The following is a 57553-nucleotide window of genomic DNA, read 5'->3' on the forward strand; positions in this document are numbered from 1 at the left end:
CGCGCCGTTCATCCTCGGTCAGCTGCGGACCGTCCAGGGTCACGCGGGAATCGTCGTGGCGGAACTTGCGGATGATCGGCTTCAGTTCCTCCTTGATATGCGCCTCGCTGTAGCCGTTGAACATGTGGCCGAGCAGGCCGCGGCGCAGATCGCTGGTGCCCATCAGCCAGTCGGCGATCGGGAAGGTCAGGTTCATGTTGTAGTGCATCATGATTCCCTGGTTGTGGTGCGCGGTATGGTGCCGGCGAATGGTGTTGATGAACGGCATGTTGCGCACGAACCAGTTGTCGTGGACATGGCAGCAGTAGTGGAACACCTCGTAGACCAGGTAGTGGCCGACCATCGTCATGAAGACGATATAGGCGGCGTTGGCATTGATCAGCAGATAGGCCAGATAGCCGAGCAGGCCACCACCGACACCCAGCGTGATCAACACGCGCCAGGGGAAGAACACGATGCGGAATTCGCGCGTGGTGTCGATGGTCGGCTCGTTATCGGTGAAGTACTGGTGATGCTGGCGAGTGTGCCGCTCGTAGATCGCGCGCAGCGCGAACACGTCGATGCGCCGGTGCATCACGTACTTGTGCATGAACCATTCGACCAGGTTGCCGGCAAGAAAGACCGGCAGCACCAGCAGCCATTCCCACGTCGCGTTCTCCAGCCGCGTCGCGCAGTAATAGAGCGCGGCGATGCCGGCGGCAAAGATCACGCCGATATGCAGCAGGCCGTTGTATAGCGGGCTGATATCGGCCTTGTATTGCTCGCGGAATTTGCGTTGGCGTTCGCTCATCATGATGTTGTCTCCTGTCTATGCCGAACTGACATCGTACTAATATATTAGTGGTATATGAAAATGTGTCAAACGGTTTTTCGGCGCGGTACGTCAGGCCGGCCATCAAGCAACCCATCAAGCAAACGGCCCTCGAATGGAGGGCCGTGCGGACACCGTCGTCCCCGCGAAGGCGGGGACCCAGTGACGTTTCGAAACGCTGGGTTCCCGCTTTCGCGGAAACGACATGGCAGGTTTGTTCAGCTCGACACTTCCTCCAGGCACCGGCCCTTGGTCTCGATGCCGAGCCACAGCACGGCGATCGCGGCGATCGCGAACGACAGCGCGCCCAGCGTGAAGATGCCGCCCTGGCCTGTGACGGGCAGCAGCACGCCGACCAGATACGGGCCCACCAGCGAGCCGATGCGGCCGATCGACGAGGCGAAGCCCGAACCGGTTGCACGGGAGCGCGTCGGATACAGCTCCGGCGTGTAGGCATACAGCACGGACCACATGCCGAACAGGAAGAACTGCATGCACAGCCCGGCGGCGATCAGCTGTTCGACCGGCAGCTTCAGCACTGCGGCCTGTCCGTACAGATAGGCGGACGCGGCGCTGCCGAGCAGCATCAGCGCGCAGGTCGGCTTGCGCCCCCATTTTTCCAGCAGCCATGCCGAGAAGATGAAGCCGGGAATGCCGGCCAGCGAGATATAGACGGTGTACAGCACCGACTTGGTCACCGCGTAGCCGGCCTGCTGCAGCAGCGCGCCGAGCCAGGTGGTCAGGCCGTAGTAGCCGAGCAGCGCGAAGAACCACACGCCCCACAGCATCACGGTGCGTCTGGCGTACGGGCCTTTCCACAGCTCGCCGAACATCGTCTTGCGATCGTGGACCGCGGCCGGCGCGAAGCCCTGTTGGACTTCCGGCAACGGCTTGCCGCTGGCGCGCTCCACGCGTGCCTCGATGCCGGCCATCACGGCCTCGGCCTCGCGTTGCCGTCCCGCCCCTTCGAGCCAGCGCGGGGATTCCGGCACCAACCGCCGCACCACGAAGACGAACGCCGCAGGAAACGCCATCGCGATGAAAATGCCGCGCCAGCCGATTACCGGCAACGTCAGATACGCCAGCAATCCCGCCGCGATAAAGCCGATCGGCCAGAAGCCCTCCAGGATCGCGACATACTTGCCGCGGCTCCTGGCCGGCACGATCTCGGACACCATCGACAGCCCGATCGGAAATTCCATGCCCATGCCGAATCCGAGCAGCACACGGTACAGCATCAGCGAGGTCACGCTGTCCGCCAGCCCGCACATCAGGCTGCCCACGCCCCAGAAGATCATGCTGACCTGGAACACCGGCTTGCGGCCGAAGCGGTCGGCCAGCATGCCGGCCACCGCGGCGCCGGCAAACATGCCCAGAAAGCTGGAGCTGGCGAGCAGGCCGGTCTGCGCCGCGCTCAGGCCGAACTCGGCTTTGATCGAGCCGAGCACGAAGGTCATCATGCCGAGGTCCATCGAGTCGAAGAACCACGCGGTGGCGATGATGCCGAACAAGGTGCGCTGATAGCGGGTCATGGGAAGGCGCTCGAGCCGCGCCGCGACTCCGGGGGTCAGCGCCACACTGCCTGCCGACATGTCCATGGTTGTCTCCTGTCTTTGTCGTGGGGCCGCCTGTTGGCGGTCTGGCTAATATATTAGATGGATGCTATACGTATGCAAACTGCGCACAGGGAATGAGGTGCCGCGTTGACGTTCGGGGCGCCATGTTCTTTCCCGGGAAGCGTTATCTGGCGCGGCCTGGCGGACGAGGCTCGGGATTTGCCCTAAGCCGCCCGGCGGGAGGCCGAGGCGGCGTCGCGGGCGGCGAGTTCGCCGCGCCACGCGTGCTCGATGACGCGCGCATAGGTGCCCGGCAGGTCGTCGACGGGAAACGCCTGTGCCAGCCGCGTGACGCCCAATGCGTCGCGCGTCAGAGCGGGCAGCGCGTCGCGCGGCACACCGAAGGCCTGCAGATTCGACGGAATGTCGAGCGCGTCGATCAGGTCCCGCACGGCCAGCGGCACGCCGGCGATGCGCTCGGCGTCGCTGTCAGCGTCGACACCGAACAGCGGCGCGAGCGCCAGCAGATCGGCGCCGCGCGTGGTGCGCAGCGCGTCCAGCACATAGGGCAGCATCACCGCATTGGTACTGCCATGCGAGCGGTGGGTCAGGCCCGCGACGGCGTAGGCGATGCCATGCACCGCGTTCAGGCCGGCACTGCCATAAGACAACGCGGCGTAGAGGCTGGCATAGGACATGCCGATTCGCGCTTCGATATCGCGGCCGCCGGCTGCACCGTTGCGGCCGTCGCCGACGTTGCCGCTGTCGCGATAGGCGCGCAGCAGGTAGCGGCTGCACAGCGCGATCGACTCGCGGGCGAACAGCATCGTCAGCGCCGAGCGGCCGCTATAGCCGGGATCGGCGTTGCCTTGCCGCGGGTAAGCCGCGCTGTCCACGGTCAGGTACGACTCGATCGCATGCGTCAGCGCATCGATGCCGGCATCCGCGGTGACGCGCGGCGGACAGGTGTAGGTGAACTCGGGATCGATCAGCGCGATCTGCGGGCGCAGCCCGTTGTCCATCACCGCGATCTTGGTCGCGTTGTCGGGGTCGACGAGGATCGCGCCGGGGGTCGCCTCGGAACCGGTGCCGGACGTGGTCGGCAGCGCGACCAGCGGTATCGGCCGCGTGCCGGCGGGCAACGCACCGGCGAACTCGCGCACAGGCCGGCCTTCCAGCAGCGTCAGGCTCAAGGCCTTGGCAAGGTCGATATTGCTGCCGCCGCCCAGCGCGACCAGATGATCGGGAACACGGCCACCGAGCCGCGCGCGCAGGGCCAGCGTGGCCTCGTCGCACAGCGTCGTGCTCGGATCGGGCATGCCGCCGTCGTAGACCAGCGTGTCGATGCCGGCCGCACGCGCGGCCTCGACGTATTCGGCGGCCCACGGCGTGCGCTCGGTGAAAAAGGGATCGGTGACCAGCACGCCGTGACGATGGCCGAGCCGCTGCAGCAGGGCCGGCAGTTGCGCGCGCGTACCGGCGCCGACGATCAGACGCGCCGGCGCGCAGAAGTAGACCAGGTCTTCGATTCTCATGGCAGCTCCAGGGGGATGGATGGAGAGGGGGCAGGCGTGTCCCCGGTGTGGATCGAGTCGGCGAGTTGTCGCAGCCACGGCGAGGCGAACTCGCAGACCGCATCGGCATGACCGGTCAGCAGGCCATGGCCGGCGCGTTCGATGGTGGCCAGACGGCCGGCGGGCAATCCATTGGCCAGCGCCTGCGCATGGGGCCAGGGGCAGTCGTCGTCATCGCGGCCATGAAGGACCAGGGCCGGCATCGGCAGCGTGGGCAAGCGCGGACGCTGGTCGGTCCGCCGGATCGCCTGCCACGTCAGCGCAACGGCGGCGTGGTCGGCTGCCTCGCTCAATCCGAGCCGGCGCTCGCGCGCCGCGATCTCGTCGAGCAGCGGCGCACCATCGCCGGCGCCGAACCAGCGCGTCTCGCACAGGGCAGGCGAGCCCGACAGCAACCACAGCGCGAGCGGCGAGCGTGCCCCGCCACGGCCGTCGCGGTAACGGTCCGCGTACTCCAGGGCCACCGACACCCCCATGCTCCATCCCGCCAGCACGAAGGGACGCCCACCGGCATGCCGTTCCACGACCTCGCGTACCGCGGCCGCATAGCGCTCCAACGTGTACCCGCCGGCCGTGGCCGGCCGCGGCGCCGCCCCACGTCCCTGCAGATTCGGCAGCACGAAGGTGCAGAGCGGGCTCAACCGTTGCGCCACCGGCAACCACGCCGCGCGCGTCCCCTGGATGCCGTGCAGCGCCACCACGCACAACGGCCCGCTGCCGACTTCGATCACGTCCATGGAGTTTGCCGCCATGGTGTCTCCTGTACAGCTAATATATTAGATGGATCATAGTAGTGTACAGAATGGCAGGAAGGCAAGCGGATAGTCGGTAAGGGACGGGGCCAGTGGATTGCGTGCATCGGCGCCACGCGAATTTTCACTGGAACGGGCACTATCAGCATTTGCTGAAATGGCCTGTTTCAGTGAAAATCGCGCACATCGACTGTTCAGAAACGCCACTGCCATCAGATGACGTTCACCGAAGTAGCGACCCCGGCACTTGAACGCGAGGCGACAGCGTTGCGCACGCTATTGCGGCAGGTGCCAGTGATCGAACGCCTCGAGTTGGCGACCGCCTTTCCCGAAGACATGGGGCCGGGCGTTGTCGCCGACATTTGCGTCGAGGACCGGTGCCATACGCTGGTCTGCCGCGTTGTCACAAGCGGCCAACCCCGCCATGTGCGAGCCGCATTGCTGGAGCTTCGGCATCTCGGGGCGGTTGGCGGTCGGGACGACGCGACGCCAGTGCTGATTGCACCGTATCTCTCCGCCGCAGCGCGGGCCTTGTGCCGCGAGCACAATGCGGGTTACCTCGACCTCGAGGGCAATGTTCATCTCGTATTCGGCAGCGTCTTCATCGAGCGGACGGTGACAAGCAAGCCGTTGGCCGAACGCCGCGACCTCCGTTCCTTGTTCAAGCCGAAGTCGGCGCAGATGCTGCGCGTGATGCTGCGTGAGCCAGGGCGCGCGTGGCGCGTCACGGCACTGGCCGAAGCCGCCGGCATCAGCCTGGGCCACGCCAGCAATGTCCGAGCCGGCTTGCTCGATCGCGAGTGGGCGAAGGTCTCGCGGGACGGCCTCTTCCTTTCCGAGCCCGATGCGCTGCTCGATGCCTGGCGCGACGCCTACGAGCCGCCGGTCGGCAAGCGTCACGGTTTCTATACGCCCCTGCATGGCAGTGCGCTCGAGCATGCGGTACGAGATGCGATGCGGACGCGGACCGGCCTGATGACGCTTGCCTCCTTCTCGGCGGCGCAATGGCTTGCCCCCTATGCCCGCACGGCGACGCAGTATTTCTATGCCGACGAGGCGGGACTCGAACAACTGCGCTCGGCGTTGAAATTGTCACCGGCATTGAAAGGCGAGAATGCCGTGGTGATGACGCTGGAGGACCATGGTCCGTTCCGCGATACGGTCGAGCCGGCCCCCGGTGTCATCTGCACGAGTCCCGTTCAGACCTACCTCGACCTCGCGAATGCCGGCGAACGGGGCAGGGAAGCGGCCGATCATCTGCGGAAACATCAGCTCGCCTGGCACACATGAAATCCGGTGAACCGCAATCCGCGGTGGACTACGACGATCGCACGACAGCGGCGGTCCAGACGGTACTGATCGAAATCGGTCAGATTCTTGGCAGCTTCAAGGGAAAATTCGCCATTGTCGGCGGCGCGGTGCCTTGGCTGTTGCTGGGCAAGACAGACGATATGCCGCATGTCGGCACCATGGACGTCGATCTCGGACTGGATGCCGAGGCCTTGGGCGACGGCCAGTATGCGACGCTGGTCGACGCGCTGAGGCAGCACGGATACGAAAAGCGCCGTACGCTCCGGCGCTTTCAGTTGGTGCGCGAGGTTCCTGCAATGGACGACGGCCCGCCGATCGATGTCATCGTCGATTTCCTGATGCCGCGGGATGCCGAGATCGTGAAGAACGTTCCGCCGTTGATCAGCGACTTTGCGGTACAGCGTGCCGACGGCACGGATCTCGCGCTGCGCTTCTACCAGATGGTGGCGATTGCAGGACCGATGCCGACTGGCGGGACCAATCGCGTGGAAATTGCGGTGTGCTCGATTCCGGCGCTGCTTGCGATGAAGGGGCATGCGCTAGCCGGGCGCTACAAACAGAAGGATGCCTACGACATCTATTACTGCATCCGCAACTACCCCGGAGGACCCGAGGCGCTCGCCCAGGCTTGCCGTCCATTGCTCGATCACCCGAGTGGCACGATGGGCTTCGATTGCATCGCGCGCAAGTTCGATACGGTAGAGGGCTTCGGGCCGACCTGTGTGCGAAGGTTTGTCGAGGATACCGATGTCCTGCGCGACCGGACGCCCGAACAGTGGCAGCAGGATGCGTTCGGACAGGTCGATGCCTGGCTGCGGGCGCTTGCTTTGCGTCGCTGAGCGTCGCGGCGATATCGCTGCCGGGTTTCCCGCTCGCACGCAAAATGACTCATATACAATTTGCATTCGTCAAACATGCAAACGACGTCAATGGTCAAGAAAGCGGCGACAGTCAGGCGGGCGGCGGCCCATGTCGAGGATGACGGCAGCGAGAACGGGGCCGGGCCGCGGGGGCGGCTGACGGACCAGGCCTATCGGTGGATCGAGGAAGCGATCGTCACGCTGCAGCTTGCGCCTGGATCGTCGGTCTCCGAATTCCAGTTGAGCGAGATGACGGGCATCGGCCGCACGCCGATCCGCGAGGCGATTCAGCGGCTGGCGCGCGAGCATCTGATCGTGGTGCTGCCGCAGCGCGGCCTGCTGGTTCCGCCGATCGACGTGGCCAAGCAATTGCGGCTGCTGGAGACGCGGCGCGAGGTTGAGCGGTTGATCTGCCGCAGCGCGGCTCGCCGTGCCACGGTCGAGGAGCGCCAGGCCTTCCGGCGCCTTGCCGCCGAGTTCGAGCGCGCCGTCAAGAAAGGGGACGAAGTCGCGTTCGTGCGCGCCGATGCGGGTTTCAACGAGCTCTGTCTGCAGGCCGCGCGCAATGAATTCGCCGAGGGTGCGATGCGGCTGATGCATGGGCTGTCGCGCCGCTTCTGGTATTTTCACTACAAGCAGGCCGCGGATCTTCCCGAGATGGCGCGCCTGCACGCCCGTGTCGCCGCCGCCATCGCGGAAGGCGATGTCGACGGCGCGGGCGAGGCGCTCGACGCGCTGCTGGACAATATCGAAGACTTCACCCGCGCGACCGTGCTGGGCGACCGCCGCTAGGGGTTGCGAAGCGCGGCCGGCCCAGGCCATGCAAGACCATTCAGGCATTCGGCCGGCACGGCGCGGGTTTGCAACCAAGGAACCCACCAACGCATGCCACGTCGTCAGACTCGCCAGATCCGCCCGTTTCGTCTGCTCCCGGCCCTGCTGTTCAGCCTGCTGACTGCCCCAGCCTTCGCGCAAGCCCCCACGCCGCCCGCGTCGACCGACCCCGTCCCGGCCGCGGTCGAGGTCCGCAATCTGACCACGCCGACCACCTGCGCCGAGGAGGACAACGTCTCCTTCGCGCTGTCGGCCCCGTCGATCCAGCGCTTCCGCGTCGAGGCGCTGCATCCCGCCTATATCGGCAAGATCCGCAAGGACAGCTCGGCGCCGGACTTCTCGGGCTGCAATTTCGGCGATACCCCGCATCCGACCGATCCGCGCCACGCGTTCAAGCCGCGCAAGGTCCGTCTCTATGACGGCAAGGATCTCGCGATCGTGGGCATCACGTTCGACAGCTTCTGGCGGCCGCAGCGCGTGCCGGTCACCGTGGGCGGGCGCAAGGACGGCGGTTTCCATCTGATTCAGTTCTTCGACAAGCGCAAGGGCGCCAAGGGCAAGGTCGTCGAGACCGAAGTGCTGGTGCTCTATCCATCGGACGGCTACTGGCGCGCCAAGCCGCTGCCGGCCGCTCACCTGCCCGACAACGCCTACGGATCGTCGTTCCTGATGGGGCCGGTGCAGCAGGACCTGCGGCCGATCGTCGATATCGCCCACATCGATATCGATCCGCGCCAGCGCACGATCGGCCTGCGCTTTACGGCCGGCGGCGAGGCACAGGTGGCGATCCGCGAGATCAGCCGCACGCGCACCGCGCTCGACGTCGCCTTCAGTCCGCCGTATCGCGCCCAGGCACCGTTCGCGATGCTGCGCTCGATGTACGTGACCGAGGACAATGCCGACATGAGCCGCGTGGCCTGGCAGGACCCGGCCGGCCAGCGCCGCGATGCCACAGTCGCCGAGGTGTCGGACTGGCAGGCCAGCGATGTCCGCTTCGGCCGTACCGTGCCGTCGCGGCACAACACCAGCGCCCCGGACATTCGCTTCAGCGATTTCCGCTGACCTGCCTGCACGGTCTGCCGCCTTTGTAATTCCGGCCACCGGAGCGACGTGGCGGCCGGCGTGCCATGGCACCGCCACCGGCGGAACGAAGTTTGCTTGATGACCCGGTTGGTCATGCCGTCCCGGCGCAGCGTTTGCGCCCGGCGGCATCCGCCGAGCCGCCATCAGGAGACCGCCGTGAACCAAGCCGTCCGTCCCTTTGCCGTCGTCACTGGTGCCTCGTCGGGCATCGGCTTCGAGCTTGCGCGCTGTTGTGCGACGCAAGGTTACGATTTGCTGATCGCCGCGGATGAGCCCGCGATCGATACCGCCGCGGTGGCGCTGCGCGATACCGGCATGGCCGTCGATGCGCTGTGCGTGGACCTGGCCGATCCGGCCGGCGTCGAGGCGTTGTATGGGGCCACGCGCGGACGTCCGGTCGACGTGCTGTGCGCCAACGCGGGCCGGGGACTGGGCCGCGCCTTCCTGGACCAGGACTTTCGCGATATCCAGCGCGTGGTGGAGACCAATGTCACCGGCACGCTGGACTTGCTGCACCGCATCGGCCGCGACATGCGCGATCGCCGCACCGGCCGGATCCTGATCACCGGATCGATTGCCGGCTTCATGCCGGGCACCTATCAGGCCGTCTACAACGCCACCAAGGCCTTCCTCGATTCGTTCTCGTTTGCGCTGCGGCACGAACTGCGCGATTGCGGGGTCACCGTGACCTGCCTGATGCCGGGCGCGACCGAGACCGATTTCTTCGAGCGCGCCGACATGGTCGACACGCGCCTGGGCCAGCAAAAAAAGGACGATCCCGCGGAGGTCGCCCGCGAGGGATTCGAGGCGATGCTGCGCGGCGACGGCGATGTCGTGACCGGCTGGCAGAACAAGCTGCGCGCCGCGATTTCGAACGTGACACCGGCCGATCTGCTGGCCGAGCAGCACCGCCGCATGGCCGAGCCAGGCGGTGGCTTCGAGCGCTGAATTCGCCGGAGCGCAAGCTTGCCGCGAGCCAAATCGTCGATAAGGACCATTGCATAGCGGCCCCGCGCGTACTAGCGTCGTAGTTGTCGTTCCCCACCGCCGCCGATCCGGCGCCAGATGCGCGCCGGCGGACGCGTTCGCATCCCGGGCACCGAGCCAGCCCATCCAACTGGTGCCCGACAACAAGGAGACAGCCATGCGACAGCGCACGACCTTCGATCCCGCCATTTCCGCATCCCCGCCGCGCAGACGCCCCCGCGGCTGGCTGATGATGGCCACCGCCGCGCTGCTGCTGTCCGCGTGCGGCGGCGACGATGACGACGACCACCATGGCCACAAGCCGCCGCCTCCGCAGCCGGTGGCCGGCTGCGAGCTGAACGGCACCACCGGCGGCGAAGTGATCGTGCTGCCCGGCGAACCGGGCGCGCCCGAGGTCGCGACGGGCTACGCGCCGAAGCGCACCGTCTATGCCAGGACCTATATGGCAGTGACCAACAATCCCGTGTCGACCAAGGTCGCCTGCGACATCCTGAAGGACGGCGGCACTGCCGTCGATGCGGCAGTGGCCGCGCAGATGGTGCTGAACCTGGTCGAACCGCAGTCGTCGGGCATCGGCGGCGGCGCCTTCATCATGCATTACGACGCGCAGACCAAGAAGGTCATTGCCTACGACGGCCGCGAGACCGCGCCGGCCGGCGCCGACGAGAACTATCTGCGCTGGAAGTCCTCGACCGACCAGACCCCGCCGCTGCCCAATGCCGTGCGCAGCGGCCGCTCGATCGGCACGCCGGGCACCTTGCGCGTGCTCGAACTCGCCCATCGCGACTACGGCAAGAAGACGTGGAAGGAGCTGTTCTCGCCGGCAATCAAGCTGGCCACCGACGGCTTTGCGATTCCGCCGCGCATGGCCGCGTCGATCTCCAGCGCGACCACCGTGCAGAACATCAAGCGCGATCCGGAGATGGCTGCCTACTTCCTGAACCCGGACGGCACGCCGCGCGCGGTCAATACGATCCTGAAGAACCCGGCGCTGGCGCAGACCTTCACCGCGGTGGCCGAAGGCGGGGCCGATGCGTTCTACAAGGACGGGCCGATCGCGCGCGCGATCGTCGACAAGATCCGCACGACCTACGACGGCGGCACCACGCCGGGCGTGACCACGCTCGACGACCTTGCCAACTACCAGGCGAAGAAGCGCGAGCCCGTCTGCACCACCTACCGGCAATACGAGATCTGCGGCATGCCGCCGCCGTCGTCGGGCGGCATCGCGGTCGGCCAGATCCTCGGCATCCTGGAGAACTTCGACATGGCCAGCCATGCGCCGACCAGCATGGACCAGAACGGCGGCAAGCCCAGCGTCACCGGCGTGCATCTGGTCGGCGAGGCGGGCAACCTGGCCTATGCCGATCGGAACCAGTACGTGGCCGACACCGACTTCGTGCCGCTGCCCGGCGGCAGCCCGGATACGATGCTCAACAAGAGCTATCTGGCCCAGCGCGCCGGCATGATCAGCCTGACCGCGGCGATGCCGCGGCCCGTGCCCGCCGGCAACTTCGGCGGGGCGCCAATGGGGGCGCCGATCATCGCCGAGCGCGGCACCACGCATCTGTCGCTGGTCGACAAGTACGGCAACGTGGTGGCGATGACGACGACGATCGAATCGGGACTGGGCTCGTACCATATGACCGGCGGCTTCCTGCTGAACAACGAGCTGACCGATTTCAGCGCGGAGCCGGTCGATGCGAACGGTGCGCAGATCGCCAACCGCGTGCAGCCGCTGAAGCGGCCGCGCAGCTCGATGTCGCCGACGCTGGTGTTCGAGCGCAAGGGCGACGGCAGCCGCGGCGACTTCAAGATGACCACCGGTTCGCCGGGCGGTGCCACCATCATCCAGTACGTCGCCAAGACGCTGGTCGGCGTGCTCGACTGGAAGATGGACGCGCAGCAGGCGGTGTCGATGATCGACTTCGGTTCGAACAACGCGACGATGATCGTCGGCGGCGAGCATCCGAACGTCGATACCAGCACGCCGCAAGGCGGACTGCCGGGCGACAACGACCCGCTGGTCAAGGGTCTGCGCAACCTGGGCCACAACGTCAGCGTGGGCAACCAGTCCAGCGGCCTGTCCGCGATCGTGCGTGAAGCGATCGGTGGGGCGCCGGCGCTGGTCGGCGGTGCCGATCCGCGGCGCGAGGGCGTGGTGCTGGGCGATACGTTCCGGCCGTGACAGCGGCGCGTTAGCGCGGCAGTGAAGGGGCGGGCCGGGTCCTGTGCGAGCAGGCCCGGCCCGCTTCGCTTGCAGCGCCGGTTCGGGCCGGCGCCGGCAGCGCCCCGGTACAATACCCGCCTTCCGCTTGCGCGCTGACTCTTGACTCTCTCGCTCCCATGACCACGCTAGGAACGCCGCTGTCCCCCCGTGCCACCAAAGTGATGCTGCTCGGCTCCGGAGAGCTCGGCAAGGAAGTGCTGATCGCCCTGCAGCGGCTCGGCGTCGAAACCATCGCGGTCGACCGCTACGAGAACGCGCCGGGCCAGCAGGTCGCGCATCACGCGCGCACCATCGCGATGAGCGACCCCGAACGGCTGAAGGCGCTGATCGAGGCCGAGCGGCCCGACCTGGTGGTGCCCGAGATCGAGGCGATCGCCACGCCGATGCTCGAGGCGCTCGAAGCGGCCGGCACGGTGCGCGTGATTCCGACCGCCCGCGCCGCGCGGTTGACCATGGACCGCGAGGGCATTCGCCGGCTCGCGGCCGAAACGCTGGGCCTGCCGACCAGCCCGTATCGCTTCTGCGATTCGCTGCAGGAACTGCGCGAGGCCATCGACGGCGGCATCGGCTATCCGTGCGTGGTCAAGCCGGTGATGAGCAGCTCGGGCAAGGGCCAGAGCAAGCTCGACGGTCCGCAGGATGTCGAGCGCGCGTGGGAATACGCGATGGCGGGCGGGCGAGTCAGCCACGGCCGCGTGATCGTCGAAGGCTTCATTGATTTCGACTACGAGATCACGCTGCTGACCGTGCGTGCCCGCGGTGCCGACGGCAACATCGAGACGCATTTCTGCGAGCCGATCGGCCATCTGCAGCAGGCCGGCGATTACGTCGAGAGCTGGCAGCCGCATCCAATGCATCCCGCTGCGCTGCAGAAGGCGCGCGAGATCGCCCGCGCGGTGACCGGCGATCTCGGCGGGCAAGGCCTGTTCGGCGTCGAGCTGTTCGTCAAGGGCGAGCAGGTCTGGTTCAGCGAGGTCAGCCCGCGCCCGCACGACACCGGCATGGTGACGATGATCACGCAGTGGCAGAGCGAGTTCGAACTGCATGCGCGCGCGATTCTGGGCCTGCCGGTCGATACCGCGCTGAAGAGCCCGGGCGCGAGCGCGGTGATCTACGGCGGCGTGCAAGGGGAGGGCGTGGTGTTCGACGGCGTCGACGAGGCGCTGCGCGTGCCGCGCACCGATCTGCGGCTGTTCGGCAAGCCGGAGAGCTTCGCCAGGCGCCGCATGGGCGTGGCGCTCGCCTACGATGGCGACGTCGAGACCGCGCGAGCCAACGCACGCGCGGCGGCGGGCAAGGTGGTGCCGCGGCTGCCGGACTGATCCCCCACCGCCCGCGGCAGCCACATCCCGACCCACAGCCCGCGCGGCAACGCATTGCGCGCCGCAATGCCGCCGCCATGCGCGGCGATGCTGGCCATCGCGATGCTCAATCCAAGCCCCGAGCCTTCGCCATCGGGCCGTCCGTCGTCGCGTACCCGATAGAAGGGCTCGAACAGATGCGGCAGCGCATCGGGCGGCACGCCCGGCCCGCCGTCGACGATATCGAGTTCGAGCCGATCGCCGACGCTGCGCAGCGTCACGCGAATCGGCGCGTCCGGATCGGTGTGCCGGATCGCGTTGCGCAGCACGTTGTCGATCGCGCTGGCCAGGCGCACGCGATCGCCCATCACCATCGCGGGCGGCGGCGCGGTCCATTCGATCGAGACGCCGCGTGCCGCGGCTTCGAAGCGCGCGTCCTCGACCACGGCCTGCACCACGCCGACCAGTTCCAGCGGCTGCAACGGCAGACCCATGGCGCCGAGCCGGGCCAGCGTCAGCGTATGCGCGACCAGTCCATCGAGCCGCTCGATCTCGCGCTCGATCCGATCGAGTTGCACCGGCAGCCGGCCATCGTCACGACTGGCCAGTTCGCTGGAGACCTGCAGCCGTGCCAGCGGGGAACGCAGTTCATGCGCGATATTGCGCAGCATCCGTTCGCGCGATCTGACCAGCGCCTCCAGCCGCGCCGCCATGCTGTCGAAGTCGCGCGCCAGATGGCCCAGCTCGTCGGCGCGGGCGGCCAGCGCGGGCGGCATGCGCGCGCGCAGATCGCCGCCCGCCAGCGCCCGCACCGCCTCGCGCAGAGCCTGCACCGGCGCCGTGACATGGCGCGTCAGTGCCCAGCACAGCGGCGCGCTGACCGCCAGCGCGAACAGGCCCAGCGCCAGCATCACGGGCGACAGGTGCAGCATCTCCCAGCGCGAGGAATCGAACGGCAGGAACACCAGCAGCAGATCCTCGCCGTCGGGCAGCGGGATCGCCTGCGGGTCCCACCATGACACGCTAGCGCCGGGCGCGAGCGGCAGCGTGCCGCGATCGTGGTCGAGCGGGGGGCTCGCGGTGAGCGCATGGCGCGGGCGCTCCAGCGTACTGACCCAGTCATGCACCCGTGTCGGCAGGCGGCGCTCCAGGATGTCGGCGTTGTGCTCGTCGACCACGTAGATCTGCAGCGCGGAGAAGCGCGAGTCCATCGCGCGCACCCAGCGCTCCAGCCCCGGCCGCCCCTGCGTGCGCGCGATCTGCAGCGCATCCTGCGTCAGGCTGGCCGGATTGAGGCCGTCCAGCGCCTGGAAGCGATACCAGGCGACCGACGCGGTCAGCGCCATGCCGATCGCCACGATCGCGGCCATGCCGGCCCAGAAGGCGAGGAAGTTGCGCCAGAACAGCGGCAGCGATGCCATGGCTCAAGCCACCAGCACGTAGCCGCGGCCGCGCTGGTTGCGGATGACCGTCGTGGCCCCGGACCCGTCCAGCCCCAGCTTTCGGCGCAGGCTGCTGATATGCGTATCGATGCTGCGGTCGTAGCGGCCGGGCACGCGCCCCAGCGCGAACTGGCCGAGCGGTTCGCGCCCCACCACCTGTCCGGCCGAGCGCATCAGCATTTCGAGGATCCGCGCTTCCGCGCCGGTCAGCGAGGTCTCGCCATTGGCCTGCGCGACCTTGCCGGAGCCCAGGTGCAAGGTCAGGCCGCCGATCGCCAGCGTGTCGGGCGCGCTGTCCGGCGTGGTGTCGAAGCGGCGCAGCACGGCGCCGATGCGCGCCTTCAGTTCGCGCGGGCTGAACGGCTTGGCCAGATAGTCGTCGGCGCCGAGCTCCAGGCCGATCACGCGATCGGTCTCGTCGCCATGCGCGGTGAACATGATCACCGGGCGCTGCGAACGCGCGCGATGGCGGCGCAGCAGTTCGAGCCCGTTGCCGTCGGGCAGCATCAGATCGAGCAGCGCCAGGTCGTGGTCGTCGCGCGCGAGCAGCGCCTCGCCGTCGGCGCCGCGATGCACGACCGAGAAATGCCAGCGCTCCGGCTCGAAGTATTCGCGCAGCATCTGCGTCAGTTCGACGTCGTCGTCGATCAGCAGGATGCGGCGGGGCGCGTCGGGCGAGCGTAGTTGCATGCGAATCGGAAAGGATGGGCACCGTCCCCGTGGGCCGCGATCGAGCGGCGATCGCGGCCCGCGTCAAGAAGTGCAAAGAAGTCAAAAGCTGTCCAAAGCCCGTTGAAAGAGCCCGGCGGACCACATTCTAATATGAGAATGATTGTCATTCACAAGTCCGGTGACCGACGACGTTCCGGGCATACGGGGAAATCGCGAGCATGAGCAGTAGCGGCAGCAAGAGCAGCAAGAGCGGCAAGAGCAGCAGGACGGCGGGATCGGCGGCATCGGCGGCATCGGCGGCATCGGCGGGATCAATCGGCAGTACGGCAGCGGCGCGGCAACGCAGGCCGCGCGCGGTGGCAAGGGTTACCGCCACGCTGTGCGCGGGCGGCGCGGCATGGATCGCAGGCGGTGCGTTCGCGCAGCCGGCCGCCAGCGAGGCAAAAGCGCCGGCCGCGCCGGCCATGCTCGAGACCGTGGTGGTCACCGCCTCGGGCTACGAGCAGCAGATCAAGGAAGCGCCCGCGTCGATTTCGGTGATCACGCGCGAGGACCTGGAGAACGGTTCCTATCGCGATATCCACGACGCGTTGATCGGCGTGCCGGGCGTGGTGGTCACCGGCGGCGCCGACCGGCAGGACATCAGCCTGCGCGGCATGGGCGCCAAGTACACGCAGATCCTGATCGACGGCAAGCGCCAGAACTCGCGCGAGACCCGCACCAACTCCGACAGCGCCGGCGTCGAGGGCGGATGGACGCCGCCGCTGGCCGCCATCGAACGGATCGAGGTCGTGCGCGGGCCGATGTCGTCGCTGTACGGCTCGGACGCGATGGGCGGCGTGATCAACATCATCACACGCAAGGTGCCGAAGCGATGGACCGGCGAGGTACGCGCCGACGCCACGCTGCAGCAGCACAGCGGCTCCGGCAACATCTACCAGGGCAATTTCTATCTGGCCGGCCCGCTGCAGACCGACCTGCTGGGACTGCAGCTGTACGGCCAGTACACGCATCGCGAAGAGGACGACATCGTCTACGGCTTTCGCGGCCGCGATACGCGCAACGTGACCGCGAAACTGGCGCTGACGCCGAACCGCAACCACGACATCGTGCTCGAGGCGACCTCGATGCGGCAGAACATCGAGCAGACGCTGGGCAGGACCGTGGCGCCGCTGCCGCCTGGCACGAGCTGCCCGCGCACCGGCTGCCCGGCATCGTCGGAGACCGACTACCGCAGCGAGAAATACGCGCTGTCGCACACCGGCCGCTGGGGCTTCGCGACCTCGGAGAGCTATATCCAGCAGGAGGAGTTCGACAACCGCACGCGCCAGATGAAGATCAGGAATCTGGACATGCGCACCAGCTGGACGATGCCGCTCGGCAACCACATGCTGACCGTCGGCGCGAATTATCTGAACCAGCGCCTGAACGACCAGACCGGCAACCAGATCGCGGGCGGGCCGAACCAGGTCGAGCGCTATCAATGGGCGCTGTTCGCCGAGGACGAGTGGCGGCTGACCGAGCGCCTTGCGCTGACCGGCGGCCTGCGCATGGACAAGGACGAGAAGTTCGGCGACCACTACAGTCCGCGCCTCTACGGCGTCTGGCAGGTGGCCGATCGCTGGACCGTCAAGGGCGGCGTGTCGACCGGTTTCCGCGCGCCGGACCTGCGCCAGACCGTGCCCGGCTGGGGCCAGACCAGCCGCGGCGGCAATATGTACGGCAATCCCGATCTGAAGCCGGAGACCTCGGTCACGCAGGAGATCGGCCTGCTGTACGACAACGGCACGGGCTTCCACGCCGGTTTCACCGTGTTCAACAACGACTTCAAGGACAAGATCACCCGGGTCGCCTGCCCGCTCACGCAGTGCACCGATGGACCGAACCAGTTCGGTGCCAATCCGACGACCTACATGAACGTCGACAAGGCGTACTCGCGCGGCATCGAGGCCAACCTGAAGTGGCCGCTGGCGCGCGACTGGTCGCTGGTCGGCAGCTACACCTTCACCAAGTCCGAGCAGGAAAGCGGCCAGTACCAGGGCCAGCCGCTGAACCAGCTGCCCAGGCACCTGCTGACGGCCACGCTGAACTGGCAGGCCACCGGCGCGCTGCGCGCCTGGGCGCGCGTCAACTATCGCGGCAAGGAGAGCCAGCCGATCACCGGACCGTCGTCGAGCACCGTGGTGGCGCCGTCGTACACCTTCGTCGACCTGGGCGCGACCTACGCGGTCAACAAGAACGTGTCGGTGTTCGCCGGCATCTACAACCTGTTCGACAAGTCGGTCCGCTATGCCGACTACGGCTATGTCGAAGACGGCCGGCGCTACTGGATGAGCGTCTCGGTCAAGTTCTGAGGAGTCCGGCCATGCAATCGATTCCGTTCAAGATGTCCGCCGCGTTCGCCGCGCTGTTGCTCTGCGCGGCCTGCAGCGCGTTCGCGGCGGGTCCGACGCCGACGCTCGCCGCCACCGGTGCCGCGCTGTCGATCGCCCATGCAAAGGGCAGCACGACGCTGGCCGCCGCTCCCGCCAGGGTCGTCACGATGGACCTGCCGACGCTGGATACGCTCGATGCGCTGGGCGTGCCGGTGGCCGGCGTTCCGGCAACGAAGCTGCCCCCGCACCTGGCCCGCTACCAGGAGGACAGCGTGGTCAAGGTCGGCACGCTGTTCGAACCGAACCAGGCGGTGATCGAGGCGATTGCGCCGGGCCTGATCGTCGTCGGCGGACGTTCGGCAAAGCAGTACGAGACGCTGTCCCGCCTCGCCCCGACGGTCGATCTGAGCCTCGATCGCGGCGACCGGATCGGCAGCATCGCGCGCCATGCCGAGAGCCTGGGCCGCGTGTTCGGCCGGCAGCAGCAAGCCGGCAGCGCCGTGCAGGCGCTGCGCGCCGGCGTGGACGCGCTGAAGCAGAAGGCCGCCACCGCGGGCACCGCGCTGGTGGTGCTGACCGCCGGCGACAACATCAGCGCGCAAGGGCCGGGCTCGCGCTTCGGCACCGTGCACGATGCGTTCGGCTTCCAGGCGGCACTGCCGGATTTGAATCCGGAGGGCAGGGGAACGAAGCTGACGGTGCAACAGATCCGGGAGGCCAATCCAGACTGGCTGTTCGTGATCGACCGCGACGCGGCGGTCGGCAAGCCGCCGTCCGCCGCGCTCGCCTCGATCGACGGCGCCGCGCTGGAGCGCAATGCCGCGGGCAAGCCGGTGCGCGTGGTCAAGCTCGACCCGATCCTGTGGTACCTGATGGATGGCGGCGGTGTGCGCGGCATGCAGCTGACGGTGCGGCAGATAAGCGATGCCCTGCGCGATGCCGCCCCGGCCCCAACCTCCGTCGTTCCCGCGCATGCGGGAACCCAGTGACTTTCGGCGAGGCCAGCGGATAAAGACGCTGGGCCCCCGCGTTCGCGGGGGCGACGGGATGTGGAACGGCGATTGCCGCGGGCTAGGCAGCGATCGCGGTTTCCGCGTGCATCTTCCCAAGCAGCCACTGCAGCCCCGCCAGATGCTGCTGGTCGTGGCTGCATAGATAGTGCACGAGGCTGCGGACCGTCAGCGGCCCGTAGCCCTCGAACTCTGCGGTGCGGGCAAGCTGCCGATCGTCCAGCCCGGCGATCAGCGCGACGGTCTTCTCGCGCGCCGCGCGGAAGTCTGCGAGCGCCTGCGCGCCATCGGCCGTCGCATAGGCACGCTCGATTGCCAGCGCGTCGCCGTCGATCGACGGCAGCAGCGGGTGGGTCTCGCTCAGTGCGCGCTCAAGGCGCCGGTGATAGCCGTCGATCTCGATATCCCGAACGTGGCACAGCTGGCCGATCGGCGTGAACGGCTCGCTCGGCACGCCGTCCCAGCTGGCCGGGGACCAGTCGCGATGTGTGGCCGGAACGGCCGCGTAGAAGGCTTCCAGTTGGCGCGGGAAGTCGCGCAGGGCGGCAAGGGTGGCGGCGTCGATCATGTCGTGGGGGCGCTTGGGCTCGGCGTGGTGGAACGCATGGCGAAATGTACCGAGCGCCGCGGCACGTCGACAACCATGACGCCGCTGTTTCGCTCAGGCGGACCGGAACAGAGCCGCGCCCTGCGCCTCGGTCATGCGGCGGCCGCCTCGTCGCCAGCCATCCGGTCGATCTGCCGCATCGCCTTCTCGATTTCGTCGGGGTCGGTCGGCCTGACCAGCCGCGCCACTTCCTTGCCATCGCGCAGGAACACCAGTGTCGGCCACAGCTTGATGCGGAACGAGCGGCCCAGCGGACGGCCGCTGCCGTCCTCGACCTTGATGTGCCGCACTTGCTGATGGCGCGAGAAGGCCGAGGCGATCGGCCCCTGCGCCCGCATGCAGTAGCCGCACCAGGGCGCGCCGAATTCCAGCACCGCGGCGCCGGGCAGCGCGTCGATATCCTCGCGTGGCGGTTCGATCGCCATATAGGTTTCGGACATGGCCATTTGTCGTCTCCGTCGTTGTCCTCGATATCCCTGAACTAGCGAAATTCACGCCAAGCGCGGCTCAAGTGTGCGCCAGGGCTGACGTAAACCCTGAATGAAACCACACTAACATCAGAATTAAGCGGCTACTGAGTCGCTTTTTTGATGATAGCCGTCCCCTGGCCCATCATGAACATCAGTCAACGTCTGCTTTTCACGCTGTTCTTTTCCCTGCTCGCCATGCTCGTCGTCGGCCTCGGCGGCATCTGGCAACTGAACCAGGCCGAACAACGCCTCGAGTACTTCAACGAAAACACGCTGACCAGCGTGCGCCGGCTCAATGCGATCAAGGACAGCACCACCGCGATCCGGGTGCAGCTGTACCGCCACGCGCTCGCCGACGATGCGGCTGCCAAGGACGACGCGGAGAAAGAGGTCGCCAAGGCGATCGCACGCTTCGACGAGCTGGCCGCCAAATACGAGCGCGAGGACATCTCCAACGATGCCGACCGCAAGCTGCTGGAAGAAGACCGTGCCGCGCTGGCGCGCTATCGCGCCCAGCATGCCGCGTTCTTCACGCTCTCGCGCACCAACGACACCGCGGGCCTGCATGCGATGCTGTCGTCGGGCGAGCTGCATCTGGCATCGGCCGCGCTGCGCAAGCAGATCGACGCGCATCTGGACTTCAACAGCAAGATGGGCGACGACTCGGTGGCCGAGAACCAGCGCGCCAGCGCGATCGCGGTGCGCGTGTTCGGCACCGTGATCGGCGTGACCGTGCTGGTGGTGGCCGTGCTGGCGTGGCTGCTGTATCGCCGCATCCGCGACAGCCTGGGCGAGATGCAGGCCAGCATGGAGCATGTCAGCGAAACGCTGGACCTGGGCCATCGTTCGCCGGTGCGCCGCCTGGACGAGGTGGGTCGTACCGCGCAGAGCTTCAATGCGTTGCTCGACCGTGTCGCCGCGGCGATGCGCGAGGTGCGCCAGTCGAGCGATTCGGTCGGCGTGGCCGCACGCCAGATCGCCGCCGGCAACGCCGACCTGTCGTCGCGCACCGAACAGCAGGCCGCGTCGCTTGAAGAGACGGCCTCCAGCATGGAAGAGCTGACCACCACGGTCCGCCACAACGCCGACAGCGCCCGCCAGGCCAGCACGCTGGCCGACAACGCCGCCGCCGTCGCGCAGCACGGCCATGTCGCCACCGGCCAGATGGTCGAAACGATGGGCGCGATCAGCACCAACTCGAACCGCATCGCCGAGATCACCGGCATGATCGAGGGCATCGCCTTCCAGACCAACATCCTGGCGCTGAACGCGGCCGTGGAAGCGGCGCGTGCCGGCGAGCAGGGCCGCGGCTTCGCGGTGGTGGCCGGCGAGGTGCGCACGCTGGCGCAGCGCTCGTCGACCGCCGCCAAGGAAATCAAGGAGCTGATCGACGCCTCGGTGACGACCGTGCGCACCGGCTCGGCGCAGGCCGAAAGCGTCGGCGCGACCATGAACGAGATCCAGCAGGCGGTCAAGCAGGTGTCCGACATCATCGGCGAGATCGCCGCGGCCACCGGCGAACAGAGCCGCGGCATCGAGCAGGTCAACCAGGCGGTCGGCCAGATGGACCAGGTCACGCAGCAGAACGCCGCGCTGGTCGAAGAGGCCGCGGCCGCGGCGCATTCGCTGGACGAACAGGCGACGCGCCTGCTCGACACGGTGGCGATGTTCCGCCTCGCGGCGGGCCATGACGCCGCGATGCCGTCGAAGGCCCAGGCGGCTGTCCGCGGTCAGCTGGCGGCGGCTTGAGAACGTGAAGGACCTGAAGGGCCTGAAGGCCTAGCTCGCGGCGACCCGCTGTACGGTGCCGCGGTTGCCGTCGACGGCCACCATGTCGCCGTCGGCGAGCTGCGACAGGATGCCCGGCAGATTGACGACCGCCGGAATGCCGAACTCGCGCGCGACGATCGCGCCGTGCGACAGGTAGCCGCCGGTCTCCATCACCAGGCCGCCCGCGCGCAGGAACAGCGGCGTCCAGGCCGGATCGGTGCTCGGCGCGACCAGGATGTCGCCGTTCGCCATCCCGGTCGCCTGTTGTGGGCTGCGCGCGACGCAGGCCGGTCCGCGCGCCTGTCCGGCGCCGACCGGCGTGCCGGACCAGCGCCCGGCGGCCGCATCGGCCACGTACGTGGCGCTCGATTCCGCGGACGAGAACACCGCCGGCAACGCGCCCGGCTGTTCGACGATCACCGCCGGCTCGGTCCGGTCCGCCTGATCGGCCAGCACCTCGGCCCGCCGTGCCGCGCGCCGCGCTGCATGCCGCAGCGGCATGCGCCCTTCGGCGACAGCGAGCAATTCGAATGCGGTCAGATGAAATACATCGTCGGGCCGCTCGAATCCGTCCTCCTTGCCGCCACGGGCCAGTTGCGTGCCCAGCACGAGCGCGGTACGGCGCACCGCTTCCAGATACCGCATCAACGCGCTGCGCGCCGCTTCGCGCTGATTGCACTCGCGCGTGGCCACTCGCACCAATCGCTTCAGCACCGCCAGCATCGCGGGCCGCGCCAGCGGCGGGATCGCCCGGCGCAGCCGCTGCCATGCCTGCGCCGCGGCAACGCGCTGGCGCTGCCGTACCGCCTCGGCGTTGCTGCCGATCATCCCCAGCACGGTATCGAGCAGATAGTCGGGCGCCTCGCGCCAGCGCGGCTGCCGCACATAGCTTTCCGCGGTGGCCCGATGGCCGTAGCGATCCAGGAACTCGGCGAATGCGCGCCGGAAGGGACTGTGCGCGGGCAGCTGCTGCGCCCACTGGGCGCCGCTGCGCTGCGGACCGCGCAGCCAGGCCAGCGCTTCGGCGTCCGCCGCGGCGGTCTCGGCCAACGCGATCAACGCATAGCCTTGCTGTGCGGTCACGCTCGGCTCGCCGCCTGCCATCAGCGCCGCCGTCACCGCATAGCCCTCGCCGGGACAGTACTTCTCGACCAGATCGACGAGCCCTGCCAGCGTGCCCCCTGCCGACCCCTGCAGGAAGAACAGCGGATCGGCCTGCGCCACCGTGCGGAACTGCTCGCGCAGCAGCGCGGCCAGCGCGGCGGGTTCGTCCGGCAGCGCTTGTTCGCGCCACTGGCGTGCCTGCTCGGCGGCGCGCGCCAGCGCGGCTTCGCCCAGGCGGCGTTGGCGCGGCGAGCGCGCCAGATAGCGCAGCATGCGCAGGCCGCGGGCGAGCCGGTCGCCCGCGGTCGGGGGCGGCACCGCGATCTCCGGCTGCGTGCCGCCAAGCAGGCGGTTGACCGCGTTCGGACGCACGCCCAGCGCGTCGTAGCACTCCCATTGCATCAGCGACACGTCCAGATACAGGCGGCCGTCGAACAGCGCCGCGTGCTCGGTGCCGGGCAGGATCGGATAGCCGGACAACGAGAAGCCGAGCGTCAGCATCCGGTTGGCCATCGTGCGGCAGCCGTGCCAGTCCAGCGCGGACAGCGGATCGGGCATGATCTCGCGGGTATTGCCGCGCGACCAGTAGCGCGGCTGCTCGCGCAGCGCCGGATAGGTGTGGCGCGCCCGCGCGGTGACGGGCCGCGCCTGCACGATCCAGAAACGCTCGCCGTCCCAGACCCATTCGATGTCGTAGCGGGGATTGGCGAAGTCGAGCGCGCCGGCGGCATCGCGCGCCAGTTCGCCAAGCGCGATGGCCTGCGCGTCGGACAGTACCGCCTGGGCGGCCTGCTGCGCGGGCGTGTCGATCGCCGTGGTGCCGCCGCCAGGCAGCAGTTGCGTCATCCTTTGCTTGCCGCCCAGGCGGCGCGCGATGACGCGCAGCGCGTCGTCGCCATCGGTGCTTTCGTTGCTCTGCAGCCGATACTCGTCGCCGTCGGCCTGTCCGCCGACCAGCGCCTCGCCCAAGCCCCAATGCGCGTGGATCAGCAACTGATCGTCGCGGCCGGACAGCGGATCGCAGGTAAAGGCGATGCCGGCCGCCACCGCGGCCAGCAGCGGCATCACGACCACCGCCATCGCCGGTGCCTCCCCATCGAGGCCGAGGCGTTGCCGGTAGGCGACCGCAGCCGGCTCCCACACCGAATCCCATGCCGCCTGCACCGCCTCGGCGACGGCATCGACGCCGGTCACGTTCAGCCGCGACAGATGGATGCCGGCAAACGACGCTTGAGCCGAATCTTCCTGCGGCGCGGACGAGCGGACCGCCAGCGGCGTCCGCTCCCAATCCCGGGCCGCGAGCTCGCGCGCGAGCGCGTCGCGCAAGGCCTGGGGCACCGGATCGCCGGCGCGCCGGCCGCGGCTGGCCTCGGCGTGGATTACGAAGCCGTCGGGCACGGGCACGCCGAGCTGCGCCATCAGCGCCAGTTGCCAGCCCTTGCCGCCGGCCGCGGCGGAGCCTTGCGCCGCGGCAGCCCGCCAGTCGAGCAGCAGGGCGCTCATGACGCGTCCTCCGGCTCGGCCGCGCGTGCCGCGCCGTGGAAGAACAGGTCGACGGTCGCCGCGAACTCGGCGCGCAGATCGCTTTCCGAGGCTGCCAGCCAGCGCATCAGCGCGCCCAGATACAAATGATGGAACAGCGTGGCCAGCTGCCCCGACGGCAGGTCGCGGCGCAGCTCGCCGCTCTGCTGTCCCGCCGCCATCAACGCATCGAAGGCGAGGTCCATGCCGCTGCGCCCCGGCGCCCCTTCACCGTCGCTCTGCCCGAAGCGGCCCGGCTCGAGATCGAGAAAGCGGAAGCGCAGATAGTGCGGCAGATAGCCGCGGCGCGCCTCGCACCAGTCGGCCGAAGCCGACAGCAGATAGCAAAGCCGTGCCTGGAAACTGCCCAGCCCGTCCAGCGCGGCCCGCAGCTGCTGCAGTCCCGCGGCCAGCTCGCCGTGGAACTGATGGGCCAGCAGCGCCTCCTTGACCGGGAAGTGGTTGTACAGCGTGCCCTTGGCCACGTCGGCCTGTGCGGCGATCTGCTCCATCGTCACCGCGTCATAGCCATGCGCCTCGAACAGATCGAAGGCGGTGGCCGCCAGATGGTCGAGCGTCTGGTTGCGCTTGCGCTGACGCCGCCCCGCGGGCGGCGCAGCGGCGCTGGCGTCGATGGGTGGGGCGAACGGGGTCTGGATGGTGCGCTGAGACGAGGCTTCCATTTGCACGTCGCTTAAATTTGAACGTCGTGCAATTTTATGCTTCGTACTTCGCTTGTCAAGCCATCCGGCGGAAAGACTCAGGCAGCGGTTTCCGCCTCGGTGTCGCCGATGTAGACGACCTTCTCGGTCATCGGATCGAACGGCAGCGAGCCATGTTCGTGCACAACCAGCCAGCGGCCATCCCGTTTCTGCAAGCAGACCGTGATGCGGATCCAGGTGCCGCCGGCCGGATGGTCGGGCTCGTCCACCGGCGCGAGGCGGCTCAGGCAATGGCAAAAGGCAAGGTCCGCGCCGACGGTCAGCACGATGTCCTTGCGCTCGGAACGGAAGCGCCGGGGAAGATAGGGAAAGCAGGCCTCCCAGGTGGCGCGGTATGCGTCCACGCCACGCAGCGCGTAGGGCGGCTTGACGTCGAACAGCGCCACGTCGGGCGCATAGTGCGCCGTCATGGCGGCGGCGTCGCGCCGTTCCAGCGCGCGCGCCCAGTCCTCCATCATCTGCCTGATGGTGCGTTCATCGGTCTGCTGGTCCTTGCTGATGCTCATGATGGGCTCCTTGTCGGTTCGGTTGCGAACCCGCTTCCGGGGCCTGTCGGTACGGCCCGCGGAGCGGCTCCTATCCCTTTGTCGAGTGGGAGCGTCGCAATTCGACAATCGCCGATCCCCCGTCGGCCCCGCGCAGGCGGGGGCCCAGTGGCTTGAGGCACCCTCGACAAGACACCGGGTCCCCGCCCGCGTGGGGCGTCGGAATTTCGTGTCTTAAAATGCACAGAACCGGGTTTGCCACCGCTGGCAGCGGCGGCAATCGCGCCGATACTTGCTGGAAGACCTGTCAGGTCGCAAACCATCGAGGAGTGCGTCATGAGAAGGGTTCGCCTTGTCGTCGTACTGGGTGCCGTCACGCTGCTGGTCGGCGGCTGCTTTCTGCTGGGCATGGGTGACCGCGCCACGCTGACGGTGGCGCAGGGCACCGGTCCGTCGCCGACCCTGCCGCCACCGAACAGGACGCTGCTGCCGACCGTGGACATCGCACCGGCGATCGGCTGGACGGCCGGTGCGCGCCCGACGCCAGCGCCCGGCCTTGCGGTGACGGCCTTCGCCGATGGGCTCGATCATCCGCGCTGGCTTTATGTGCTGCCCAACGGCGACGTGCTGGTGGCCGAGTCCAATGCACCGCCCAAGCCGGAATCGGGCAAGGGCATCCGCGATTGGGTCATGAAGCTGGTGATGAAGCGGGCCGGCGCCGGCACGCCCAGCGCCAACCGCATCACGCTGCTGCGCGATACCGACCGCGACGGCGTCGCGGACAAGCGCTCGGTGTTCCTGCAGGGCCTGAACTCGCCGTTCGGCATGGTGCTGGTCGGCAACGACTTCTATGTCGCCAATGCCGATGCGCTGATGCGCTTTCGCTATCGTCCCGGCGCGGACCGCATCGACGAGCCCGGCGTCAAGGTGGTCGACCTGCCCGCCGGCATCAACCACCACTGGACCAAGAACGTGATCGCCAGCCACGACGGCCGCAAGCTGTACATCACGGTCGGCTCCAACAGCAATGTCGGCGAGAAGGGCATGGAGATCGAACAGGGCCGGGCCGCAATCTGGGAGCTCGATCGCGCCAGCGGCAAGATGCGGCTGTATGCGACCGGTCTGCGCAATCCGAACGGACTGGCCTGGGAGCCGGTCACCGGGCAGCTGTGGACCGCGGTCAACGAGCGCGACGAGATCGGTAGCGACCTTGTTCCGGACTACATCACCGCGGTGCGCGATGGCGGCTTCTATGGCTGGCCATACAGCTACTGGGGCCAGCACGTCGACGTGCGGGTCAAGCCGCAGCGCCCCGAATTGGTGGCCACCGCGCTGGTCCCGGACTATGCGCTCGGTCCGCACACGGCCTCGCTGGGAATCACGTTTGCCGACGGACTGCGCTGGCCCGAGCCGTTCCGCGAAGGCCTGTTCGTCGGCCAACATGGCTCATGGAACCGCAAGCCCAAGAGCGGATACAAGGTGATCTTCGTTCCGTTCCGCGGCGGCGTGCCCAAAGGCGAGCCGATCGATGTGCTGACCGGCTTTCTCGACGCCTCGGAGCACGCCCATGGCCGCCCGGTCGACGTCAAGGACGATCGCCGCGGTGGGCTGCTGGTCACCGACGATGTGGGCAACGTGGTCTGGCGCGTCACCGCGATGACGGCGAAGCGCCGATGAGGGGCGGTGCAGCAGCATGGGCGGCAGGTGTCTTGCTGCCGCTGTCGGGATGGGCCGATGCGCAGGATGCGCGCTCCGCGTCGGCAGCGGACGCGGAGCGCGCGCTGGCGCCGGTGGTCGTGACCGCCACGCGCATCGATGCCCCGGTATTCGATACGCCCGCGTCGGCCGACGTGGTTTCGGGCGGCGCGCTGCGCGACGACAGGCCGCAGATCAATCTGAGCGAAGGGCTCGGCGGCGTGCCTGGCCTGCTGGTCAAGGACCGGCAAAACTACGCGCAGGACCTGCAGTTGTCGATCCGCGGCTTCGGCGCGCGCTCCAGCTTCGGCGTGCGCGGCCTGCGGCTGTATGTCGACGGCATTCCCGCGACGATGCCGGACGGACAGGGGCAGACCTCGAATATCGATATCGCGTCGATCGATCGCGTCGAGGTATTGCGCGGCCCCGCGTCGGCTTTGTACGGCAACGCATCGGGCGGCGTGATCCAGGTCTGGACCGAACCCGGCGCGCGTCCGCCGTTGCTCGAAGCCAGCCTCGGCGCCGGCAGCTACGGCACCTGGCGCTATGGCCTGAAGGCCAGCGGCGCGCCCGCGGAAGGAGAGCCGGGCCTGGACTATCTGGTCAGCGCCTCGCGTTTTACCACCGACGGTTATCGCGACCACAGCGCCGCGCGCAAGAACCTGGGCAACGCGCGGCTGACGTGGCGTCCCGATGCCGACAGCAGCTGGACGCTGGTGGCCAATGCAGTCGATCTGAGCGCGCAGGACCCGCTCGGGCTGACACGGGCGCAGTTCGGCAGCGCGCCGGGCTCGGCGCCGCTGGCCGAGCAGTTCAATACGCGCAAGACCGTGCAGCAGGCGCAGGGCGGCCTGCGCCATCAGCGCCGGGTCGATGCGGACAACACGCTGACGGCGATGGTCTACTACGGCCGGCGCGAGACCCGCCAGTTCCTGTCGATCCCTCCGGCGGCGCAGCGCAGCCCGTTGTCGGCGGGCGGCGTCATCGATCTGGCGCGCGACTACGGCGGCGCGGACCTGCGCTGGACGCACCATGCGCGGATCGGCCGCATGCCGCTGACGCTGATCGCGGGGCTCGCCTACGACACGATGGAGGAAACGCGCCGCGGCTACGAGAACTTCATCGGCAGCACGGAACAGCCGGTGCTCGGCGAGCAGGGCCGCCTGCGGCGCGACGAACGCAATACGGTCTGGAACTTCGATCAGTATCTGCAGGCTTCGCTGGACGTGACACAGCGCTGGACCGTCGAGGCGGGGCTGCGCCACAGCACGGTGCGCTTCTCCTCCAGCGATCGCTATATCGTCGGCGCCAATGGCGACGACAGCGGCTCGGTACGCTACGACAAATGGTTGCCGGTCGGTGCGGTGCGCTATCGCGCCAGCGAATCGCTGAATCTGTATGCGACCGCGGGACGCGGCTTCGAAACGCCGACGCTCAATGAGATCTCGTATCGGCCGGACGGCTCGGCGGGCCTCAACTTTGCACTGCGCCCGGCCACCAGCACGTCGGTTGAAGTCGGCGCCAAACAGAAACTGGCCGGCGGCCTGCTGACAGCCGCGCTGTTCCAGACTCGCACCGACCAGGAGATCGTCACCGCGACCAGCAGCGGCGGCCGCGCCAGCTACCGCAATGCCGGCCGCACGCTACGCCAGGGCGTGGAACTGGGCTGGAGCGGCGTGCTGCGGCCGCATTGGCAGGCGCAGCTCGCCTACAGCTTTCTCGACGCGACCTTCCGCGACACGGTGCCGCCCGGCATTGTCGCCGGCAACCGTCTGCCCGGCACCGCGCGCCACGCTGTCTATGGATCGCTCGCCTGGGCCCCGCCGCGCGGCTGGCGCGCGGGCATCGATCTGCGCTATCTGGGCGCGGTCCCGGTCGACGACCGCAACAGCGATCGCGCGCCCGGTTATTTCGTGACCGGCATCCACGCCGGCTATGCGATGCCCCTTGGCCGCTGGACCTTCAATGCGTTCGCGCGGATCGACAATCTGTTCGACCGCCGTTATGCCGGATCGGTGATCGTCAACGACGCCAATGGCCGGTATTTCGAGCCGGCGGCCGGACGCAATGCCTTTGCCGGGGTATCGCTGTCGTATGCGTTCTGAGCTCGCGCCCGGTAAATGCTCCGTTAATTCCATGCGGCGGAAAAAAGCAACAGCGTTCGCAAAAAGGGATCGGTGTTTCAGGTCTTACAATATGTCACGCCTTTCCAGAGGGGCGGGAAATTATGCTCAAGATTCCCCATAAGGAAATCAAGGAGAGGGAAATGAGAACCAATTTCAAATACCGGGGGCTTGCATTCGGCGTCGCCGCGTCCGCTGCAATCCTGGCCGCCTGCGGTGGCGGCGGCGATGACGATGGCGGCGGCACCGGTACGCTCAGCGTGTCGATGACCGATGCGCCGGCCTGCGGCTTCGACCATGTGTTCGTCACCGTCGACAAGATCCGCGTCCATACCAGCGCCAACGCCGAGGATGGCACCGGCGGCTGGGCCGAGATCGATGTCAATCCCTCCCGCCGCATCGATCTGCTGTCGCTGCAGAACGGCACGCTGACCAAGCTCGGCCAGACCGTGCTGCCGGCCGGCCAGTATCAGCAGGTCCGCCTCGTGCTCGATCGCAATACCGGCAATTCGCTGGCCAATTCCGTGGTGCCGACCGGCGGCGCCGAACAGCCGCTCGATACGCCGAGCGCCACGCAAAGCGGGTACAAGATCATCCGTCCGTTCACCGTGCAGCGCGACACGCTGGTCGACCTGGTGCTCGACTTCGATGCGTGCCGCTCGATCGTGCAGCGCGGCAACGGTTCCTATGCGCTGAAGCCGGTGGTGACCGCGGTGCCGCTGGTGGTCAGCGGCGCGATCCAGGGCTACGTTTCGCCCGCGCAGGCCGGCGCGACCGTCTATGCGCAGCAGAACGGCGTGACCATCAAGGGAACGCTGGCCGACAGCAATGGCGCCTTCACGCTGTCGCCGCTGCTGCGCAGCAGCGATGCAGGCAACTACAGCGTCGTGGTGGTGCAGAACGATCGTGCGACCGGCGTGATCCAGAACGTGCCGGTCACCGCGCAGACCACCACCACGGTCTCGACCTCGGCGGCGCCGATCACGCTGCCTGCCTCGCCGATGCGCCGCATCACGGGCGCGGTACTCCCCGCCTCGGCACAGGCCTTCGTGCAGGCGAAACAGAATGTCGCCGGCTCGCCGATCGAGGTCGCCGTCGCCAACGCCAACTTCGATACCGGCGCCTATCAGCTGAACGTGCCGGCCGCCGCGCCGCTGGTGGGCACCTACCAGCCGACGCTACCGATCGCGCTCGCTGCCGACACCGCCGCCGCAGGCAAGTACACTGTCACGGCGACATCGATCACTGGCGCCACGCTGAGCACCGAGCGCGACGTCTCGGCAGGCGATGCGACGGCGAACTTCCAGTTTTGATGAGCTGAACCCACAGATGGACGACAAGGAAAATATGATGAAGTCGATGAAGGCAATCTGCGCGCTGCTGATCGGCGCCGGCACGCTGCTCGGTGGCTGCGCCGTCTATACCCCGCACGGTGCGGTGGTCACGCCGGGCGCGGTCGTGGTCGATCCGGGCCCCGGCCCGTATCACTGCCCGCCGGGACAGGCGAAGAAGGGACGCTGCTGATATCGGTCGACACTGTCGATCGTCTGTTCACGATGTCATTGCCGCGCGGGCGGGAATCCAGCGTCTTTTGACGCCACTGGGTCCCCGCCTGCGCGGGGACGACAATTAATTCGAAGACGGTAGATGGGCCTGCGGGCCCTTCTTTTTTGCCCGCGCTTCAAGCGCAGGCAATCAATCGCGAATCAATCGCGAATCAATCGCGAATCAATCGCGAATCAATCGCGAATCAATCGCGAATCAATCGATCCAGCTTGCCATGGACGGTGGCCCAGGCCTCGTGATCGGGCAATGGTCCCTTGGCATGGATCAACGGTTTCCATGCCGGATTGCGCGCCAGTTCGGCATTGATCGCAACGAAATGCCGCTGGTCTTCGGGAAGGTCTTCCTCGGAATAGATTGCACCGACCGGGCATTCCGGCACGCACATCGAGCAGTCGATGCACTCGTCGGGATTGATTACCAGGAAATTCGGCCCTTCGTGGAAACACGACATCGGGCAGACTTCGACGCAATCGGTATAGCGGCACTGGATGCAGGCATCCGTTACGACAAACGTCATGGGGCAATGCGCAAGGACAGCGGGGACAACGAAGAAACCCGATGCTAGCGCGCGAGCCGGCAGACGTGCCGGCCCGGGTTTGTGCGACACCATCAAAAATCTTCAAGCCATCCGATGATGTGTGCGGCGCTTGCCGGACCGCCAATAAAAAGGGGCCGGTAATACTACCGGCCCAACGTCCTTGCACCCATGAAGAAGACAAGGTCGATATGATCGTTCGCGCGGCGGCGCGCCCTGGCGCCGCCGCATGCCCGCGTGGCGGGCGTTCGGAGGCTTCGCTTAGAAGCGGTGACGCATGCCGATCGTCACGCCGGTCTGGTTCTCGCCGGCCTGGGCGGTACCCGCGCCGTTCAGGCCCAGGTCCGAACCGTCCTTGTTGCGCACGTAGCCAACGTTCAGATAGACGTCGGTGCGCTTGGACAGCGAGTAGTCGGCGGACAGCACGAACATCCACGGATCGGCACCGGTGTTCTTGGTGTCTTCGTAGTAGGCCGCGCCGGTCAGGCTGAAAGCCGGGGTGAACTTGTAGCGAGCGCCGGCCCAGTACAGGTTGCTGCGGGTGCTGGTGTCGGTCAGCGCGCCGAGGCCTTCGTCCCGCATCCAGCGATAGCCGGCGAACACCTTGGCGGCGCCGAATTCGTAGGCGGTACCGACCGCCAGGCGCTTGGCCGCGCGGTCCTGCAGCGCGATGGTGGCGCCCTGGTACTGGTCGTACGCGGTGCCGATCGAGAAGCCGCCCGCCGCATACGACAGGCCACCACCGAACTGGCGCGCCACCTTGGCTTCGCCCGGCACTTCACCGTTGTTGTCGCGGCCGAAGCTGTAGAAGCCGGTCGCGGTCAGGCCACCGAACTTGCCGGTGTACTTGATGTTGTTGTCGGCGCGGCCGTTGAAGGCCGAATCGACGCTGTTCAGCGAGTAGCGCGGACCGACGCCCATCGGGTCGAAGGCACCGAACAGGTCGTACAGCGCGTTCTGCTGACGGCCCAGCGAGATGGTGCCGAAGTTGCCTTGCAGACCGACGTACGCGGCGCGGCCGAACAGGCGGCCGCCCTGGGCCGAACGGCCGGTGTCGATGTCGAAGCCGCTTTCCAGCACGAACAGACCCTTCAGGCCGCCGCCCAGGTCCTCGGTGCCGCGCAGACCCCAGCGCGAGCCCGACAGGTTGCCCGAGTTCATGCGCACGGCGGTGTCGCCGCCGCCGGCGCTCGGCGCGTTGCTGATGACTTCGATGCCGGCATCGACGATGCCGTACAGCGTGACGTTGGTTTGGGCGGACGCTGCGCCGGAGGCGGCGGTGGCAGCGGTCGCGGCCAGCGCGAGGAGGGCTTTCTTCACGGTGTGTTCTCTTTTGACTGGTGATGGAAGACTGAAGAGGTCTGCCGCCGGCAGCGTGGCGCGGGTTCGACCCGTGAACCCCTGCCGGCGCAAACGGGGGCGATCTTCGCTTGCTTTTATGACACCTATAAGTAAGGTGAAAATCACGTTGTAAAAAAGCCGCAGTGCCATCCCGTTACGGCGTGCGGGGTCCGTGAAGACTTCGGATCAAACAGAGATGAAAAAGGGCGAAGCGCCGAAGCGCTTCGCCCTGGTGGCCATTCACGGCGAGCGACGGCCCGCGGCGGTTCAGCCGCCCTTGGCCAGACGGCCTTGCATGCGCTTGGCGCGATCGGCCGAGCCCGGGTGCGAATCGAACATGCCGGACTTGCCGCCATCGAGCTTGGCCAGCTTCTCGAACGCCGTCACCAGGCCCTGGCGATTGGCCTTGTTCTTCGTCAGCAGGTCGAACGAGTAATCGTCGGCCGCGGTTTCCTGTGCCTGGGAGAACTGCGCATTGATCAGCTTCTCCGACAGATCGCCCAGCTGCGACTGCGACAGCGCGGCCACGGTGCCGTTGGCGCTGGCCGCCAGCGCGCCGCGCGCGGCGACGGCGGTGTAGGCCACCTGCATCTGGCTCTTGCTGTGGCCCAGCGCCACGTGGCCGATTTCATGGCCAAGCACGCCGCGCACCTCGTCGTTGTTCATCATGTCCATCAGGCCGCTGTAGACGCGCACGCAGCCGTTGGCCATCGCCCAGGCATTGACGTCCTTGGTCAGGTAGACCTTGGCCTGGACCGGCACGCCGCTGTCCTTCAGGCCGGCCATGATCGCGGTCAGGCGCTTGGTGTACGGGCTGTTGGCCGGGGCGATCTTGTTTTCCTTGTCCGATTCGGCGCAGGCCTGCTCGGACAGCGACTTGACGTCCGCGTCCGACAGCGTGGCGGCCTTGAACAGCGAGCCGCCGGCGTCGACCATGCTGTTGACGTTGGTGCCGGCGCAGCCGGCGATCAGCGCCGCGGCGCAGGTGGAAAGCACAGTGAGAGAGAGAACGGTTTTCATGCGTTGCATTGCCCCTGGATTCTTATTAATTCGTTATCAAGCGTGCCCGACGAATAAAAGGCGCCGCATTGTACGATTGTTTCGATTCCGCGATTGCAAACAACGGTAATAAAAAACGCCGGACAGGCCGGCGTTTCGGGGTGGATTCACAGAAATAGCCGTTTCAAGATCGCTTGCGATTGACGAATTCCGCCATGTAGCGCTGCGGCTCGCCGGTATCGAAAGCGCTGCCGAATTCGGCGACGCTGTTGGCGATTGCCGTATCGACCGGTTGATCCTCCCATTCGCGCAGCAGCCGTTTCTGCTGGCGCACGACCGTCGGCCCGAAGCCTGCCAGCAGCAGTGCAACCTGCTCGACTTCGGCGTCGAGCTCGGCCAGCGGCACCACGCGATGCACCAGTCCCCACGACAGCGCCTGCGCGGCGTCGCACAGCTCGCCGGTCAGCAGCATCCAGGCCGTGCGCGCATTGCCGATCAGGCGCGGCATCAGCGCGGCGTGAATCACCGACGGAATGCCGACCTTGACCTCGGGCATGCCGAGGTTGGCGTTGTCGCCTGCGATCCGCAGGTCGCACGCCAGCGCCAGTTCCAGTCCGCCGCCGAGGCACCAGCCCGGCATGCGCGCGATCACGGGCACCGGGCAGTGCCGCACGGCATCGCACAGCGCGCGCAAGCCGGAGATGAAGCGCTCGGCGCTGTCCCGCGCCAGTCCCGCCATCTCCTTGATGTCCGCGCCGCCGATGAAGCCCTTGTCGCCGGTACCGCGCAGGATCAGCACGCGAACCCGCGGGTCGGCGGCCAGCGTGCGTACCGCCTCGGTCAGCGCGGCGATCACCGGCGTGCCGAGGATATTGAGCGAGCCGGCTTCGCTGATGGTCAGCGTGGCAATGCCGCGCGCGTCGATGGCGACGGCCGCATGGCGGCCCGGATCGGCAACAGGTGTGGCGGTGGTGCTCATGGTGTCCTCACTGCAGTTTGGCGAACTGGATCTTGTCGACGACGCGTTTCCAGTGCTGGTTTTGATGGCGGATCAGGTCCGCGAAGGCCTTGCGCGAGGTCCACGCCGGAATCGCGCCCTGCTTCTCGATGGCGGCAATGACCTCGGGGTCCGCCAGCGCCTGGCGCACCGCATCGTTGAGCTTGTCGAGGATGGCGTCCGGCGTGCCGGCCGGGGCGCCGAGGCCGAACCACGACGGATTGTTCATCGCCGGCAGTCCGGCCTCCGCGTAGGTCGGCACATCGGGCAGCAGCTTCAGCCGCTGCCTGGCGGCGACGGCCAGCGGCTTCAGGCGTTTGCCCTGGATCAGGCCCGACGAGGACGGAATATTGTCGAACACGACCTGGATCTGCCCGGCCACCGCGTCGTTCAGCGCCGGTCCCAGTCCCTTGTAGGGAACGTGCAGCATGCGTGTGCCGGTCTCGCTCATGAACAGCTCGCCGTTCATATGGCTCAGGCCGCCGTTGCCCGAGGAGCCGAACGAGTATTTGCCGGGGTTGGCCTTCAGCAGCTTGATGAAGGACGCGACATCGGTCGCCGGGAACGAGGGGTTGACTACCAGCACATTCGGCACGTCGGCCAGGTTGCTGATCGGCGCGAAGTCCTTGACCGGGTCGTACGGCGTCTTCACGTAGACGTTGGGATTGACCGCGTGCGAGCTCTCGACCTCCATGACCAGCGTGTAGCCGTCGGCCGGCTGCTTGGCCGCATAGGCGCTGCCGACCGCGCCGCCGGCGCCGGGCCGGTTTTCCACCACGACCGGCTGCGCCAGGATGGCGCCCATCTTCGTGCCGACGATCCGGGCCAGGATGTCGGTGGTGCCGCCGGCGGCGTAGGGGACGATCAGCTTGATCGGCTTGCTGGGATAGCTGTCGGCATGCGCGTGCGTGGCGACGGCGGCCGTGGCGGCCAACGCGGCAATCAGCCGCATGGACTTGTGCAAGGCGGCGCGGTGCGGATGTTTCAAGGGTGTCTCCTCGTGGATGTTCGTATGGAAAGGAAAGAACTCAGGCGCCGTGCTCGCCGAGCAGCGGCGGCGCGGCGAGCGGGGTGGCCGGCGTGTCCGTCGTGTCCGTCGTGTCCGTCGGCGAACCCGGCAGCATCGGATTGCGCACCATCGGAATGCGGCCGAGCACCGGATGTTCGGCGTGCCGCAGCAGGCCGCGATGCCGGACCTGCGGATGCGCGAACACTTCCTCGATCGAGTGGATCGGCCCCCATGGCACGCCGGCGGCATCGAAGGCGTCGGTCCATTGCCGGCGCGAGCGGGTTGCAAAGACCTGCGCCAGCAAGGCCCGCAATGCCGGCAGATTGGCGATACGCGCGCTGTTGGTCCGATAGCGCGGATCGGCCGGGAGGTCGGCGAGGCCAGCCACCTCGCAGAAACGCCCGAACTGCGCATCGTTGCCGATCGCCAGGATCAGATGGCCATCCGCGCAGCGGAATACCTCGTAGGGCGCGCAATTCGGGTGCGCATTGCCGCTGCGCGGCGGATTGCGGCCCGAGAACAGATAGTTGGCGCCCTGGTTCGCATTGAGCGCCACCGCGACATCGAGCAGCGCGATGTCGAGATGCTGTCCCGCACCGGTGGCCTGGCGCTGGAACAGCGCGGCCAGCACCGCCGACGTGGCATACATGCCGGTGCTCAGGTCGACCACCGCGACGCCGGTGCGCAGCGGTCCCTCGCCGGGCTCGCCGTCGGGCTGGCCGGTATAGCTCATCAGGCCGCCCATGCCCTGGAACACGTAGTCGTAGCCGGGCTTGTCGGCCATCGGGCCGCTTTGGCCGAAGCCGGTGATCGACAGGTAGACCAGCCGCGGGTTGCGCGCCTGCAGGCTCGCGTAGTCCAGCCCGTAGCGCTGCAGCGTGCCGGCCTTGAAGTTCTCGACCAGCACGTCGGCCTGGTCGGCCAGCGCCAGGATGGCGGCCTTGCCCTCGTCGGTGGTGAAGTCGATCGCCAGCGAGCGCTTGCCGCGATTGCAGCAGGCGAAGTACGCCGACATCCGTTCGCTGCCGTCGGCCGATTCCAGATAGGGCGGGCCCCAGCCGCGCGTGTCGTCGCCGCGCTCCGGATGCTCGATCTTGGTGACCTCGGCACCGAGGTCGGCCAGATTCTGGGTACACCAGGGCCCGGCCAGGATTCGGGACAGGTCCAGCACCTTGATGCCGGACAGGGCCTTGTGCAGCATGGGGTCTCCGCGTCGATTCGATCGCGGAGCAGTATATTTTTGCGCCCGGCGGCCAACCAGTCGAATGTCTTCAAGCCACCGTTCGTGGCAATTCAACGGTACGGCCGGGCCCTCGTCTCGTCACGGCTGTGCGTCCCGCGTCGCCGCCACGTGCGGATCGCCCAGCAAGAACTCGGCAAAGGCCTCGGCGAAGGCGGGCAGCTTGCCGGCGGCCGGCAGCACCAGATTCAGCTGGCGTCGCGCCCAGTCCTCGGCCAGCCGTACGCCAACCACACGGCCGTCGCGCAACGAGGCCGCGGCGACGCTGCGCGGCACCAGCGCCAGCCCGACGCCGGCCTCGACCAGCGCCAGCACCGCGTCGAAGGTCGGCGCATGCAGGCGGACGTTGGGCGAGCGCCCCAGCCGGTGCGCGGTATCCCGCAGGAACACCACATTGCTGGTATCGCGGCCCGGGCAGACGAAGTCGTGCTCCAGCGCCGCGCCGAAGCGCACGCCGCCGGGCTGCGCCTCGGCCTCGCGCGCCAGCGGATGATCGGCCGGCACCGCCAGCATCAACTCGTCGACCGCATACGGCATCCAGCGCACGCCCTGCGTCTCCACGTCGCCGGCCTGCACGCCGACGTCGGCCTCGCCAGCGGCGATGGCGGCCGCGATCTCGCGGCTGGCCCGCTCCTCCAGATCGATATTGACCTCGGGATGGGCGTTCAGGAAGCGGCCGACGCTGGGCAGGATGAAGCCGTTCAGCGAACTGCTGTTGGCGATCAGGCGGATATTGCCCTTCAATCCCGCGGAAAACCGGCCCAGCTCGCCATGCATTCGTTCGAGGCCGCGCAGCAGCTCGCGCACGTGGCCGAGCAGCGCGGTGCCGGCCGCCGTCAGCTCCATGCCGCGCGCCGCGCGCAGGAACAGCGGCGTGCCCAGCGCCAGCTCGAGGTTCTTCAGCCGATAGCTGGCCGCCGATGCGGTGATATGGATGGCGGCGGCGCCGCCGGACAGGCTTTGCGATTCAGCGATGGCCTGGAACAGCCGAAGGTCCGTCAATTCGTAGCGCACCGGGTTCTCTCTCGCGGGTCGGTCGATGGGCGATGCCGTGCATGGCGTGCCGGTGCCGCATTCTAAGCCCCGCCGCAGCGGCGGCCGGCGTTGGCGAGCGGCGCTACAGGCCGAACGGATACGTGTCCGGCATGCCGGTGCGCGCCGCGGTGGGCAACGGCGTCACCGCGTCGGTCCGATCGAACCAGGCGAGTGCATCGAACTGCTGCGGCAGGCAGGCGAACGCATAGTGGCTGGCGAACTCGGTATCGGGCCGGTACACGACGCCGATGAAGCGTTCCTGGCGCGGCACCGTCAGCAGCGCGCGCGCCTGCTCGTGGACGCCTTCGCGCAGGTCGATGAAGCAGCGGTCGATGCCGGTGCGCTGGAACAGCGCCTCGTAGCTGTCGGCGCGCGCGGGCACCACGTCCATCACCTGCATCGGGCCATCCCAGTCGGACGCCGCGGCGACGGTGCCGCGCGACGTGGAAAGGCCGATCAGCGCTGCTTGCTTGCCGAAGCGGGCTCGGCACAGCCGGCCGATATTGGTCTCGCCGTGGTCGCGGCCCATCGCGGTCGCGTCGGCATCGCCGATATGCGAGTTGTGCGCCCATACCACGGCCTTGGCGCCGGGCGCATGGGTGTCCAGCAGCCGCGCCAGCGTGTCGAACATATGGGTGTCGCGCAGGTTCCAGCTTTCGGGGCCGCCGTAGTACATCAGCCGGTAGTACTGCTCGGCCGAGGCGACCAGGTGCGCGTTCTGCGCGGCGTCGAAGAACGGCTCCTTGCCACGCGTCGCATAGTCGAGCTGGCGCTCCAGCAGCGCCTGCAGCTGGGCGATGACTTCGTCCTCGCAATCGCGCGCGCGGCCGGTCAGCACCGCGCGCCCATAGCGCGACGGGTCTTCGCGCCACGGCAGCAGGCAGCCGTAGCGCTCGCGCGCCTCGCGCGCGCCGTCGGGATCGACGCGGTTCAGATAGCCGAGCACGGTGGCGATCGAGCTGCCCAGGCTGTAGATGTCCAGGCCGAAGAAGCCTGCGCGCGTATCCGGCGCGCGTTCGGCGTTGTAGCCGCGCATCCATTCGACCAGCGCCTCGACCGATGTATTGCGCCACATCCAGGTTGGAAAGCGCCGGAACGGCGGTTCCTGGTGCTCGGCCGCCGGCAGCTGGCGGACATAGCGGTCGATCGCCGCGGCATCGGGCCAGTCGGCCTCGACCGCGACGATGCGAAAGCCGTGCCGCTCGATCAGCCGTCGCGTGAAGGCCGCGCGGGCATCGTAGAACTGCGCGGTGCCGTGCGTCGATTCCCCGAGCAACACCACGCGGCAATCGGCAAACCGGTCCACCACCGCGGCGAATCCCGGATCGTCGATGGCCGGCAGACGCTCGGCGGCCTCGGCGATCCGTTCGACGATATCGCTGTCGGCGAGCACCTGGCCGGTGACGGGATCGTGCAGTGCGCTGGTCATGTCGGTCCTCCGTGGATTGTCGATGGTGTCGATCGTCGTCTGGTCGATCGTCGTCGGGTCGATCGACTTCAGTCGCTGGGCGTTTCGTTGCCGGCGTCCTCGGCCGTGCGTGCGACCAGCGGCACGAAGGCCACGCCGGCGAGATCCTCGCGCTCGAGCGTGCCGTCCTCGCGCTTGCCGATACGCAGCAGCCGTTGCGCATGGCCCGGATGGCCGTGCGGCATCACCAGCGTGCCGCCCGGTGCCAGTTGTGCCAGCCACGCGGCGGGGATATCGGGGCTGGCCGCGGCGGAAACGATGGCGTCGTACGGCGCGCCCGCTTCCCAGCCGGCGGTGCCGTCGGCCAGGTGCACTTCGACGTTGTCGAAGCCCAGCGCGCGCAGCACGTCGCTGGCCCGCTCGGCCAGCCGCCGCCAGCGCTCCAGCGTGATGACGCGGGCCGCGATGCGTGCCATCACCGCGGCCGCATACCCGGAACCGGTGCCGATCTCGAGCACGCGGGAGGCGGGATGCAGCCGCGCGGCTTCGACCATGCGCGCGACGATATAGGGCTGCGAGATGGTCTGGCCGGAGCCGATCGACAGCGGCGCGTCGTCATAGGCGGATTGGCGCAGCGCGTCCGGCACGAAGCGCTCGCGCGGCACCTCGCGCATCGCCGCCAGTACCGCGGGATCCTGAATGCCGCGCGCGGCGATCTGCAGCTCGACCATCCGCTGCCGGTAGCGTTCGGGTTGTTGTTCGGGGCTGTCGAAGAGGGGAGGCATCATGGCGGGATCGAGGCGCGATTGGTCTGGCGCAGCTCTGTTCGCGATCGTGCTCGCATTGACGCATCGACCGTGCCATCGATGGCGCCGCACCATGCCGCGCGGTTTCGATCACGTCATTTCGTCGGCTTCCCGCAGGCTGGAAGATCGTGCACGGGCCCGCGTACAAGCCGTGTAAATGCTCCCTACGCGTGCGCGACGCTGCGGGCGCGATGCCGCTGGCGCCGTTCTTGCGTACCGCTCGGCTTCTTTTCCCTCGCCGTCCGGCGACTTCCAAGGAGCATGACGATGAAGAGCAAAGCACCTCGCACCCACGCGATCAGCGACGTCACCGATGTGACCGATGTGACCACCGAGCGCCTGGCCGAGCAGCGGCCGATTCCCGCGGTCACCGAAGTGCCCGACGCTTCCACCATGCTGGCGCGCGACTACCTGAAGCTGACCGCGCTGGGCTGGAGCTTCTATGCGGCGTTGATGGAGGAGGCGGGCTTCCAGTGGACGTCGTGGGCCTGGAAGTGGAACCCCGACGAGCGCCTCGCGCAGCAGATCACCGCGCCGGCACCGGCGCTGTCGATGGCGACGAAGTACGGGCAGACCGCCTGGGAAATCGGCGCTGACATGCAGGGACGCTGGCTGGACGCGTGGATGCGGTACTTCACGTGGAATCCGGCGGCGATGTGGGGCGGGATGACGGGAACCGCCGAGACGGGCGCTAGAGCGTAGTCACCACGGACCTGGGCGTTCGCGGTGGGACGATGTAGCGGAAGCGCTGGTGGAAGGCTCCCCTCTCCCATTTGTGGGAGAGGGGTGGGGGAGAGGGCAGCGGCGGTCGTATTCGTGATATCGCTCCTGCGGGCCCCCTCTCCCCCAACCCCTCTCCCGCCGCGCGGGAGAGGGGAGCAAGTCGTCCAGCGCGCAGGCGCCGAAGCACGTTTACGGCGCTGTGCACGTATAGTTCGACGCCTGCGCCGCCGCCGCCGCGTCGTTGGCCGGTCCCGTATAACGCGGATACTGCGGATAGCGGCACAGCGGACGCGAGAACGCGGTCGCGCCGTTGTTCTCCTTCGTCGCCGTCAGCGTACCCGGCGCGGAGCCTTTGGTGACCCAGGTATCGAGCGCCGTCAGCAGGTCGGTCTGGTCCGCACCCGGGCCGCCGGCGCAATGATTGACGCCCGGTGCCCGGTAGTAGCGCACGAACGCGTCGGCCGATGCCTGCCCGCCGACCGCGGCGACCATCCCTTCGTAATAGGCGTCGGTGGCCTTGAAGCTCAACGCGGCATCGTTGGTGCCATGCCAGAGGATCAGCTTGGCGTTGCTGTTCTTCAATGGCCGCAGGTCGGTATTGGTTGCGTCGTTGAGGTTCGACAGATTGGCCAGCGCGGCGACGTTGCTGTCCCACGTATAGGTCAGCGAGTTCTGTGAGCGGTCGCGCGCCAGATAGTTCTTGACCGTCGTGTCCTGAAACAGGAACTGCAGCGCGACGTTCAGGTTGCCGTTCCCGGTCAGCCAGGCGCCCCACGCTCCCGGGTCGTCCTCGTTGCCGCTCAGCGCCCAGCCGGCATTGGAATAGGCGCCGTTGGCCCACACCGCAGGCGAGGTCCACGATTGCACCGCCGCCAGTTGCGCGTCCGACAGGCAGGCGTCCCCGCCATCCGTGCCGCCGGCACAGCGAAGCACCGCCGGATCGAAGCTGCACGACCGCGGATTGGAAACGACGCCGTCCGCGATGCCATCCTGCGCATCGCAGGCATCCCGCACCGCCTTGGCGAGCAAATTGATCTTTGGCGCGCCCAGCATGCCGCCCGGAGCGGCGAGGGCCTTGGCATTGCGATTGAAGGCGCCCATGAAGCCGACCCAGTTGTAGGCCGGCGCGCGGGCGATGATGCCGTCGAACAGGTCCGGATTGCGCTGCGCCGCCATCAGCGCCTCACGGCCGCCATTGGAGCAGCCCTCGAAGTAGGACCGCTCCGGCGCCTTGCCATAGGCGGTTTGCAGCATCTGCCGCGCCGACGACATCACCGTCGGTACCGACTGATGGCCGAACAGCGCGGCGGCGTGCGGATCGTCGAGCGCGAAGTCCGCTGACAGCACGTTGCCGGCATGCCCCGAGTCGCTGTTGACGGTGGCGTAGCCCTGTTTCAACGCGGTCAGGTTGGTGGGAACGTCGATGCCGGGGATCGACCCGTTGTAACCGCCGCCGCCGCCGTAATACAGCTTGCCGTTCCACCGATCGGGGAGCCGCAGTTCCAGGTTCAGTCGCGGTGCGATGGTCGCGTTGACCTTGCAGAACAGCGGTTGGGGCCCGCTTGCCGCGACGGTCGCGGCCGCCGTGACCGTCGCGCCGGCGACGGTCTTGCCCGCGAGCTGCGAACACGCCTGCTCGGCATTGGCCGAGGCCGACGGCCCGGGTTTGTGGTCGTCGTCGCTGCCGCCGCAGGCGGCCAGCGCGGCCATCGCGACAGCAGTCAGGGCGATACGATGCCAACGGAAAGCGAAAGTCTGTGCCATGTCGTCTCCTTCGATGTCGTGGAGTCAGGCCAGGACGGGCGCGACCTGTCCCTCGACACCGGTCTGGCACGGACTCGAGCGGCTGCTGCTGTTGCTGCTGTTGCTGCTGCTGGGGGCGGTCCGAAGGAAGAATAGACGGGAGGCGAGGTGCAGATTGTCCCCGCGCGGACAATCGCGCCGCCATCGGATCGGGGTTTGCCCTAGGCTCGGCACTTGATGTGCTGCGCGGGCAGCCTGCCGGCAAGGGAACAGCGGGCGGTGCCGTGCCTCAGCGCCGCCGCTCGTGCTCGATCAGCTGGGCCAGCAGCCGCACGCCTTCCTCGATCCGTTCCTCGGCGATTCCGGTGTAGCCGAGGCGGAAGTGCGGCGAAGGTCCGTCGGTGGCAAAGAACACGTCGCCGGGCTCGATGATCACGCCATGCCGCAGCGCGATATCGCCGAGCTTGCGCGCGTCGAGGCCCGGCGGTCCCTCGACCCAGAACGATGACGCGCCCGGCGAATTCTGGACGCGGCATTGCGGCAGATGCCGCGCCAGCATGTCGCGGAGCACGGCCGCGCGGCGCTGGAAGATCGGGGCGACCCGCCGCAGCAGCGCGTCGTGGTGGCCCAGCGAGATGAACAGTGCGGTGGCGCGCTGGTTGTTGGCAGGCGGGTGCCGGAGCATGTAGCGCCGCAGCGCCCGCGCCTGGCGGATCACCGAGCTCGGCGCGACGATATAGCCGAGCCGGATGCCGGGCACGAAGGACTTCGACAGGCTGCCGACATAGATCACGCGGCCCTCTCGATCCAGGCTCTTCAGCGCGGGAATCGGCTGTGTCAGTGCCGGATTCTCGGTGTCGTAGTCGTCCTCGATCAGCACGACGTCGTGCCGGTGCGCCTCGGCCAGCAGCGCCTCACGCCGGTCCAGCGGCATCGTGACCGTGGTCGGGCACTGGTAGCTGGGTGTGACGAAGGCATAGTCGCAGCGCGCCAGCTCACCCTTGGGACGCAGGCCCGAGTCGTCGACCGGCAGCGGCACCACCTCGCGCGCCCGCATGCCGAAGATCGCGCGCGCATCGCTGTAGCCCGGTTCCTCCAGGCCGACCACCGCGTCGCGCATCAGCAGATCGGCCAGCAGATAGAGCGCATGCTGCGCGCCCAGCGTGACCATGATCTCGTCCGGATTGGCCCAGACCCCGCGGCGCGGCAGCACGTGGCGCTGCAACTGCTCGATCAGCAGCGGATCGTCGCGGTCGATCAGGTCGGAGGCCCAGCCACGGATCTCCAGCACGGCCAGCGCCATGCGCGAGCATTCGCGCCAGTCCGCGGTCGGAAACAGCGCCGGGTCGAACTGTCCATAGATGAACGGATACGGATAGTTCTGCCAGTCGTTGGGCTTGACGATGGCGCGCAGGCCGCTGATATCGGGCAGCCGTTCGCTCCAGTCGGGGCCGGGCGTCTCGCTGCCGCCGTCGCTGCGGGCCGCCGTGTCGGCGTTCGCCGTGGACGCCGGTGGCGCCACGCTGGGCAATTGCTGGACGACGAAGTAACCGCGCCGCGGCCGCGTTTCGAGGAAGTGCTCGTCGACCAGCTGCTGGAAGGCCAGGATCACGGTATTGCGCGCGATGCCCAGCGTCGCCGCCAGTTCGCGGCTCGACGGCAGCGCGCTGCCTTCGGGCAATTGCCGCGACAGGATGGCGGAGACGATCTGCTGGCGCAGCTGCGCCTGCAGGCTCAGCGCCGAGTCGGCGGGCAATTGCAGCAGCCGATTCCAGAAGGTGTTTCCCTTGCCCGCCGTGGCCATGCCGTTCGCGCTCCGTATCGCCGGTTTCGTCCTTGGATCGGGAAGCATTATCGGATATGGGGCGGGGAGGGGGTATGGGTGGAAAGCCGGTGATCGAAGGCGATGCGTCGCTGATGGCTTTGCTTCCCTCTCCGCTTGCGGGAGAGGGGCTGGGGGAGAGGGGGCACGCAACAGCGATATCGCGCGCTCGACCGCCTGGCCCTCTCCCCAACCCTCTCCCACAAGTAGGGAGAGGGAGCGCGTTGGCGGTTGGCCCGTCGCGCCGCGCTGGCAAGCGCCTCAACTACAGCACATCATCCTTCAAGTGATACCAGTGGTACAGGAACCGCTGCCCCAGCCGCCGGAACGGTGCGAACGCCGGCGACTCGACCCACTCGCGCACATTGGGGAACGGCAGCGCCGAGCGGAAGATCGGCAGCTCCGGTCCCGGGTTCTTGCCCGCAATCATCGCGGCCATGCGCCGGCCGGCCTGGGCCGAATACATGACGCCGTTGCCGCCATAGCCCATCGCGTAATAGATCGTCTGCGCGGGATCGGGCCGGAAGATGCGCGGCATCATGTCGTGGCTGACGTCGACCCATCCCCACCACGAGTAGTCGATCGGAATGCCCTTGAGCGCCGGGAACTTGCGCACCATGTCGTCGACCAGCTTCTGCTCGTATTGGGGCCGCGGCGCGTCGGTGCCGGTGATCGCGCTGCGGCTGCCGATCTGCAGGCGGCCGTCGGGCATCAAGCGATAGTAATGGCGCAGGATGCGGGTGTCGGTGATCACCTGCGTCGTGCGGAAGTTGCAGGCCGCGATTTCATCGGGCGTCAGCGGCCGCGTCACGATCGAGTTCGACAGGATCGGGAACAGCCGGTTCTTCAGATGTGGATGCAGGTTCTGCGAGGTATAGCCGCCGGTCGCGACGCCCACCGCGCGCGCCCGCACGATGCCGCCCGGCGTGCGCAGATAGTGCACGCCGTCGCGCGTGGTCCAGTCGAGCACCGGGCTCGACGGGTGCACGGTCGCGCCCAGCGCGCGGGCGCGGCGCAGATAGCCGAAGGCCAGCTTGCCGGCATGGATGCCGATGCCTTCGGGCTCGTGCATCGCCCCGGCCGCCTCCTTGTCGTCGACGTATTCGCGCTTGACGGTATCGGCATCGAGAATGCGGGCGTCGTAGTGGAAGACCTCGCGCAGCAGCTTGGCCTCCTTCTCCAGCGCCGGCATCGCCTCGGGACGGTGCGCGATGTACAGGTGGCCGCCGGGCTGCGGATCGCAGTCGATATCGCGGATCAGCGTCTTGAAGGTCTCCATGCCGGCGCACACTTCCTCGTGCAGCCGCAGCGCGGCGTCCAGGCCGTAGCGCTGGATCCATTGCGAGCGCTTGAGCCGGCCCGACGCGCATTGCGCCTGCCCGCCGTTGCGCGTGCTGCAACCCCAGCTGACGCGGTTCGCTTCCAGCACGGTGGCCTTGATGCCGTGTTCCTGCGCCAGGAAGATCGCGCAGGTCAGCCCGGTGAAACCCGAGCCGATGATCGCGACATCGACGTCGACGTCGTGCGTGATCGGACCGTCGTCGGGCGGCGGCTCGCCGGCGGTGCCGATCCAGTAGGTCGGCGCGTAGTCGCGGCCCTGGCCGGGCGTCGGCGCGACCAGCGGGTCGTAGGCGGGATCGTAGGGCCGGGACGGACCGGTTGCCCGGTTTTGTCCGGTGTGGCCACCGGCCTGGCCCGGCGTCCCGTTCTCCCGTCCGATGGCGGTGATATCGGCAATGGCTTCCATCGCTGCGCTCCTGTTGGCGACGCGTTTGTCGACGCGTTCGATCAGCCGCGCGAACCGGCCGCCAGCGCGGGACGGTCCTTGCGATAGGCGTTCTTGACCGCGATCTTGCCGTCGCGGAAGGTGAACACGTCGACCATGCGCGCCTCGATGCGCGAGCCGTCGGCTTTGGTGCCGCGGAACGTCGATTCGCTGACGCCGCGGTCGCCGCAGACGAAATGCTCGCCGTCGAGCCAGGCGGCGTCGGGGAAGGTCTGCCACGCCAGCTGGAAGCCCTCGCGCACCGCTTCGCGGCCGCTGAACGTGCGGCCGAACAGCTCGCCGCCGGCCACCGCGTGGAACACGCAGTCGTCGGTCATGAACGACATCAGCGCGTCGATGTCGTGGCGGTTCCAGGCGTCGCTGAAGGCCTGCAGCGTGGCGGCGGTGACGCCGCCGCTGGCGCCACCGGCCTGCTGTCCGGACGGGTTGCTGTCGGGCGCGACGATGGCTTCGGTGCCGGCCTGCTTGCTTGCGTACTCCACTTGAATCTCCTCGATGTTGTTGCGGTCCGCGCGGCAGCGGACCAGGTCCTTTGCACGTTCCCAGCATAGGGAAGCGCCGGGACGCGCTGTAGGGCCAGTTGGATGGAATCGATTGGGCCAGCGTTTGCCGCTGGTGGAAACGCTGACCCTCTCCCCCAGCCCCTCTCCCGCATGGCGGGAGCGGGGAGCGCGTCATCGGCGTTTGATATGTCGCAGCGTTCGGGGCTCGTCTCCCCCTCTCCCGCTTGCGGGAGAGGGGTTGGGGAGAGGGCAAGGCGCTCGCCAGCCTCTGTAAGCGTCAAAACCGATGCACTTCGGCCCGCGGCATGTCGCCCAGATGCTGCTGATGCGGATCGATCTCGTTCTCGCGCAACGCCGCGCCGCGGCGGTACTGCCGACGCACCAGGTAGACCAGCAGCAGGATGCCGAGGCTGACCACCCCGAGCAGCAGCGGCTTGCGCTGGTCCGGAATGAAAGCCATTGCGATCACGATGCCGGCCATGCCGATGATCGCCACATAGGTCAGATACGGATACATCCACATGCGCACGCGCAGCTTTTCCGGCGCCTCGCGTTCGAGCCGCGCGCGCAGACGCAGCTGCGATACCGCGATCAGGATGTAGACGAAGATCGCGACCGTGCCGTAGGAGTTGACCAGGAAGGCGAACACCGTATCGGGCGACACGTAGGACATCACCACCGCGGCATAACCGAACAGCGTCGAGAACAAGATCGCGCGGACCGGCACGCCATTGCGGTTCAATTTGGCCAGCGCGGCCGGTGCATCGCCGCGGCGCGTCAGCGCGAAGATCATCCGCGACGACGCATACAGGCCCGAGTTCAGCGCCGACAGCACCGCGGTCAGCACCACCGCGTTCATCACCTGGGCGGCGCCACGGATGCCCATCGCGTCGAGCGCGCTGACGTACGGGGTGACGATGCCCGGCGAGTTCCACGGCACCAGGCACACCACCAGCAGCACCGAGCCGACGTAGAACACCAGCACGCGCGTGATCACCGAGTGGGTCGCCTTGGCCACCGCCTTCTGCGGCTCCGCGGTTTCGGCCGCGGCGATCGTGACGATCTCCGCGCCGAAGTAGAAGCCCGTCGCGGCGACGGCGCCGGTCAGCACCGGCATGATGCCGTTGGGTGCGAACCCGCCGTGCGCGCTCAGGTTGGCGACGCTGGGCGCGGTATCGGGCCACATGCCCAGCACGAACAGGCCGGCCAGGAACAGGAACACGACGATCGCGGCCACCTTGATCGACGCGAACCAGAATTCGAACTCGCCGAAGGACTTGACCGAGAACAGGTTGGTCAGCGTCAGCATCACCAGCAGCACCAGGCTGATGGCCCAGGACGGAACGTCGGGCAGCCAGTAGCGGATCAGGTCCGCTCCCGCCACCGCTTCGATGGCGACCACGATGACCCAGAAGTACCAGTACATCCAGCCGGTCAGGAAGCTGGCCAGCGCTCCGGTCTGGGGCTTGTCGCGCCATGCTTCGCGCGCGTATTCGTAGAAGGAGCCGACGGTGGGCAGCGCGCACGCCATCTCGCCCAGCATCCGCATCACCAGCACCACCAGCATGCCGGTCAGCAGGAAGGAAAGGACGGCCGCCGGGCCGGCCGACTTGATCACCACGCCGCTGCCGACGAACAGTCCGGCACCGATCACGCCGCCGAGCGCGATCATCGTCATGTGGCGCTGTTTCAGGCTGTGCTTGAGGCCGCGCGAGCCCTCGGGGTTATCCAGCAATTTTTGTCTCCAGTGCTTCTCATGATGGTGTCGTCACGGCGTCGCTGTCTTTGTTCTGTCTGTCCGGGGCCGCATTGCTGCGGCGGCCCCGAAGGCCGTGATCGCGCGGCGCGGCAGGGCCGCACCGCGCGCCTCGTTGCTTCCGTTATACGTAATCCTTGTACTTGTCGAGCAGGCGGACCGGCTTGGACAAGGCATCGCGGCGGAACGGATCGCCCAGTTCGCGGGTGCACATGATTTCCACGATGGTGGTCTTGCCGTGGTTCATCTGCAGGTCGATGGCCTTCTTCAGCGCCGGGCCGACATCCTCGAGCCGGTCGACCACGATGCCTTCGGCGCCCATCGCGCGGGCGATGTTGGCGAAGCTCGGGTTGTCCAGCTCGCCGGCGACGAAGCGGCGATTGTAGAAGTCGACCTGGTTCTTCTTCTCCGCGCCCCATTGGCGGTTGTGGAAGACCACCGCGGTGACCGGGATGTTGTGGCGTACGCAGGTCATGGTCTCCATCAGGCTCATGCCCCAGGCACCGTCACCGGCGTACGAGATCGCCGGCCGGTGCGGCGCCGCGACCTTGGCGCCGATGATGGTCGGGAAGGCGTAGCCGCAGTTGCCCCAGCTCATCGCCGCGAAGAAGCTGCGCGGCTTCTCGAAGCGCAGATAGCTGTTGGCCACCGAGTTGATGTTGCCGATGTCGGTCGACACCATCACGTCGGCCGGCATCGCCTTCTCGAGCTCGCGCAGCACCTGGCGCGGATGCAGGTAGGTGCCGCCATTCGGCGTCCGTTCGTTCTTCTGCTCCTCGATCATGTCCAGGCTGAACGGGTCGCGCTCGTGCGTCCACTCGTCCAGTTCCTTCTCCCAGGCGGCCTTCTCGGTAGCGATCTGGTCGGCGCGCGCGGCGCGGGTCGCGTCGCAGGCCAGCGTGCGGTTGGCCAGCCGTTCGGTCAGCGCGACGGCGGCCGCCTTGGCGTCGCCGCAGATGCCGACCGAGATCTTCTTGACCAGGCCGAGCATCTTGTGGTCGGCGTCGATCTGGATGATCTTGGCCGTCTTCGGCCAGTAGTCCATGCCGTGCTGCGGCAGCGTGCCGAACGGTCCCAGCCGCGAACCGAGCGCCACCACGACGTCGGCGCGCGAGATCAGCTTCATCGCCGCCTTCGAGCCCTGATAGCCGAGCGGACCGCACCACAGCGGGTGGCTCGCGGGGAAGGAGTCGTTGTGCAGATAGCTGTTGACCACCGGCGCGCCCAGCCGCTCGGCCAGCGCCTTGCATTCCTCGACGCCATCGGCCATCACCACGCCGCCGCCGGAGATGATCACCGGGAACTTGGCCTGCGCCAGCAGTTCGGCCGCTTCGTTCAGGCTCTGCTCGCCGCCCGGGCCGCGGTCCAGCCGGCGCGGCTGCGGAATCTCGGCCTTGATCTGGCCGTAGAAGTAGTCGCGCGGAATGTTCAGTTGGGTCGGGCCCATCTCGGCCATCGCGCGATCGAAGCAGCGGCCGGTGAATTCGGCCATGCGCGCCGGATTGGTGACGTGGCCCTGGTACTTGGTGAACTCCTGGAACATCGGCAACTGGTTGGCTTCCTGGAAGCCGCCCAGGCCGATGCCCATGGTGCCGGCCTCGGGCGTGACGATCACCACCGGGCTGTGCGCCCAGTAGGCCGCGGCAATCGCGGTCACGCAGTTGCTGATGCCGGGGCCGTTCTGGCCGATCACGACGCCGTGGCGGCCCGACACGCGCGCATAGCCGTCGGCCATATGACCGGCGCCCTGCTCATGCACGACCGGGATCAGGCGGATGCCGGCGGGCGCGAAGATGTCCATCGCGTCCATGAAGGCCGAACCCATGATGCCGAACATATCGGTCACGCCGTTGGCGGCGAGGGTTTCGACAAAGGCCTCGGAAGGCGTCATGGCTTGCGGGCCGGCGGTGGGGGTGTGGTCGGACATGCTTGCGGTCTCCGGTAGGTTGGGATCGTTGTGACTCATAAAACGGTACGGTATGTACCGAAAACTGTTGTTTGGCTGAAATGTAGGACGGACCTTGAGCATCGTCAATAGGAAAATCCATTATTCGGTATGAGTTGTACCTGAAAGTGAGACTGGGATAAGATGACCTCGTGAACAGCCGGCGGCGGGCATGCGCCTGCGCGGCGCGTCGAAGTAGTCCAGCCTTATCCAGGAGAAACCGAAGTGGCGATCGACCTTGCCAGCGTGACGCCGGACCGGATGGTGTCGGTGCGTGAAGTGTTCGGCATCGACAGCGCGATGCGGGTGCCGGCCTTCGGCGTGCGCGACGATCACGTGCCGGAGATCGATCCGGGCTACCGCTTCGAACCGGAGGTCACGCTGGCGATCCTGTCCGGCTTCGTCAGCAACCGCCGGGTGCTGGTGCAGGGCATGCATGGCACCGGCAAGTCGACCCATATCGAGCAGGTGGCGGCGCGGCTTAACTGGCCGTGCGTACGCGTCAACCTCGATGGGCATATCGGCCGCATGGACCTGGTCGGGCGCGACACCGTGGTGCTGCGCGACGGCCAGCAGGTCACCGAATTCCAGGAGGGCATCGTGCCGTGGGCGCTGCAGCGGCCGATCGCGCTGGTCTTCGACGAATACGACGCGGGCCGGCCGGACGTGATGTTCGTGATCCAGCGCGTGCTCGAGCGCGATGGACGGTTCACGCTGCTGGACCAGAACCGCGTGATCCAGCCGCATCCGTTCTTCCGGCTGTTCGCGACCGCCAACACGGTCGGGCTCGGCAATCTGACCGGCATGTATCACGGCACCCACCTGCTGAACCACGCGCAGATCGACCGCTGGAACGTGGTGGCGACGCTGGACTATCTGCCGCGCGAGGCGGAGATCGACATCGTGCTGGCACGCGTGCCGGAACTGGCCGATGCGGCCGGACGCGAACTGGTTGGCGCGATGGTCAGCGTCGCGCAGCTGACGCGCCAGGGGTTTGCGGCGGGCGATGTCTCGACGCTGATGTCGCCGCGCACCGTGATCGCCTGGGCCGAGAACTGCCAGATCTTTCGCGATCCGGCGCTGGCGTTCCGGCTCAGCTTCCTGAACAAGTGCGAGCCGGGCGAGCGCCCGATCGTGGCCGAGTATTTCCAGCGCGGCTTCGGTACCGAGCTGGAGCCCTGCGGCGACGCGGCGGCCTGACGATGTCGACGTCGACGTCGACGAGCGCCGAGGCCGCGGACCCCGCGGCCGGCGCGATCGCGGAGCCTGCGCTGCCACCGTTGCCGGCGGCGGTGCAGCGCCGGCGCGAGGCGTTGTGCGCCGCCGTGCTGCGCGCGCTGGCGGGGGACGCCGCCTTGCATTACCGCGCGGGAAGGCCATGGCGCGGCCAACGGCCGTTGCCGCTGCAGGCGCCGCACCTGCTGACCGATGCCGGCCGCGATTCCTTCCCCGACCTGCGCGGCAGCGTGGACGCCGTCGCGCTGCGCCTGCGCCATGGCGATGCGGACCTGCATCGCGCGCTGCGGCCCGCCGACCCCGTCGCGCGGCTGCTGTTTGAACTGTTCGAGCAGTTGCGCTGCGAGACCCATCTGCCCGCCGGCATGCCGGGTGTGGCCGCCAACCTTCACGCCCGCTTCGAACGATGGTCGCTGGCGTTCCATCGCTCCGGGCTGACCGAAGGGCGTTTCGGCATCCTGGTCTACACGGTGGCGCAGGTGGTCTGGTCGCGCCTGTCGGGCCGGCCGGTGGTCGAGGAGACCGAGGACCTGATCGAGGCCACGCGCGCGGCGATCGTGCCTGCGCTGGGCACCGCGCTGGCCGGCATGCGGCGCACGCGCGCCGACCAGCGCGCCTTTGCCGAACACGCGCTGGCCGCGGCGGAGATGGTGGCCGGGATGCTGCGCGACGATGCCCGTCGCGCAGGCCTGGCCGACGACGATGGGCGTGAAGCGCACGAATCCGTGCGCGACGGCTTCTCGCTGCTGCTCGACTTCGAGGACGAGGCGTTGTTACAGGAAGCAGGCGGCGCGGGCACCGGCGGTGCTCGTGCCCGCGCCAACGAGGCCCGTGCGCCGGCCTACGCTGCCTTTACCACCCGCTACGACCGCGAGCTGCGCGCCGCCACGCTGGCGCGGCAGGCTTCGCTGCAGGCATGGCGCGAACGCCTGGACCGGCGCATCGTCGGCGGCGGCATCAATCCGGTCCGCATCGCTCGCACGTTGTCGTCGGCCTTCGCGCTGCCGGCCGCCGATGGATGGTCGTCCGGCGACGAAGAGGGCCGGCTCGACCGCAGCCGGCTCGCGCAGCTTGCCTGTGCCGGCGGACAGCCGCGCATCTTCCGCCAGCCCCGCCTGCAGCCTCGCACCGATGCGGTGCTGGCGTTCCTGATCGATTGCTCGGGCTCGATGAAGGCGCATGTCGACCAGATCGCCTTGCTGGTCGATGTGATGACCCGCGCGGCCGATGCCGCGGGCCTCGCCACCGAAGTGCTCGGCTTCACCACCGGCGCCTGGAACGGCGGCCGCGTGGCGCGCGACTGGCAGGCGGCGGGCCGCCCGCCGTCACCGGGCCGCCTCAACGAGGTCTGCCATCTGGTGTTCAAGGATGCCGATACCAGCTGGCGCCGCGCACGCACCGGCATCGCCGCGCTGTTCAAGGCCGATCTGTTTCGCGAAGGCATCGACGGCGAAGCGGTCGACTGGGCCTGCGCCCGCCTGCTGTCCCGCCCGCAGTCGCGGCGTCTTCTGGTGGTGGTATCCGACGGCAGCCCGATGGACCGCGCCACCGCGCAGGCCAACGGCGAACGGCTGCTGGACGACCATCTGAAGGACGTGGCGGCCCGCCACGAGGCCCAGGGGCGGATCGAACTGATGGGGCTCGGCGTCGACCTGGACCTGAGCCCTTACTACCGGCGCCACTTTCCGCTGGATACCACCCGGCCGCTGGATACGGCGGCGATCGATGCCATTGCGAGGTGGGTGGGGGAGTGGGGGGCGCTCGGCGCAAGGCTGACGCCGAGTCCGGGCGCCGGCTAGCGTTGCAGTTGCCTCGACATCTGCGCGAGCGGCATGAAAAGGATGGAGTTCAATATCCGCATTTCACCTGCATCAGGTTGGGCCTCAGCCACGACCTGCTCGACGACCTCACCCTTGGCGCGTTCCAGCGTGGCGAGCAACGCGTCGAGTTCGGTCGCCGCTCCACCTTCGGACAGGCCCAATTCCACGCCGGCCTGTATCACGTCGTCACGGCGTATGTCGCGGAAATGGCGGGCGTTGCCGATCGGCATGGTCAATTCGGAGTCCGGCCAGAACGGGTCGTTGTTTCGGTAGGTGACCGTGTCATAGACCACGGTGCTGACCAGATCGTAGAAAGGCGCGAGCGCATAGCCGCGCGGCCCGCTGAAAAAGGACAGATTCTTCATGTGTGCGTCGCCATTGCCGATCAGCACATTGAAGGCGATCCACCGATACAGCGCCAGGCGCGACGCGGTGCGTTGCAAGGTCAGCGCGATCAGTTGTTTCACGGTCTCAGTCGAGCTCTGCGCATACTTGAGGACGCGGCTCTTTCCCCGTATCTGCATGCCGTCGATGACATGACGCCGCCAGATCCGCCCATCGGCGCTGCGGCGGTCGAATCGCGCCACGGCGAACACGGGCGCCGGTACGCGAAGAAAGGCGGTGGCGGGAACGGGAAGGCCAGCGCGTGCGGCCAGCCGCATGCAAAACAACTCGTTGATCGCGGTGTGGCGCCAGGTCTCGGATCGGGAATCCGGCTTCAGGATATGCGTCGACGGTTCCGCGCCGACGGGTTCCCAGATGCTCCAGTGTCCCGGTCCGCCCTCGAGAATCGCGGCGAGCTTGTGTTGGGCACCCGCGACCGACATGTGTTTGGGGGCGTTCGCATCGAGAGGGCGGCGGGGCAAGTCGAGAATCCGCGCGTTCAATGTTTCCAGCGGAAGAGGAACGCGCCCGGGCGCCGGCTCGTCGGCGCCGGGCGGCAGCAGCGTGATGGCGCCAGCGGACTCGGCCCCGTAGTAGGCGAGCATCGACCATGCGTCGTCGACGTCCAGCCTTGCCGCCGTCGCCAACAAGCCGCGTTGCTCTTCCTCCGGCAAGAGGTTGTCGAAGAACCATTGCACCGGGCGATCGGTACTGGCGTCCGTTTGGCGGCCAGGCTGCAACGGCAAGTCGGGACACAAGGCAAACCGGTCTGGGCGCTGCAGCCACAGCGGGTCGTATTCAAAGCTCCAGACGCCGTTGTCCTCGACCAGCTTGCCGATCCCGATGCCATTGGCACTTGCCATCAACGTCCGCGAATCGCCGTTCATTTCCGCACCCGCCGTTTGGTGACCGTCTTGGGGTTCGCCATCCATGGTTCGACATCGAAGGCTTCGGCGGACAGCAACACGCCCAGCTCGCGCAGCAGGTGCAGGACCTTTCCCAATTGGGCCGTGGATTTTCCCGCTTCGACGTTGGAGATGAAAGTTGGTGACAGGCCTGTACCCCGCGCCACTTCATCGCGGGTGAGCCGTTGGGACAGGCGAGCGGCGCGGACCAGTTGCCCGAGCACTTCAGGGTCGGAGATGGGGACGTGCATGGCACGATACCGTAGTCGATCGGCATCATTATAGGGCGAATGTCCGATTTGGGGAGCTTATCGTATTCGCTCGAATACTTTATACCGGTTCTTGCGCCAGGGCAGGTATAAAGAGTGCGATCGTAATCTTTATGATCATGTCGAGCGTTGAAGACTGATAAGGATTACGATCGGCAACGTTAACCCGAGAGCCTAAGTGGAGGGGGCCCCAAACCACTGCCACAGCGCTCCCACCATCAAGTACGCACCCAGCACGACCAGCACGCCAAACGCGACCCTTCGCGTGGCTTCCGTCGACAGCGGCGGCGGGAAGCGCCGTGCCGCGATCGTGCTCAGGGCCACGACCGGGAAGGCCAGCGCGGCCTGCAGCCACACGTCGCCGGCCAGCTCGCCTTGCCAGGCGCTGTAGGCGGTGCGGACGGCCGAAGTGGTGGTGAAGACCAGGATCAGCGCGCAGCGGATCTGCACCATGTTCAGCGGCTGACGGTAGAACTGGAAGATCAGCGGCGGCCCCGAGACGCCGAACAGGCCGCTGAGCAGGCCGCCGCAGACGCCGCTGACGAAGAAGCTGCCGTCGCCGGAGCGGCTTGGCAGCGCGGCGGGGCGCAGCGCGGCGCCGATGCCGCCATACAGCACGACCGCACCGAGCATCAGCTGCAGCACGCCGGCGGCGGTGCCGCTCAGGTAGTGCAGCAGCACGACACCGGCGACCACCGACGGCAGGATGCCGAGCGTGGCGGCCCGCACCGCGCGCCAGTCGATATGGTGCAGCTTGCCCGGCAGCGCCAGCGCGCCGTTGGCGAGCGTCAGCAGGCTGACCAGCGCGGCCAGCGTGGCGACCGGTGCCAGATGCAGGCCGCTGGCCGCGCCCATCACGATCAGACCCATGCCGAACCCGGTCACGGTCTGGAAGTAGCTGCCGAGCCCGAGCAGAGCCAGTACCGGCAGCAAGGTTTCGAGATTCATCGGGACTGCGCGGCTCCCGATGGCGGCGTGGCGGCAGGCAGGTCGATGGGCAGCGCCATCTGCGCGCCGGCATCGCCGTCTTCGAGGTCCGCGGCCTGTGCCTGCACCACGGTCACCGCGATCACATGGAAGATGTCGTCGGCGCTGCAGCCGCGCGACAGATCGTTGGCGGGGCGCCGCAAGCCCTGCAGCATCGGTCCGATCGCCACCGCGCCGCCCAGCCGCTCGGCCAGCTTGTAGCCGATATTGCCGGCCTCCAGGCTCGGGAACACCAGCACGTTGGCATGCCCGTGCACCTGCGACGCCGGCAGCTTGCGCTCGGCGATCTCGGCGACGATCGCCGCGTCGAGCTGCACGTCGCCGTCGATCGCCAGGCCGGGCCGCAGCGCACGCACGCGCTGCGTCGCCGCGGCGACCTTGTCCACGGCGGCGTGGTGGGCGCTGCCATTGGTCGAGAACGACAGCATCGCCACGCGCGGCGTCTCCATCAGCAGGCTCTGCGCGCTGTCGGCGGCGGCCATCGCGATCTCGGACAGCGCTTCGGCGTCCGGGTCGATCACCAGGCCGCAGTCGGAGAAGATCAGCCCGCCCTTCAGCGAGTGGAAGGGCTCGCAGAACATCATCAGGAAGAAGCTCGATACCAGGCGGAACGACGGCGCGATGCCGATGATCTGGATCGCGTGGCGCACCACGTCGGCAGTGGTATGGACCGCACCGGCCACCGAGCCGTCGGCGTCGCCGGCCCGCACCATCAGGTTGGCGAAGCACAGCGGCGCCAGCACGTCGCGTTGCGCCTGCTCGGGCGTCATCCCCTTCGATCGGCGCAGCGCCAGCCATTGCTCGGCGTAGCGGTCCCGCTGCGCAGCGCTGGCCGGGTCCACCACGTCCAGGCCGTCCAGCGCGATGCCGTGCCGCTCGGCGGCATCGGCGATGCGGGCGGCATCGCCGACCAGCACGATGCGCGCGATGCCTTCTTCCGTGGCGCGCCGCGCGCCCTGCAGCACGCGCGGATCCTCCGCCTCGCACAGCACGACGCGCCGGGGGGACGAGCGCGCGCGCTCGATGATGCGGTGGATCGCTTTCATGGCGGATACGGTGAATAAAAAAGCGGGATGAAACGTACCGAAAACGGGATTTGACCGAAGCATAGGCCGGCTGGCCCTCGCGGTCAACAAAAATCTCGAAAAACGGTACGTCATGCGCACTAAAACGGGACACAAGGGACCGTCATGGTGCGATGGAAGGGCGCGCGCGGCTGGCAGCGGAGCCGAATACGGTGCCGTTCGGCGGCCGGTCCGTGCTTGGACCCACGATTGCCGCCCAGTGGCACTATGGCGCGCGCCACCCGCTGCCTACGATAGCGCTACCCAACGTGCAAGGCGTTGGCCGCCGATTGCCGCCACGATGCGGCGACGGCCGATCAAAGGACGCGACAGCCGTCCACTGCAAGGAGACATTGGCATGCGACCTGCTTCCAGTCTT

The 57553-nt window shown here is 67.8% G+C and carries 48 protein-coding genes (1 of these 48 running past the window's edge); 17 read left to right on the forward strand and 31 right to left on the reverse strand.

From position 1 onward, the window contains the following. The 4 genes from LRR16_RS01470 to LRR16_RS01485 form a co-directional block, all read right to left on the reverse strand. Positions 1 to 793: the 5' portion of a sterol desaturase family protein gene (locus LRR16_RS01470; RefSeq protein WP_232204572.1), read on the reverse strand. Its footprint begins 14 nt before the window's first position; the window shows 793 of its 807 coding nt (coding positions 1-793); the start codon lies at positions 791 to 793; its stop codon lies off the left edge, out of view. 236 nt (positions 794 to 1029) lie between these two features. After that, the gene (locus LRR16_RS01475; protein ID WP_232204573.1) at positions 1030 to 2409 is read right to left on the reverse strand and encodes an MFS transporter; all 1380 of its coding nucleotides are present in this window, start codon (positions 2407 to 2409) and stop codon (positions 1030 to 1032) included. 182 nt (positions 2410 to 2591) lie between these two features. Next, positions 2592 to 3902 (reverse strand): iron-containing alcohol dehydrogenase, encoded by a 1311-nt coding sequence (locus LRR16_RS01480; RefSeq protein ID WP_232204574.1) that lies wholly within the window; start codon positions 3900 to 3902, stop codon positions 2592 to 2594. After that, complete coding sequence (locus LRR16_RS01485; protein WP_232204575.1) at positions 3899 to 4693, reverse strand: alpha/beta fold hydrolase; 795 nt, start codon at positions 4691 to 4693, stop codon at positions 3899 to 3901. The genes LRR16_RS01480 and LRR16_RS01485 overlap by 4 nt, the downstream gene beginning before the upstream one ends. Positions 4694 to 4909: 216 nt before the next feature. Between LRR16_RS01485 and LRR16_RS01490 the strand changes: the two genes are divergently transcribed. From LRR16_RS01490 to purT, 7 genes are all read left to right on the forward strand, one after another. Beyond that, on the forward strand, positions 4910 to 5983 hold the full coding sequence (locus LRR16_RS01490) for a type IV toxin-antitoxin system AbiEi family antitoxin (RefSeq protein ID WP_232204576.1): 1074 nt from the start codon (positions 4910 to 4912) through the stop codon (positions 5981 to 5983). After that, a complete protein-coding gene (locus LRR16_RS01495) occupies positions 5980 to 6843 on the forward strand; it encodes a nucleotidyl transferase AbiEii/AbiGii toxin family protein (RefSeq protein WP_232204577.1) in 864 nt (287 codons plus the stop codon). Before LRR16_RS01490 ends, LRR16_RS01495 begins: the two co-directional genes overlap by 4 nt. A 90-nt stretch (positions 6844 to 6933) precedes the next feature. After that, entirely contained in the window at positions 6934 to 7656 is a 723-nt protein-coding gene (locus LRR16_RS01500; protein ID WP_053824214.1) for a GntR family transcriptional regulator, read from the forward strand. Positions 7657 to 7749: 93 nt separating this feature from the next. Beyond that, positions 7750 to 8760 (forward strand): hypothetical protein, encoded by a 1011-nt coding sequence (locus LRR16_RS01505; RefSeq protein ID WP_232204578.1) that lies wholly within the window; start codon positions 7750 to 7752, stop codon positions 8758 to 8760. Between the two features lie 177 nt (positions 8761 to 8937). After that, positions 8938 to 9729, forward strand: coding sequence for an SDR family oxidoreductase (locus LRR16_RS01510; protein ID WP_082928574.1), 792 nt, complete (start codon positions 8938 to 8940; stop codon positions 9727 to 9729). 196 nt (positions 9730 to 9925) lie between these two features. Further along, the gene (locus tag LRR16_RS01515) at positions 9926 to 11956 is read left to right on the forward strand and encodes a gamma-glutamyltransferase family protein (protein ID WP_232204579.1); all 2031 of its coding nucleotides are present in this window, start codon (positions 9926 to 9928) and stop codon (positions 11954 to 11956) included. A 158-nt stretch (positions 11957 to 12114) separates the two neighbouring features. Further along, positions 12115 to 13320 (forward strand): formate-dependent phosphoribosylglycinamide formyltransferase, encoded by a 1206-nt coding sequence (gene purT / locus LRR16_RS01520; protein ID WP_232204580.1) that lies wholly within the window; start codon positions 12115 to 12117, stop codon positions 13318 to 13320. On the opposite strand, the gene LRR16_RS01525 is transcribed toward purT, so the two are convergent. The 3 genes from LRR16_RS01525 to LRR16_RS01535 form a co-directional block, all read right to left on the reverse strand. Then, positions 13242 to 14720: a cell wall metabolism sensor histidine kinase WalK gene (locus LRR16_RS01525; RefSeq protein WP_232204581.1), complete on the reverse strand. Its 1479-nt coding sequence runs from the start codon at positions 14718 to 14720 to the stop codon at positions 13242 to 13244. The genes purT and LRR16_RS01525 overlap by 79 nt on opposite strands. Before the next feature lie 3 nt (positions 14721 to 14723). Next, a complete protein-coding gene (locus LRR16_RS01530) occupies positions 14724 to 15431 on the reverse strand; it encodes a response regulator transcription factor (RefSeq protein ID WP_232204582.1) in 708 nt (235 codons plus the stop codon). Positions 15432 to 15576: 145 nt separating this feature from the next. Next, positions 15577 to 15900 (reverse strand): hypothetical protein, encoded by a 324-nt coding sequence (locus LRR16_RS01535; RefSeq protein WP_232204583.1) that lies wholly within the window; start codon positions 15898 to 15900, stop codon positions 15577 to 15579. Between LRR16_RS01535 and LRR16_RS01540 the strand changes: the two genes are divergently transcribed. Both LRR16_RS01540 and LRR16_RS01545 read left to right on the forward strand, forming a co-directional pair. Next, positions 15878 to 17767 (forward strand): ligand-gated channel protein, encoded by a 1890-nt coding sequence (locus LRR16_RS01540; RefSeq protein WP_232204584.1) that lies wholly within the window; start codon positions 15878 to 15880, stop codon positions 17765 to 17767. The genes LRR16_RS01535 and LRR16_RS01540 overlap by 23 nt on opposite strands. A gap of 11 nt (positions 17768 to 17778) precedes the next feature. After that, on the forward strand, positions 17779 to 18777 hold the full coding sequence (locus LRR16_RS01545; RefSeq protein ID WP_232204585.1) for a siderophore ABC transporter substrate-binding protein: 999 nt from the start codon (positions 17779 to 17781) through the stop codon (positions 18775 to 18777). An 82-nt stretch (positions 18778 to 18859) separates the two neighbouring features. Here the strand turns inward: LRR16_RS01545 and LRR16_RS01550 are convergent, their stop codons facing one another. Both LRR16_RS01550 and LRR16_RS01555 read right to left on the reverse strand, forming a co-directional pair. Continuing rightward, positions 18860 to 19363 (reverse strand): DinB family protein, encoded by a 504-nt coding sequence (locus tag LRR16_RS01550; RefSeq protein ID WP_232204713.1) that lies wholly within the window; start codon positions 19361 to 19363, stop codon positions 18860 to 18862. Between the two features lie 134 nt (positions 19364 to 19497). Then, complete coding sequence (locus tag LRR16_RS01555) at positions 19498 to 19851, reverse strand: thioredoxin family protein (RefSeq protein WP_232204586.1); 354 nt, start codon at positions 19849 to 19851, stop codon at positions 19498 to 19500. 168 nt (positions 19852 to 20019) lie between these two features. On the opposite strand from LRR16_RS01555, the gene LRR16_RS01560 reads away from it, so the two are divergent. Next, a complete protein-coding gene (locus LRR16_RS01560; RefSeq protein WP_232204587.1) occupies positions 20020 to 21624 on the forward strand; it encodes a methyl-accepting chemotaxis protein in 1605 nt (534 codons plus the stop codon). Between the two features lie 30 nt (positions 21625 to 21654). Here LRR16_RS01560 and LRR16_RS01565 read toward each other — a convergent pair whose 3' ends face one another. The 3 genes from LRR16_RS01565 to LRR16_RS01575 all read right to left on the reverse strand — a co-directional run bounded on the left by LRR16_RS01565 (position 21655) and on the right by LRR16_RS01575 (position 25498). Next, on the reverse strand, positions 21655 to 24252 hold the full coding sequence (locus tag LRR16_RS01565; protein WP_232204588.1) for a PEP/pyruvate-binding domain-containing protein: 2598 nt from the start codon (positions 24250 to 24252) through the stop codon (positions 21655 to 21657). After that, the gene (locus tag LRR16_RS01570) at positions 24249 to 24953 is read right to left on the reverse strand and encodes a TetR/AcrR family transcriptional regulator (protein WP_232204589.1); all 705 of its coding nucleotides are present in this window, start codon (positions 24951 to 24953) and stop codon (positions 24249 to 24251) included. Before LRR16_RS01570 ends, LRR16_RS01565 begins: the two co-directional genes overlap by 4 nt. Positions 24954 to 25030: 77 nt before the next feature. Further along, positions 25031 to 25498 carry an SgcJ/EcaC family oxidoreductase gene (locus LRR16_RS01575; RefSeq protein WP_232204590.1) on the reverse strand — a complete coding sequence of 156 codons (468 nt, stop codon included), beginning with the start codon at positions 25496 to 25498 and terminating at the stop codon, positions 25031 to 25033. A 315-nt stretch (positions 25499 to 25813) separates the two neighbouring features. On the opposite strand from LRR16_RS01575, the gene LRR16_RS01580 reads away from it, so the two are divergent. The 4 genes from LRR16_RS01580 to LRR16_RS01595 all read left to right on the forward strand — a co-directional run bounded on the left by LRR16_RS01580 (position 25814) and on the right by LRR16_RS01595 (position 30819). Further along, a complete protein-coding gene (locus LRR16_RS01580) occupies positions 25814 to 27154 on the forward strand; it encodes a sorbosone dehydrogenase family protein (RefSeq protein WP_370646730.1) in 1341 nt (446 codons plus the stop codon). After that, on the forward strand, positions 27151 to 29277 hold the full coding sequence (locus tag LRR16_RS01585; protein ID WP_370646731.1) for a TonB-dependent receptor family protein: 2127 nt from the start codon (positions 27151 to 27153) through the stop codon (positions 29275 to 29277). Before LRR16_RS01580 ends, LRR16_RS01585 begins: the two co-directional genes overlap by 4 nt. A gap of 161 nt (positions 29278 to 29438) precedes the next feature. Further along, positions 29439 to 30608: a DUF4382 domain-containing protein gene (locus tag LRR16_RS01590; protein ID WP_064576363.1), complete on the forward strand. Its 1170-nt coding sequence runs from the start codon at positions 29439 to 29441 to the stop codon at positions 30606 to 30608. A gap of 16 nt (positions 30609 to 30624) precedes the next feature. Beyond that, positions 30625 to 30819 carry a hypothetical protein gene (locus LRR16_RS01595; protein ID WP_232204592.1) on the forward strand — a complete coding sequence of 65 codons (195 nt, stop codon included), beginning with the start codon at positions 30625 to 30627 and terminating at the stop codon, positions 30817 to 30819. A gap of 226 nt (positions 30820 to 31045) precedes the next feature. Here LRR16_RS01595 and fdxA read toward each other — a convergent pair whose 3' ends face one another. The 9 genes from fdxA to LRR16_RS01640 all read right to left on the reverse strand — a co-directional run bounded on the left by fdxA (position 31046) and on the right by LRR16_RS01640 (position 40213). Next, the gene (gene fdxA, locus LRR16_RS01600) at positions 31046 to 31378 is read right to left on the reverse strand and encodes a ferredoxin FdxA (protein WP_232204593.1); all 333 of its coding nucleotides are present in this window, start codon (positions 31376 to 31378) and stop codon (positions 31046 to 31048) included. Positions 31379 to 31657: 279 nt separating this feature from the next. Next, entirely contained in the window at positions 31658 to 32716 is a 1059-nt protein-coding gene (locus LRR16_RS01605; protein WP_023265159.1) for a porin, read from the reverse strand. A 288-nt stretch (positions 32717 to 33004) separates the two neighbouring features. Next, positions 33005 to 33757, reverse strand: coding sequence for a M48 family metallopeptidase (locus tag LRR16_RS01610; protein ID WP_232204594.1), 753 nt, complete (start codon positions 33755 to 33757; stop codon positions 33005 to 33007). Positions 33758 to 33920: 163 nt separating this feature from the next. Next, entirely contained in the window at positions 33921 to 34715 is a 795-nt protein-coding gene (locus tag LRR16_RS01615; protein WP_232204595.1) for an enoyl-CoA hydratase, read from the reverse strand. A gap of 7 nt (positions 34716 to 34722) precedes the next feature. Then, the gene (locus tag LRR16_RS01620) at positions 34723 to 35685 is read right to left on the reverse strand and encodes a tripartite tricarboxylate transporter substrate binding protein (RefSeq protein ID WP_064576411.1); all 963 of its coding nucleotides are present in this window, start codon (positions 35683 to 35685) and stop codon (positions 34723 to 34725) included. A 76-nt stretch (positions 35686 to 35761) separates the two neighbouring features. Next, positions 35762 to 36943, reverse strand: a complete 1182-nt coding sequence (locus LRR16_RS01625; RefSeq protein ID WP_232204596.1) for a CaiB/BaiF CoA-transferase family protein — start codon at positions 36941 to 36943, stop codon at positions 35762 to 35764. A 120-nt stretch (positions 36944 to 37063) separates the two neighbouring features. After that, positions 37064 to 37996 (reverse strand): LysR family transcriptional regulator, encoded by a 933-nt coding sequence (locus LRR16_RS01630; RefSeq protein ID WP_232204597.1) that lies wholly within the window; start codon positions 37994 to 37996, stop codon positions 37064 to 37066. A gap of 103 nt (positions 37997 to 38099) precedes the next feature. Then, positions 38100 to 39446, reverse strand: coding sequence for an erythromycin esterase family protein (locus LRR16_RS01635; protein WP_232204598.1), 1347 nt, complete (start codon positions 39444 to 39446; stop codon positions 38100 to 38102). Positions 39447 to 39514: 68 nt separating this feature from the next. Next, a complete protein-coding gene (locus tag LRR16_RS01640) occupies positions 39515 to 40213 on the reverse strand; it encodes a protein-L-isoaspartate(D-aspartate) O-methyltransferase (RefSeq protein WP_232204599.1) in 699 nt (232 codons plus the stop codon). Between the two features lie 285 nt (positions 40214 to 40498). Between LRR16_RS01640 and LRR16_RS01645 the strand changes: the two genes are divergently transcribed. Beyond that, the gene (locus LRR16_RS01645) at positions 40499 to 40933 is read left to right on the forward strand and encodes a hypothetical protein (protein ID WP_064576370.1); all 435 of its coding nucleotides are present in this window, start codon (positions 40499 to 40501) and stop codon (positions 40931 to 40933) included. Positions 40934 to 41143: 210 nt separating this feature from the next. Here the strand turns inward: LRR16_RS01645 and LRR16_RS01650 are convergent, their stop codons facing one another. The 6 genes from LRR16_RS01650 to xsc form a co-directional block, all read right to left on the reverse strand. Continuing rightward, a complete protein-coding gene (locus LRR16_RS01650) occupies positions 41144 to 42718 on the reverse strand; it encodes a tannase/feruloyl esterase family alpha/beta hydrolase (RefSeq protein WP_064576371.1) in 1575 nt (524 codons plus the stop codon). Between the two features lie 268 nt (positions 42719 to 42986). Next, entirely contained in the window at positions 42987 to 44501 is a 1515-nt protein-coding gene (locus LRR16_RS01655; protein ID WP_232204600.1) for a PLP-dependent aminotransferase family protein, read from the reverse strand. A gap of 283 nt (positions 44502 to 44784) precedes the next feature. Then, positions 44785 to 46266, reverse strand: coding sequence for an FAD-binding oxidoreductase (locus tag LRR16_RS01660; RefSeq protein WP_231906472.1), 1482 nt, complete (start codon positions 46264 to 46266; stop codon positions 44785 to 44787). A 41-nt stretch (positions 46267 to 46307) separates the two neighbouring features. After that, a complete protein-coding gene (locus LRR16_RS01665; RefSeq protein WP_043437690.1) occupies positions 46308 to 46679 on the reverse strand; it encodes a nuclear transport factor 2 family protein in 372 nt (123 codons plus the stop codon). Positions 46680 to 47085: 406 nt separating this feature from the next. After that, entirely contained in the window at positions 47086 to 48486 is a 1401-nt protein-coding gene (locus tag LRR16_RS01670; RefSeq protein WP_232204715.1) for an amino acid permease, read from the reverse strand. A gap of 202 nt (positions 48487 to 48688) precedes the next feature. Further along, entirely contained in the window at positions 48689 to 50491 is a 1803-nt protein-coding gene (xsc, locus tag LRR16_RS01675; RefSeq protein ID WP_064576374.1) for a sulfoacetaldehyde acetyltransferase, read from the reverse strand. Between the two features lie 243 nt (positions 50492 to 50734). Here xsc and LRR16_RS01680 point away from each other — a divergent pair, with 243 nt between their 5' ends. Together LRR16_RS01680 and LRR16_RS01685 are read left to right on the forward strand one after the other, a co-directional pair. Next, positions 50735 to 51709, forward strand: a complete 975-nt coding sequence (locus tag LRR16_RS01680) for an AAA family ATPase (protein ID WP_370646732.1) — start codon at positions 50735 to 50737, stop codon at positions 51707 to 51709. A gap of 2 nt (positions 51710 to 51711) precedes the next feature. Further along, entirely contained in the window at positions 51712 to 53544 is a 1833-nt protein-coding gene (locus LRR16_RS01685) for a cobalt chelatase (protein ID WP_232204601.1), read from the forward strand. Here LRR16_RS01685 and LRR16_RS01690 read toward each other — a convergent pair. The 4 genes from LRR16_RS01690 to pta all read right to left on the reverse strand — a co-directional run bounded on the left by LRR16_RS01690 (position 53541) and on the right by pta (position 57156). Then, positions 53541 to 54836 (reverse strand): HipA domain-containing protein, encoded by a 1296-nt coding sequence (locus LRR16_RS01690; protein ID WP_232204602.1) that lies wholly within the window; start codon positions 54834 to 54836, stop codon positions 53541 to 53543. The two genes, LRR16_RS01685 and LRR16_RS01690, sit on opposite strands and share 4 nt — an antisense overlap. After that, entirely contained in the window at positions 54833 to 55105 is a 273-nt protein-coding gene (locus tag LRR16_RS01695; RefSeq protein WP_082928562.1) for a helix-turn-helix domain-containing protein, read from the reverse strand. The genes LRR16_RS01690 and LRR16_RS01695 overlap by 4 nt, the downstream gene beginning before the upstream one ends. 192 nt (positions 55106 to 55297) lie before the next feature. Next, positions 55298 to 56071, reverse strand: coding sequence for a sulfite exporter TauE/SafE family protein (locus LRR16_RS01700; RefSeq protein WP_232204603.1), 774 nt, complete (start codon positions 56069 to 56071; stop codon positions 55298 to 55300). After that, positions 56068 to 57156, reverse strand: a complete 1089-nt coding sequence (pta, locus tag LRR16_RS01705) for a phosphate acetyltransferase (protein WP_232204604.1) — start codon at positions 57154 to 57156, stop codon at positions 56068 to 56070. The genes LRR16_RS01700 and pta overlap by 4 nt, the downstream gene beginning before the upstream one ends. Positions 57157 to 57553 lie beyond the last annotated feature (397 nt).

The sequence above is a fragment of the Cupriavidus sp. UGS-1 genome, assembly GCF_021213615.1.
In the GTDB taxonomy this organism is placed as follows: domain Bacteria; phylum Pseudomonadota; class Gammaproteobacteria; order Burkholderiales; family Burkholderiaceae; genus Cupriavidus.

Excerpts from the sequence above, each read along its gene's own strand:
- LRR16_RS01475 (WP_232204573.1), bottom strand. The coding sequence starts at position 2,409 with ATGGACATGTCGGCAGGCAGTGTGGCGCTGACCCCCGGAGTCGCGGCG.
- LRR16_RS01480 (WP_232204574.1), bottom strand. The coding sequence starts at position 3,902 with ATGAGAATCGAAGACCTGGTCTACTTCTGCGCGCCGGCGCGTCTGATC.
- LRR16_RS01485 (WP_232204575.1), bottom strand. The coding sequence starts at position 4,693 with ATGGCGGCAAACTCCATGGACGTGATCGAAGTCGGCAGCGGGCCGTTG.
- LRR16_RS01490 (WP_232204576.1), top strand. The coding sequence starts at position 4,910 with ATGACGTTCACCGAAGTAGCGACCCCGGCACTTGAACGCGAGGCGACA.
- LRR16_RS01495 (WP_232204577.1), top strand. The coding sequence starts at position 5,980 with ATGAAATCCGGTGAACCGCAATCCGCGGTGGACTACGACGATCGCACG.
- LRR16_RS01500 (WP_053824214.1), top strand. The coding sequence starts at position 6,934 with ATGGTCAAGAAAGCGGCGACAGTCAGGCGGGCGGCGGCCCATGTCGAG.
- LRR16_RS01505 (WP_232204578.1), top strand. The coding sequence starts at position 7,750 with ATGCCACGTCGTCAGACTCGCCAGATCCGCCCGTTTCGTCTGCTCCCG.
- LRR16_RS01515 (WP_232204579.1), top strand. The coding sequence starts at position 9,926 with ATGCGACAGCGCACGACCTTCGATCCCGCCATTTCCGCATCCCCGCCG.
- purT (WP_232204580.1), top strand. The coding sequence starts at position 12,115 with ATGACCACGCTAGGAACGCCGCTGTCCCCCCGTGCCACCAAAGTGATG.
- LRR16_RS01525 (WP_232204581.1), bottom strand. The coding sequence starts at position 14,720 with ATGGCATCGCTGCCGCTGTTCTGGCGCAACTTCCTCGCCTTCTGGGCC.
- LRR16_RS01530 (WP_232204582.1), bottom strand. The coding sequence starts at position 15,431 with ATGCAACTACGCTCGCCCGACGCGCCCCGCCGCATCCTGCTGATCGAC.
- LRR16_RS01540 (WP_232204584.1), top strand. The coding sequence starts at position 15,878 with ATGCTCGAGACCGTGGTGGTCACCGCCTCGGGCTACGAGCAGCAGATC.
- LRR16_RS01545 (WP_232204585.1), top strand. The coding sequence starts at position 17,779 with ATGCAATCGATTCCGTTCAAGATGTCCGCCGCGTTCGCCGCGCTGTTG.
- LRR16_RS01555 (WP_232204586.1), bottom strand. The coding sequence starts at position 19,851 with ATGGCCATGTCCGAAACCTATATGGCGATCGAACCGCCACGCGAGGAT.
- LRR16_RS01560 (WP_232204587.1), top strand. The coding sequence starts at position 20,020 with ATGAACATCAGTCAACGTCTGCTTTTCACGCTGTTCTTTTCCCTGCTC.
- LRR16_RS01565 (WP_232204588.1), bottom strand. The coding sequence starts at position 24,252 with ATGAGCGCCCTGCTGCTCGACTGGCGGGCTGCCGCGGCGCAAGGCTCC.
- LRR16_RS01570 (WP_232204589.1), bottom strand. The coding sequence starts at position 24,953 with ATGGAAGCCTCGTCTCAGCGCACCATCCAGACCCCGTTCGCCCCACCC.
- LRR16_RS01575 (WP_232204590.1), bottom strand. The coding sequence starts at position 25,498 with ATGAGCATCAGCAAGGACCAGCAGACCGATGAACGCACCATCAGGCAG.
- LRR16_RS01580 (WP_370646730.1), top strand. The coding sequence starts at position 25,814 with ATGAGAAGGGTTCGCCTTGTCGTCGTACTGGGTGCCGTCACGCTGCTG.
- LRR16_RS01585 (WP_370646731.1), top strand. The coding sequence starts at position 27,151 with ATGAGGGGCGGTGCAGCAGCATGGGCGGCAGGTGTCTTGCTGCCGCTG.
- LRR16_RS01590 (WP_064576363.1), top strand. The coding sequence starts at position 29,439 with ATGAGAACCAATTTCAAATACCGGGGGCTTGCATTCGGCGTCGCCGCG.
- LRR16_RS01595 (WP_232204592.1), top strand. The coding sequence starts at position 30,625 with ATGGACGACAAGGAAAATATGATGAAGTCGATGAAGGCAATCTGCGCG.
- fdxA (WP_232204593.1), bottom strand. The coding sequence starts at position 31,378 with ATGACGTTTGTCGTAACGGATGCCTGCATCCAGTGCCGCTATACCGAT.
- LRR16_RS01610 (WP_232204594.1), bottom strand. The coding sequence starts at position 33,757 with ATGAAAACCGTTCTCTCTCTCACTGTGCTTTCCACCTGCGCCGCGGCG.
- LRR16_RS01615 (WP_232204595.1), bottom strand. The coding sequence starts at position 34,715 with ATGAGCACCACCGCCACACCTGTTGCCGATCCGGGCCGCCATGCGGCC.
- LRR16_RS01620 (WP_064576411.1), bottom strand. The coding sequence starts at position 35,685 with ATGCGGCTGATTGCCGCGTTGGCCGCCACGGCCGCCGTCGCCACGCAC.
- LRR16_RS01625 (WP_232204596.1), bottom strand. The coding sequence starts at position 36,943 with ATGCTGCACAAGGCCCTGTCCGGCATCAAGGTGCTGGACCTGTCCCGA.
- LRR16_RS01635 (WP_232204598.1), bottom strand. The coding sequence starts at position 39,446 with ATGACCAGCGCACTGCACGATCCCGTCACCGGCCAGGTGCTCGCCGAC.
- LRR16_RS01640 (WP_232204599.1), bottom strand. The coding sequence starts at position 40,213 with ATGATGCCTCCCCTCTTCGACAGCCCCGAACAACAACCCGAACGCTAC.
- LRR16_RS01645 (WP_064576370.1), top strand. The coding sequence starts at position 40,499 with ATGAAGAGCAAAGCACCTCGCACCCACGCGATCAGCGACGTCACCGAT.
- LRR16_RS01650 (WP_064576371.1), bottom strand. The coding sequence starts at position 42,718 with ATGGCACAGACTTTCGCTTTCCGTTGGCATCGTATCGCCCTGACTGCT.
- LRR16_RS01655 (WP_232204600.1), bottom strand. The coding sequence starts at position 44,501 with ATGGCCACGGCGGGCAAGGGAAACACCTTCTGGAATCGGCTGCTGCAA.
- LRR16_RS01660 (WP_231906472.1), bottom strand. The coding sequence starts at position 46,266 with ATGGAAGCCATTGCCGATATCACCGCCATCGGACGGGAGAACGGGACG.
- LRR16_RS01670 (WP_232204715.1), bottom strand. The coding sequence starts at position 48,486 with ATGACGATGATCGCGCTCGGCGGCGTGATCGGTGCCGGACTGTTCGTC.
- xsc (WP_064576374.1), bottom strand. The coding sequence starts at position 50,491 with ATGTCCGACCACACCCCCACCGCCGGCCCGCAAGCCATGACGCCTTCC.
- LRR16_RS01685 (WP_232204601.1), top strand. The coding sequence starts at position 51,712 with ATGTCGACGTCGACGTCGACGAGCGCCGAGGCCGCGGACCCCGCGGCC.
- LRR16_RS01690 (WP_232204602.1), bottom strand. The coding sequence starts at position 54,836 with ATGAACGGCGATTCGCGGACGTTGATGGCAAGTGCCAATGGCATCGGG.
- LRR16_RS01695 (WP_082928562.1), bottom strand. The coding sequence starts at position 55,105 with ATGCACGTCCCCATCTCCGACCCTGAAGTGCTCGGGCAACTGGTCCGC.
- LRR16_RS01700 (WP_232204603.1), bottom strand. The coding sequence starts at position 56,071 with ATGAATCTCGAAACCTTGCTGCCGGTACTGGCTCTGCTCGGGCTCGGC.
- pta (WP_232204604.1), bottom strand. The coding sequence starts at position 57,156 with ATGAAAGCGATCCACCGCATCATCGAGCGCGCGCGCTCGTCCCCCCGG.